The organism is Bradyrhizobium sp. URHA0013 (assembly GCF_000518345.1).
Lineage (GTDB): Bacteria > Pseudomonadota > Alphaproteobacteria > Rhizobiales > Xanthobacteraceae > Bradyrhizobium.
In genome coordinates, this window is sequence record NZ_JADK01000011.1 from 1 (window position 1) to 55531 (window position 55531).

A 55531-nucleotide genomic window follows, 5' to 3' on the forward strand; every position below is an offset into this window, starting at 1 on the left:
AATACACCGAGCGCCTGGCCGAAGCCGGCGTGGAGCCCTCTGTCGGGAGCGTCGGAGATTCCTATGACAATGCTCTCGCCGAAACCATCAACGGCCTCTACAAGGCCGAGGTGATCCATCGGCGCGGGCCATGGCGCAGCTTCGAGGCAGTTGAGTTCGCGACGCTGGAATGGGTCGACTGGTTCAACAACCGGCGGCTCCTGGAACCCATCGGCAACATACCGCCAGCCGAAGCCGAGCAACGCTACTACGCCATGCTGGAACAACCCGCGATGGCGGCATAACTTAAACCAAATGGCCTCCGGCAAACCCGGGGCGGTTCATAGGCAGCTGCGTGAGTATTTCCACCGAAGGGAGAGGCTTGTCGACCGACTTGAGCAACTCGACTGAGGCCGAGGTCGGCTTACCCCAGTCCACTTGACCGGCCGCCGGCACGGGATCGGTGTTCAGAGCATTGGCCTCATTGGCATCTGTATCGACCAGGGGAGACGTCGCAATGGCGCCCTGATCTTGCTCAGACAAATTGGGAAGGAGTTCACTGCCTTCTCGCATAGACGGCCGCTGGAGGACGCGGAAGGCCAGCTCAAGTTCCTTCTCGCGACGTTCCGCGACCTGATTAAGACCGCGGAGCTCGGCTTCGAGCGAAATGACCTTATGCTGGGACGCCTCAAGCTTTGAGACTGACCGCACATGAGAGGCCGAGACTTCCTCCAGCTTGACTTTCAGGTCCGCGACAATTGCGTCGGATTCGTCGGCCGACGGCTGCCCCGCATTTTACTGAGACAACCCGCTCCGCAGCTAGCTAATGCCCGCGTCAGTCATTCAAGGATTCAATTGCCATTTGTACGAGCGTTGTATGACTTTTTCGAAGACGCACGAAAAGGCGCGGCGTGAAACGCCAAAACACCTTATTTTACAGGAGTATGAAGGATTGGAGCGGGCGAAGGGAATCGAACCCTCGTATGCAGCTTGGGAAGCCGCAACAGGAGTCGCTATTTAGACTAGGTCAACGATCGTCAAGTCAAGCCGATTAGCGGTGCACCCGACCGGCTCGACACACTAAACGAACCGCGAACAGAACGCCTTCCGTGTTGCATCCGTGTTGCACGGAGCAGAGGGCACTATGCGTAACCCGTTGTAATCCATGGTACTGAGCGTAGTGGGCCGTAGCGGCATTTTCAGGTGCCTTTCGGCCTAGGAACGGAGCGCGTACAGCACAAAACACTGCAATTTTAGGGGTTTTGCGCATTTAGACGCTGGCGATCCCGGGATGACTCGAACATCCGACCTACGGTTTAGGAAACCGTCGCTCTATCCGGCTGAGCTACGGGACCGCGGAACCCGCAGAGCGGGTTACCGGGGCTTCATATCAAAGCGGAGGCGGGATCGGAAGCCCTCACCTCGATCAATGCAAACGCCAGCCGGACAGCCTCACGCCCGGATATTGTTGTCCTTCACCACTTTGCCCCAAGTGGCGACCTGCTTGTCGAAGAAAGTCTTGAAGGCGGGACCATCCTCGAGCAGCAGCGTCATCTGCTGCGTTTCCTTGAGCTGGGCGGCGGTCGCGGGCTCGCTCAGGATCTCCTTGGACGCCGTCGCGAGGGCTGCGACGATGTCCGGCGGCGTGCCCGTGGGCGCGAAGATGCCCCACCAGGCCAGCGTCTCGAAATCCGGGAAGCCGGCCTCGATCGCGGTCGGCGTATCCGGCAGGCCGGGCAGCCGCTCGCGGCCGAGCTGCAGGATAGGGCGCAGCATGTTGGTGCCGAGCTGGGCTGCGACCAGCGCCGCCGATCCCGCGATCAGGTCGACATGGCCGCCGAGCACGTCGTTCATCGCGGGGCCGCCGCCGCGATAGGGCACGTGCATGATCTCGACGCCGGCCTTGTTGCCGAGCACGGTCATGGCGAGATGGCCGAGCGTGCCGATGCCGACGGAGGCATATTTCACCGCGCCGGGCGTCGCCTTGCAGGCCGCCACCACGTCGGCAAAGCTCTTGTAGGGACGGCCCGCGCCGGCGGCGATCACGTAAGGCGCGGTGCCGACCAGCAACACCGGCATCAGCTCGCGCTCGACATCAACGGGCGGCTTGTCGAGGATGGAGGGGATCACCGCGTGGGAATCGAAGGTGACCAGGAACGTCGAGCCGTCAGGCGGGCTCTTGGCGACCTGCGCCGCACCGAGCGCGCCGGCGGCGCCCGACTTGTTCTCGACGATGACGATGCGGTTGAGCTTGGTTTGCAGATGGCTCTGGAGCAGCCGCGCCATCGCATCGGTCGATCCGCCCGGCGGAAACGGCACCACCAGCGTGATTTTTGAAGCCTGCGCCAACGCCGGCGTCATCGCGAGAATAGCCGGCGCTGCGAGCAGCGTCCGTCGTGTGATCGTCATGGTATCCCTCCCCTGTTTTCTCGCGCCCGGCTTTTGCTCTTGGCGCTTTAGGTCGTTCCGAAACCGGATCCCGCTTTTCTGTATTCTGGCCGCGGCGGACTGAAGATGTCCAGCACGCGAGCGCCGTCGGGGCCGGCGCGCATCGTGTGCGGCACGTTGCCGGGCGTGCGCCAGAAATCGCCCTTCTTCACGGCAATCTCCTCATCGCCCTGGACACGGATGGCGGAGCCGTCGAGCAGCACGCCCCATTGCTCCTCGGGATGATGGTGCAGCGTGCCTTGCGCATGCGGCGCCAGGGTCACCACCGACAGCATCGCCTGCTCGCCCGAAAAAATGCGCGTGGTCACCCCTGCCGCGAGCTCGCGAAACAGCCCGGCGCCGGTATCGTCGAGATTGTGGAATTCCTCTTTCTGGCTCACGCCATCCTCCCCTTCTTTTTCTCTGATCAGGATTTGCCATACGAGCCCTGATAACGGCCCTCGCGGATCGCCTTCAGCGTCTCCTCCTCGCGCGCGACCTGGGCGCGCACGGCGTCCAGCAGCGCCGCGGCACCGGCGGCGGCAAACGACACCACGCCGTCCTCGTCGCCGACGACGATGTCGCCGGGCGAGATCACGCTGCCACCGATCGAAACAGGCACGTTGATCTCGCCGGGGCCGTTCTTGTAGGGGCCGCGGTGGATCACGGCGCGGGCGTAGCAGGGAAAGTCATCGGCCGCGAACGCCGCGACGTCGCGGATCGCGCCGTCGATGACATAGCCTTCGGCTTTGCGCCATTGCGCGATATTCTTCATGATCTCGCCGACCAGCGCGCGCGTCTCGTCGCCACCGCCGTCGACCACGATGACGTCGCCCGGACCGACCAGCTCGAGCGCGCGATGGATGGCGAGATTGTCGCCAGGACGGGTGCGGACCGTGAAGGCCGTGCCCACCAGCTTGGCGCCGCGATGATAGGGCTTCAGCCCCACCGCGCCGGGCAGCCGGGCGAGATTGTCTGAAATGACCGAGGTCGGCGCACCGCGAAAGCCCTCGATGATCTCGGCCGGCGGCTTCGGCACGCTGTTCGCAGCGATGGTGATGGTCATGTCCAGAAATCCTTCCGTAATTGTCTTACTCGGCGTGCGCCCGCGCCTTCGCCGGCCAAATCCGGAAGGCGCGCCCCTCCTTCATCCACGCCGCGCGCTCGTCGCGCAACAGCGTGCGGCGAACTTTACCGGAATCATCGCGCGGCGGGACGCTGACGATCTCAAAACTCTCGGGATGTTTGTAGCGGCTGAGCCTGTCCTTCAAAAAGTCCGCCATGCCGTCGGCGATGGCCTGACCATCCGTATCGCCCTCCGGCTCGATGATGGCGTGCACGCGCTGGCCCAATTCCGGATCGGGCAATCCCACCACCACGCAGGAGCGCACACCGGGACTCTCGGAGACCGCCGCCTCGATCTCGGCCGGATAGATGTTGGCGCCACCGCGCAACACCATGTCGGCAAGGCGATCACCGAGATAGAGGTAGCCTTCCGCATCCAGCCGGCCGATGTCGCCGAGCGATTCCCAGCTGTCCGCGCGGCGCTTCGGCTCCGCGCCGAGATAGTGATAGGTGGCGTCCTGGCCGTCATTGTTGAGGAAATAGATCTCGCCCGTCTCGCCCGGCGCGACGTCGTTGCCGTCCTCGCCGATGACACGCAGCTTCGCCGTCTCGCCGATCTTGCCGACCGAGCCTTTATGCGTCAGCCATTCCGTGCCTGATATGACGCAGGAGCCTTGGCGTTCGGTGCCGCCATAGAGCTCCCAGACCCTGTCAGGTCCGAGCCAGGCGATCCAGTTTTCCTTCAGCCAGGGCGGCATGGGTGCAGCCATATGAAACACGGTCTGAAGGCTCGAGACGTCGTAGGCGTTGCGCACGCTCTCCGGCAGCGCCCAGATCCGGTGCATCATGGTCGGCACGAAATTGACCCATTGCACGCGCTCTTGCGCGATTTGCCGCAGCGTCTCCTCGGCGTCGAACCTGGTAAGCCCGGTGAGCTGGCCGCCGGTGAACAGCGCGTAGTGCGACACGATGAACGGCGCGTTGTGGTAGAGCGGACCGGGATTGAGCAGCGAGACCCCGAAGGGGATGTTGAGCGGCGGCGCGGCGATGGTGTCGGTCACCGCCGGCTGGTGATCGAGGATCACCTTCGGGCGGCCGGTCGATCCGCCGCTGGTCATGGCTTTCCAATAGCGCGCCACCGGTGCGGTGAGCGGCTCGTCCGAAAAGCCTTCCGGCACGAAATCCGCGGGCAGTCGGTTCGGCGCGTTCCAGTCGACTTCGCCGCCGACCACCAGCGCCGGCTTCAGGATGTCGAGCACCGCGGCGGCTTCGCCACGCGGCAGCCGCCATGACAGCGAGGTCGGCGTCGCTCCGCATTTCCACACCGCAAACGAGGTCTCGAAGAACGCATTGCCGTTCGGCAAACCGATCGCGACGAAGTCGCCGGGCTTGACGCCCTTGGCCATGAACGCCCGCGCGCGCCGGTTGGCGCCGCGCTCGAGCGCATCCCATGTCAGCGTATCCTGCCCGTGACGGACGGCGATCGTGCCTTGCGGTTTGCGCTCGGCGTACCAGCGCGGCACATCGGACAGGGGCAGCAGCATCAGGCGTTTCCACTTCGTTTTCTTGGCGTCGCCTACAAGGCGACCGCAGGATGAAGTGACGCTGTGACTCCTGCGCCACGTCAAGCAAAAAATGTCAGCATCGCAGTCATGAAATTCCCGGGTTCCATGGGTGACAAGCAGGCCATAAAGGGGCAAAAATCAGCCCGACTCAGTTCGGGTTGAGTTTTGCAAGGAATGCTCTCGTAGAATGTCGGACGTAGTTGCATCGCGTCGTGCGGCGCTTGTGGTTGCCGCAGCAGGATTTTTCCTGCTGGCGCCGTCGCATGCCCAGGCACAATGGTGGAAGCGCGCGCCTGTTGACTTCGAGGCCTGCGCCGACGCCGCCGAAAAAGCCACGACCAAATCCGAGAAGACGGCTGCGCTTGCCGACTGCAACGCCAAATTCGCCGGCCGGCGCAAGGCAGGCGGCGGCTATTCCTATTACGATTTCCTCCAGGACCGCACCTTCGATATCGCCGGCCCCAATCCGACGCCGGAGGAGCAGAAGAAGATCGACGAAGCCTACACCGTCTATCTCGCCAATCAGCGCCGCAGCAATGAAGCCGCGCAGGCCACCGCGCGCCAGCAGCGCGAGCAGCAGGAACAACAGGTGCAGCAGCTCCAGCGGGTCGCGTTGCGAACCGAGGTCGAGCGCGTGCCGGTGCCGGTCGAGCGGCCGAAAGTCCAGCAGGCCGCCATCGGCGACGCGCGGCCGCGGCCGAAGGGCGCGCCCTGCACCAAGGGCTCGTTCTCCTGCGAATGGCCGCGGCTGTCGGATGGTTTGAACGACATCAAGAAGCTGTTCAGCCCGACGCCGAGCAAGCCCGCTAAGAAGGGCTGAGTCTCGGCAGCAGCTACAAACTCCGCTGGTCGTCCCGGCCTAGCGCGCAATTGCGCGCGGGGGGCCGGAACCCATTACCCCAAGGGGTAGTTGTGGGGCGAGACTGGGAACCGCGAGTCTTCGCCAAATGCAATTCGGTGGTTATGGGTCCCGGCCCCCCGCGCGCAATTGCGCGCTAGGCCGGGACGACGACTGAAGATGTGGTCTCAGCCGTCCAACTCACACCCAAAGCCGCGCCTCAGTTCGTGTGCTTCTTCTTGCTGCGCTTGGGAGACGCAACGGGCGCATTCGCAGGCGCCGTTGTCGTCGGAGAACTGCCCAATTGCGACCTGCTCTCCTGCAATCGCCTGTCATAGCCGGGAGAGTTCATGACCGTCGGCGGCCGGGCCTCCGCGACCGAGGACGCGGCGCAGAGCACGGCCAACGCGAATCCGATCGTCAGACGACGTTTCATCGTTGCTCCTCCCGTCGCGCAGCCTGAACTCATGCGTTATCCGCGAACCTGCTGCGGCGTCAGCCGCGATGAGCCCTTGCCCGCGGCCTCAGCCTCTTTGATCAGCGCAACAATGCGGCGCGACAGCGGCACGTCGACATTGTTTTGCTCGGCGAGCGCGATGATCGCGCCCTGGAGATAGTCGATCTCGGTCTTGCGGCCCTGCTTCAAATCCTGCCACATCGAGGAACGCGCCTCGGGAGCGATCTTCATGGTCCGTCCCAGGATCAGCTTGAAAATCGGATCAGGCAGTCTCAGCAAGCTGGGCGTCCAGGATGACGGGATCGGCGTCGCCGAGACCGGTGTAATGCCCGCGGCCCTCATCGCAGCCAGCCCCTCCGCCATCTGGTCGGCGAACAGCCTTCGCCAGTCGCGGTTCGCCAATTGCGCGGCGAGCGGCATGTCGGACAAGGCGCTGAGCGCGTTGTTCAAATTGATGATCAGCTTGCCCCATTGCACGCCGGTGATGTCGCGGCTCGCACGCATGGCGAGCCCCGGCACCGACAGCGCTGCTGCCGTGTTCGCATCGTCTTCGCCGACATGAATGTCGCCGGAGGTCGAGCGGTGGAAGCGCCCCTCGCCCATCCCGACTACGTTGAAAGGCACCATGCCGGCGAGCACGCGGCGGTCGCCCATGCGCTCGCGCAGCACCGCGACATTACCGACGCCGTTTTGCAGCGAGACGATGACGGCGTCCTGCGGCGCATGCTGCGCGATCTGGTCGGCGACACCGGCCGTGTCGGCGCTCTTCACCGTGACCAGCACGATGCCGGCACTGTGGAAGATCGCGGGATCTTCCGACAGCGCGAGTTGGCCCGGGTCGAGCTTCGTCTCGGAGCCGTCGAAGTCGGTCAGAACCAGGCCGAACCGCTCGATCTCGGTCTTCACCCGCGGCCGCACCAGGAACGCGACGCGGCGGCCGGCAGCCGCCAAGGTGCCGCCGACGAAACATCCGATGGCGCCTGCGCCGGCCACCACGATCGGTCGATCCGCCATCACCTCGGCTTGCCCCCTTTAACGATCTGCCCTCGATAGCAGAGGCTGTGCCTGCTGCCCATTCCCGCAGTTGCGGCGCAATCGCCTTGTAACCGTCATGACAGCCTCATATGTTTTCGAACGGGGCTTGTTACCGGCAAGAAAGCGCCAAAGGAGAACGCCATGGGTTTGCTCGACGTCCTCAACGGCATGCAGAACGGCCCGCGCGGCCCAAGCACGCCGAGTTCACAATCCTCATCCAGCGGCGGCATGTCGCCCATGACCATGGCCCTCCTTGGCCTGCTCGCCTGGAAGGCATTCAAGCATTTGAGCGGCAACCAGAGCGGCAGCGCGCCGCAGCCGTCCCCGGCACCGACGCCGACACATCTCCCCCCGTCGGTGAATGGTCTCGGTGACCTGTTGAAGGGCGGCCTTGGCGGCCTGCTCGCGGGCGGCGCGGCCGGCAGCGTGCTCAGCGGCGGGCTCGGCGATCTCCTCAACCAGCTGCAGCAGAGCGGTCATGGCGACGCTGCCAATACCTGGGTCGGCAAGGGCGAGAACAAGGCGATCGCACCAGGCGATCTCGCCAATGCGCTCGGCGCCGACCAGATCGAGAGCCTGTCCGCCCAAAGCGGCCTGTCTCGTGACGAGCTGCTCTCCGGCCTCAGCCAGTATCTGCCGCAGGTGGTCGATCATCTGACGCCGGACGGACGGCTGCCGACCGAGCATGAGATCGCGGGCAGAGTCTGATTTAGTTTAGTCAAACGAGGGAAGCACGGACATGAGCATGGGTGGCTTGTTGTGGATCATCGTCGTCGGCTTCGTCGCCGGCCTCATCGCGCGTTGGCTGGCGCCGGGACCGAACAATCCGAGCGGCTTCATCCTCACCACCATCCTCGGCATCGCCGGCGCGTTTCTCGCGACCTTCATCGGCCAGGCCATCGGGCACTACAGTCCCGACCAGGGCGCGGGATTCATCATGGCCACCATCGGCGCCGTGGTGGTGCTGTTCATCTGGCACCGGCTGGTGGCGAGCGGCGTGATCAAGGGGTGACGCGCTAAGGCGTCTGGGGAAAGGCACACGGCCCCCACATCGTCATTGCGAGGAGCTCTTGCGACGAAGCAATCCAGATTGTTGCCTTGGAGGCAGTCTGGATTGCTTCGCTTCGCTCGCAATGACGACTTCACGTCACCAAATGCATGCCCGCATCCATGCGCACGACCTCGCCGGTCATGTTGCTGGAGGCCGGCATCGCCAGGAAGCAGACGAGTTGCGCGATGTCTTCCGCCGATGATGCGACCTTCAGCGGCACCTTGGCCACGACGCTGTCGCGCACTTGCTTGGCGCCCGCCTCGCCACGGCCTTTGGTGAACCAGGGCGTATCGATATAGCCCGGGCATACCGTGTTGACACGGATCAGCGGCGCCAGCGCGCGCGACAGCGACAGCGTCATCGTGTTGAGCGCGCCCTTGCTCGCGGCGTATGCGATCGACGATCCGACGCCGCTGATGCCGGCGACGGAGGAGATGTTGACCACGGCGGACGGCCGCCCAGAGGCCTTGGCGCCCGCCTCGAGCAGGCTGCGCGCCGCGCGCACCATCTGGAACGGGCCGATGGTGTTGACGCCGTACAGGCGCTGGAAATCTTCCGCCGACAATCCATCGAGATCGGCATGAGCGACATGCTTGGTGGTGCCGGCATTGTTGACGAGCACGTCGAGCCGGCCCCAGGCGCCAGCTGCCGCAACGATCTTGCGGCAATCGTCATCCTTGGAGACGTCGCCCTGCGCGACCAGAACTTCCGGTGAGCCCGCTTTGCGGCACAGCTCAGCGGTCGCCTCCGCTTCCTTCTGGCTCGAGGAATAGTTGATGACGAGCCGCGCTCCGCTCCGTGCGAGAATTTCCGCGGTCGCAGCACCCAGGCCGGAGGCGGACCCCGTCACGATTGCGCACAAACTGTCCTTTGCCATCCGGATTTCCTTCCCCTTGATTGAGTATCGACATTCTGTTTAGCGAGTTTGCCGCGCCCTGCAAATCGAGCAAACTCCGCTAAGCGGAATTAGCTCATCGCCCATGCCCGCGCCGCAGGTTGACCTGCGATCAGCGCTTGTCAGGGCCATGGCTTTTTTGGATCATCGGGCGCAAGAAGAACCTGCGCGTCCGCCCACGGGGCGGGAAGCGCCAATGGCAAAACACGGGGAACGCTGTGGCGGAGAGTGACAATATCGTCGTCGAGACCGCGGAGAAAATCTTCGCCGATCTCGCCGATCCGCAGACCGTCAACAACGACAAGAAGGATTCATGGCAGGCGCCGCTGTGGCAGGCGCTGAGCGAAGCCGGCCTGCCGTTGGCCTGGGTGCCGGACGATCTCGGCGGCTCCGGCGCGAGCCTTGCCGACGGCTTTGCGCTGCTGAACGCGGCCGGCCGTTTCGCAGTCGCGGTTCCCCTGGCCGAGACCATGCTCGCCGGCTGGCTGCTGGCGCAGGCGAAGATCGCCTCCCCCGAGGGCGAGATGACCGTGCTGCCGGCATCCCCGAAGGATCGGATCACGCGCGATGCCGATGGTGCGCTCTCCGGCCGCGCCCGCGGCGTGCCCTTCGCAAAGGCGGCAAAGCACTTCGCAGTGCTGGTCCACGGCAAGGACGGCGCCTCGATCGCGCTGGTCGATGCGAGCAAGGGCCGGATCGAGACCGGGCTCAATGTCGGCTACGACCACAGCGACACCGTCACGCTCGACAAGGTGCAGCCCGTCACCGTCAAGCCCGCCCCGAGCGGCTTTGACCAGACCACAATGATGCTGATGGGCGGCGTCGCGCGCAGCCTTCAGATCGCGGGCGCGCTGGAATCGATGCTCGACATCTCCGTGCGCTATTCCAACGAGCGCGTCGCGTTCGAAAAGAAGATCTCGAAATTCCAGGCGGTGCAGCACAATCTCGCCCGCCTCGCCGGCGAGTCGGCTGCTGCCCTTGCCGCGGCGACCTCGGCCGCCGATGCTATCGCCAACGCAAAGTCGTTCGACGACGCGGTCTACCTCGAAGCCGCCTCGGCAAAAATCCGCTGCGCGGAAGCCGCGGAAAAGGGCGGCGCCATCGCGCATCAGGTTCATGGCGCGATCGGCTTCACCTTGGAGCACATCCTGCACCGCTATTCGCTGCGGGCATTGGCCTGGCGCGATGATTTCGGTTCGGAAAGCCACTGGGCCGTCGAGCTCGGCAAGCTCATTGCCAACCGCGGAGCCGACGAATTGTGGCCGCTCGTGGCTTCGCGCTGATCAGGGACGAGACAACAATGACTGCTGCCCTCCGTTTCGATCCGATCCGCCTGCCCGAGAAATGCGAGCAATTGCGCAAGGAAGTGCGCGCCTTCCTCGCGGAGGAAATCGCCGCCGGCACCTTCGATCCGCACAAGCCCAACCGTGAAGACACCGACGCGCCGGAATTTTCTCGCCGGGTCGGCGCCAAGGGTTGGCTCGGCATGACATGGCCGAAAAAATATGGGGGCCAGGAGCGCTCGTTCCTCGAACGTTACGTGGTGACCGAGGAGATGCGCGTCGCCAACGCGCCGACGCGGCGGTTCTTCGTCGCCGACCGCCAGAGCGGGCCGGTTCTGATCAAGTACGCCCCGGAGCACATCAAGATGGACATCCTGCCGCGTATTTGCCGCGGCGAGATCTGCTTCGCGATCGGCATGAGCGAGCCGAACTCCGGCTCGGACCTGTTCGCCGCGAAGACGCGCGCGACCAAGACCGACGGCGGCTATCTCATCAACGGCACCAAGATCTGGACCTCGTCGGCGCATATCGCCGACTACATGATCGCGATCTTCCGGACGTCGCAGCCGACCAACGAAAACCGGCGTCACGGCCTGACCCAGTTCCTGGTCAAGATGAAGCAGCCCGGCATCCAGGTGAACCCGATCGGCCAGATCACCGGCCAGTACGAGTTCAACGAGGTCGTCTTCACGGATTTCTTCGTGCCCGACGATCATGTACTCGGCGAAGTCGACGGCGCCTGGAAGCAGGCCACCAGCGAGCTCGCTTATGAGCGTTCGGGCCCCGAGCGTTTCCTGGAGACCTATTACGTGCTGACCGAGCTGGTTCGCGCTGTCGGCCCCAATCCTGATACCCGCAGTGCCGAAGGCATCGGCCGGCTGGTGGCGCAGCTCCACACCATGCGGCGCATGTCGGTCTCGGTCGCGGGCATGCTGCAAGCCGGCAAGGAGCCGGTCGTTGAAGCCTCCATCGTCAAGGACATCGGCACCGTGTGGGAACAGCAGCTGCCGCACCGCGTGCGCGATCTCGCCGCCTTCGTCGAGGAGACCGCGACCAACCGCGAGACGCTGGAGCGGCAGCTCGACTTCGCCATCAAAACCGCGCCGAAACTCACCATCCAGGGCGGCACCACCGAGGTGCTGCGCGGCATCATCGCCCGCGGGCTTGGTTTGCGCTAATCATTCGAGGACATCATGAGCACTTACAAAGATATCGGCGTCGAGAAAGTTGGTCACGTCGGCACCATCGAAATCCGCCGCCCGCCGCTCAACTTCTTCGACATTTCGCTGATCAACCAGATCGCGGACGCGCTCGACGAGTTCGATCGCGACATCGAGATTCGCGCCTCGGTGCTGTCGGCGCAGGGCAAAGCGTTTTGCGCCGGCGCGAATTTCCAGGATCCGGCACGGCAGGCGCAAGAGGCACGCGAAGCCGACAAGACGGCAAAGGGCGATCCGGCCGACAGCCTCGGGGCGATCAACCATCTCTATATCCAGGCCGTGCGCATCTTCCGCGCCAAGAAGCCGATCGTCGCGGCCGTGCAGGGCGCCGCCATCGGTGGCGGATTGGGCCTCGCGGTCTCGGCGGACTTCCGGGTCACCTGCCCCGAAGCGCGCTTCTCCGCGAACTTTACCAAGCTCGGCTTCCATCCCGGCTTCGGCCTGACCGTGACGCTGCCCGAGCTGATCGGCAAGAACAACGCCGAACTGATGTTCTACACCAGCCGCCGCGTCACCGGCGAGGAAGCCTTCAAATGGGGCCTCGCCAACGAACTGGTGCCGCAGGACCAGGTCAAGGCGGCGGCACTGAAGCTCGCCAGCGAAATCGCCGAATGCTCCCCGCTCGGCCTCGTCTCCACCCGCGCCACGATGCGCGCCGGGTTGGCCGACCGCGTCATGGCGGCGACCAATCACGAGCTCGAGGAGCAGACCCGCCTGCGCGCGACGGAAGACTTCAAGGAAGGCGTGAAAGCCACGGAAGAGCGGCGGACGGCGAATTTCAAGGGCAGGTGATTGCGGCAGGGTCGCGCCGCACGCCCTCTCTCAATCCGTCATCCTGAGGTGCGAGTAGCGCGATGCCTAGCATCGCGCTGGGAGCCTCGAAGGATGAGCGGCCCCGCTGGTGGCCGTCGCCCTTCGAGGCTCGCGCAAGAGGCGAGCACCTCAGGGTGACGGATCACTACCAAGCACTCAACTGACGCGGAACGTCACCCCACCGAGCAAGAACTCGTTGCCCGCCACGGCATGTCCCTTCGCCCTCGCGGCGTGCAACACACCGGCAACATCAGCGACCCGAAACTCCAGCGCGCTCATGATTTCGCTGGCGCCCTCCACGAAGCGGAAGGTCGCGTTGGGCAACTTCAGTTCAGCATCGCCGCTCGGCGCAACGCCGATGATCTTGCCCCAATGCTCGGCCAGCCCTTGCGGATCCGGGCTCTGCATTTCCACGCTCGTCAACGCCTGCGTCACGTCCTTGCGGATGAATTTTTGCCAATTGGGGCCGGCCGGTGGATAGGGTCCCAAAATGTCGTCGCTGCCTTCGGTGTGGTTGAACTCGATGAAGGCGGCGCGGCAGTCGCGGGGATGGAGCTGCACGCCGTGATAGGGCGCGTGGTCGATGACGTTGGCGGTGCGCACGCCCAGCGCGTTGGCGTTACGACCGCGCTCGTCGGGATCGTTACAGCAGAAGATCGCCATGTAGCCGCCGCGCCCGCCGCTCTTCTCGATGAAGCGGCCGGCCGTGGTGCCGTCCTTGAACGGCGCGACCACCTCCAGCAGGATCGTGCCGACCGGCAGCAGCGCGTTCTCCAGGCCGTACTTTGCGACATTGCCGTCGCGGTAGCAGACAGCGAGGCCCATGATATCAGCGATATCGGTGATTACGGGCGCGAGCTGCGGCGCGACCAGGCAGATCTGCCGCAACCGCATATAGGGCGCCATCGTCATGCGCCCTTGAAGGTCGGCTTGCGCTTCTCGACGAACGCCTTGGCGGCCTCCTTGTGATCCTCGGTGTCGCTGCAGCGGGTGTGGTGGATCGCCTCGCCGTCGAAGCAATCCTCCAGCGCCAGATGCTCGGCATTGTTGATGTTGCGCTTGATGAAGCCGAGCGCGATCGAGGGCCCTTGCGCCAGCGACAGTGCGAGCTCGTGCGCGGCCGCGTCGATCTCGGCGTCGGGGACGACCTTCGTCACCATGCCGATCGCATGCGCTTCCCTCGCGGAAAGCACCGGCGAGGTCAAATAGAGCTCGCGCGCCCGCGCGCTGCCGAGCAGCTGGGTGAGGAAATAGGTGCCGCCGTAATCGCCGGAGAAGCCGACCTTTGCGAACGCGGTGGTGATCTTGCAGGATTCGGAGGCGACGCGGAGGTCGCACGACAGCGCCATCGACAGACCCGCGCCGGCGGCAGCGCCGTCGAGCTGCGCCACCACGGGTTTTGGCATCTGGTGCAGGATGCGCGACACCTCCATGCCGCGGCGCAGGTTCGCCATCTTCACTTCGAACGGCAGCGGCGCCCGGCCCTCGGCCATCGACTTGACGTCGCCGCCGACGCAGAAGCTGCCGCCCGCGCCCTTGAACAAGACCGCACGCACCTCCGGATCATCAGCCGCGCGCCGTGCCGCCACGACCAGCCCGGCGACCATGTCCGGGTTGAGCGCGTTCTTCCGCTCGGGCCGGTTCATGGTGATGGTGAGCAGCCCGCCTTCGAGCTTCTGCAGGACCATGTCGTTCATGGGACGTCTCCCTTGCTGTTGTTTGCTTCGGTCTATCGACGCTCGTCATTGCGAGCGAAGCGAAGCAATCCAGAAATGTTTCCGCGGAGACAGCCTGGATTGCTTCGTCGCCTCGCTCCTCGCAATGACGAGGTTTATTTCTTCACCAACGGGCAGCGCGACTGCTCCAGGGACTGGAACGCTTCGCTGCCGGGCACGGTGGCGAGCAGCTTGTAGTCGTCCCAGCGGCCCTTGGATTCCGACGGCTTCTTGACCTCGAACAGGTACATGTCGTGCAACATGCGGCCGTCCTCGCGGATCTTGCCGTTCTTGGCGAAGAAGTCGTTGATCGGCGTCTCCTTCATCACTTTCATGACTGTTGCAGCGTCGGTCGTGCCGGCCGACTTCACGGCCTTCAGATAGTGAGTCACGGAGGAATAGACGCCCGCTTGCGCCGAGGTCGGCGGCCGCTTCATGCGCTCCTGGAAGCGCTTCGAGAACGCGCGGGTGTCGTCGTTGAGATCCCAGTAGAAGGCTTCCGCAAGCAACAGGCCCTGCGCGGTCTCGAGCCCGATCGAGTCGATGTCGGTCACGAAGGCGAGCAGCGGCGAGACCTTCTGGCCGCCCTTGGTGATGCCGAACTCGGCCGCCTGCTTGATGGCGTTGACGGTGTCGCCGCCGGCGTTCGCAAGCCCGATCACCTTTGCCTTCGAGGCTTGGGCCTGGAGCAGGAACGACGAGAAATCCGACGTGTTGAGCGGATGGCGCACGCTGCCAAGCACCTTACCGCCGGTCTTGGTCACGACGGCGCTGGTGTCCTTCTCCAGATCCTGGCCGAAGGCGTAGTCGGCGGTGAGGAAGTACCAGGTGTCGAGGCCGGACTTCACGGCCGCAAGGCCGGTCACATTGGCCTGACCGTAGGTGTCGAACACGTAGTGGATGGTGTAGGGACCGCAGGCCTCGTTGGTCAGGCGGATCGAGCCCGGGCCGTTGAACATGATGATCTTGTTACGCGCTTTCGCGATCTCGCCGGCGGCAAGCGCGGTCGCGGAGGCCGCGACGTCGTAGATCATCTCGACGCCCTGATTGTCGAGCATGTCGCGAGCGATGTTGGCGGAGAGATCGGCCTTGTTCTGATGGTCGGCAGCCAGCACCTGGATCTTGCGGCCGAGCACCTCGCCGCCAAAGTCCTCCACGGCCATCTTGGCCGCGGTCTCGCTGCCGGGGCCGGTGATGTCAGCATAGAGGCTCGACATGTCGAGGATACCGCCGATCTTCAGTGACGGCTTGTCCTGGGCCTGCACGGCGCTTGCACTCAGCGCCAGCGCAGCAGCGAAAATGCCCGACAAAACATGCTTCATGGAAAAGATCTCCCTTATCGCGCCGTACTCTGATGGCGGCTTGGTTATTGCTCTTGGTTAAAGCTGTTGCCTAAAGCTGTTGCCGCAATCATGCCGCATGCACAAGAGCGCAGCAAGCGCGAGCTGCGACGCAGGTCGCGCTTGTATCGCGCGTTTTCCGCAAAACGGAATGGCTCGGTCAGGATAAACGTTTGTCCGTCATTGCGAGCGCAGCGAAGCAATCCAGAGTCCCTCCATGGAAAGATTCTGGATTGCTTCGCTGCGCTCGCAATGACCGCGTGTGAGGAAGGCTCTTCGCGACACGCCGCGCTTGAGTTAAAACTGGCGCGTAACGCAACCTCACCGGGCAACGTGACCCAACGGCTTCACCTGATCGCAATCCTTCTCTTCGCGGGTCAGAGCGCATTCGCGAGCCCGTGCCAGTTCGAGTCCCAGGGCGAAGGCCGCGTCGCCGCGATCGATGCGCGCAGTCTGCGTCTCGATGACGGCCGGGAAATCCGCTTGACCGGCATCGAGCCGACCGCGACCACGAAGCAGGCGCTGACCTCGCTGCTCGCCGGGCGCGACGTTATTTTGATTTTGCGCAGCGCTGACGACACGCCCGATCGCTATGGCCGCCAAGGCGCGCTGGTCTTTGTCGGCGAGAGCGACATCTCCGTGCAGGCAACGCTCCTCGCCCAGGGCGACGCCATCGTCTCCGCCGAGATCGCCGATAAGAACTGCGCGGCCGCCCTGATGGCGGCGGAGGCCGAGGCGAGGCGCCAAAAAAAGGGCAGCTGGGCTGACCCGTCGGCCATAAAAAACGCGGAAAGTCCGGACGATATTTTGGCGGGGATCGGGCGTTTTGTGGTGGTCGAGGGCAAAGTCCTGTCGGTCCGGCAAGCTGGGGCAATGACCTACCTCAACTTCGGACGGAACTGGACACGCGGCTTCGCCGTGACTATTTCAAAGCGCATGGTACCCGCGTTCGAAGGCGCCGGGATCGTCCTTAAGTCTCTGGAAAATAAACGTATTCGTGTCCGGGGCTGGGCTGAGGGGAATACGGGGCCGCGTATCGATGTACGCCTCGTGGGACAGATCGAGTTGCTGGGCGCAAACGAGCCGACAGGGGTAAGGCCCTAAAAGGGGCCAGGCACGGGTTAAGCGACGTGAATGGGGTGCTAGGACGGCACGGACGAGGTGAACGCCGCCGCCTGCGGGCAGCGCCGGCTGCGCTATGCCTCGTGCTGGGTTCAGCCCTCGCCGGCTGCGGCGATATGGGCCGGTTCCAGACCGCGGCGGCCCCGCCGACCGTCGCGATGCCCAAGCCGAAGCCGGCCGTCGCGCAGACCCCCGCCACCGAGAAGGAGCACGAGCGCATCCTGGCGAGCTATGGCGGCACCTACGACGACCCCAGGCTCGAATCGCTCGTCACCAAGACCGTCGACCGGTTGGTCGCGGCGTCCGACCGCCCCGATCAGGGTTACCGGGTCACGATCCTCAATTCCGGCGCGGTGAACGCCTTCGCGCTGCCGAACGGTCAGCTCTATGTCACACGCGGCCTTCTTGCGCTGGCGAGCGATACGTCGGAATTGTCCTCCGTGCTCAGCCACGAGATGGCGCATGTGCTGTCCAAGCACGCCGCGATGCGTGAGGACCAGGCCCGCCAGGCGGCGATCGTCACCCGCGTCGTCACCGACATGAGCAACGATCCCGATCTCACCGCGCTCGCGCTCGCCAAGACCAAGCTGACGATGGCGAGCTTTTCGCGCAATCAGGAGTTCGAGGCCGACGGGGTCGGCGTCGGCATTTCCGCCAAGGCCCATTTCGACCCTTATGGTGCCGCACGCTTTCTCTCGGCGATGGAGCGCAATGCCGAGCTGAAGGTCGGCAAGACTTCGCTCGATCCGCGCGCGCAGGATTTCACCTCGTCGCATCCGGCAACGCCCGAGCGCGTGCAGAACGCGCAGACCATCGCGCGGCAATACGCAGCGCCAGAGGGCGGCGAGCGCGACCGCGAGACCTATCTCGCCGCGATCGACAATCTCGTCTACGGCGAAGACCCCAGCGAAGGTTTTGTCCGCGGCCGGCGCTTCCTGCATCCGAAGCTCGGCTTCACCTTCCAGGCGCCGGACAATTTCACGCTCGACAACACCGCGCAGGCCGTGATCGGCGTGCGCGACGGCGGCTCGCAGGCGATGCGGTTCGACGTCGTGCGGGTGCCGGCCGAACAGTCGCTCGGCGATTACCTGAATTCCGGCTGGATGGAGGGCGTCGAGAAGGCCTCCACCGAGGACATCACCATCAACGGTTTTCCGGCTGCGTCCGCGACCGCGAAGGGTGACCAGTGGCAGTTCAAGGTCTATGCGTTGCGCTTCGGCAGCGACGTCTACCGCTTCATCTTCGCGGCCCGGCAGAAATCGACCGAGAGCGAGCGCAATGCGCGCGAGACCGTCGGTTCATTCCGCCGGCTGACGCTCGACGAGATCCAGGCCGCGCGCCCGCTGCGCATCAAGGTCATCACCGTGCAGCCCGGCGACACCGTGGAATCGCTCTCCCACCGCATGGCCGGCGTCGATCACCCCGCCGAGCGCTTCCGCGTCCTCAACGGGCTCGATCGCAACGCGCAGGTGAAGGTGCGCGATCGTGTGAAGGTCGTGGCGGATTGACCTACACTAAACTGCCGTAGGGTGGGCAAAGCGAAGCGTGCCCACCATTCCCGGTCAGGATTGTTGAAAGGTGGTGGGCACGGCGCTTACACGCCTTTGCCCACCCTACAAGCTCCGCCCGATCAGCGCCCCGCATCCATATCGCCGGCCTCGCGCTGGCCGCTGAGCCAGAGCGCAAGCAAGGTCCAGAACGCCCCTGACAGCAGGTACGCACCCGAGGCGATGACGCCGAGATTGGTGGCAAGCAGCAGAGCGACCAACGGTGCAAAGCCGGCGCCGAACAGCCAGGCCATGTCGGAGGTCAGCGCCGAGGCCGTGTAGCGATACGCTTGCTTGAAGTTCGATGCGATCGCACCCGACGACTGGCCGAACGACAGACCGAGCAGGATGAAGCCGATCACCATGTAGATGGTCTCGCCGAACGCGCCGGCATCGAGCAGCTGCGGGGCAAAGCCGCTGTAGATCGCAATCGCAATCGCCGATCCCATCAGCAGCGACTTGCGGCCGACGCGGTCGGCGATGACGCCGGAGAGCACGATCGCGCCGACGCCGAACACGGCGGCGACGATCTCGATGATCAGGAAGCGCACCGGGCTTTCGCGCGTGAACAGGAACACCCAGGACAGCGGAAACACCGTAACCATGTGGAACAGCGCGAAGCTTGCCAGCGGCGCGAACGCACCGAGCATGATGTTCTGGCCTTCGCGCGCCACCGTCTCGGAGATGCGCGAGGGCTGCAATTCGCGGGTCTCGAATAGCGAGGCATATTCTTCCGTCGTCACCATGCGCAGGCGCGCGAACAGCGCCACGACGTTGATGGCAAAGGCGACGAAGAACGGATAGCGCCAGCCCCAATCGAAGAAGTCGTCGGCCGAGAGATTCCCGGCGAAATAGGCGAACAGGCCGCTCGCCACGATCAGACCGAGCGGCGCGCCAAGCTGCGGCACCATCGCGTACCAGCCGCGCTGCGAAGGCGGCGCGTTCAGAGCCAGCAGCGAGGCCATGCCGTCCCAGGCGCCGCCCCAGGCCAGACCCTGTGCGATGCGCGCCAGCGCCAGCAGCCAGATCGCGGCAGCGCCGATCTCGTGATAGCCGGGCAGGAACGCGATCGCGACGGTGGCGGTGCCGAGCAGGAACAGCGCCGAGATCAGCTTGGCCGTCTTGCCGTACCCGCGGTCGACCGTCATGAAAATGACGGTGCCGATCGGCCGGGCCATGAAGGCCAGCGCGAAAACCATGAAGGAATAGAGGGTGCCGGTCAGTTCGCTCGTGAACGGAAACACCAGGCGCGGGAAGACGATCACCGAGGCGATCGCAAAGACGAAAAAGTCGAAGAATTCCGAGGTGCGGCCGATGATGACGCCGATAGCGATCTCGCCGGGACTGGCCTGGTCGTGGCCGTGCTCGCCCGAGTGGTCTGCCATTGCGGGGGTCTGTGCCGTCGCCATTCGCGCGCCCTTAACGTCCTGAAAACCAAAGCCGACCGCCCGGCGAGGCGCCAGGCAATCTAGCCCTGTCTGGCGCAACATCCCGCACTGCAACATTGGACAAATTGTCCAATGTCCGGATTGCTGCGCCGCAGCTACCCCTTGGCCACGCAAAAGAAACTCATTCTCATAAGGCTCGGCCCGTGTCCCGTTTCAAGATCCTGGCGCTGCTACCCCTGGCGGTTGCACTCAGCGGCTGCAACTACGTCGTGCTGGCGCCGGCCGGCGATATCGCAGCGCAACAGCGCGACCTCGTCATCATCTCCACCGTCCTGATGCTCCTGATTGTCGTCCCCGTGATGGCGCTGACGGTGCTGTTCGCCTGGCGCTACCGCCAGTCCAACACCGACGCCCGCTACGAGCCGGAATGGGACCACTCGACCAGCCTCGAGCTGGTGATCTGGTCGGCGCCGCTCTTGATCATCGTTTGCCTGGGCGCGCTGACCTGGATGGGCACGCATCTGCTCGACCCCTATCGCACGCTCGGCCGCATCCATGCCGACCGCGCCGTGGACCAATCCAAAGCCCCGCTCGAGGTCGACGTCGTCGCACTCGACTGGAAGTGGCTCTTTATCTATCCGGACTACGGCATCGCCACCGTCAACGATCTGGCAGCTCCCGTCGATCGCCCCATCAACTTCCGCATCACAGCGTCCTCGGTGATGAACTCGTTCTACATCCCCGCGCTGGCCGGCCAGATCTACGCGATGCCGGGCATGGAGACCAAGCTCCACGCCGTCGTGAACCACGCCGGCACCTACCGGGGCTTTTCCGCGAACTACAGCGGCGCCGGCTTCTCCGGCATGCACTTCAACTTCCAGGGTCTCGATGACAAGGGCTTTGACGCCTGGATCGCCAGCGCCAAGTCCGGCGGCGGCTCGCTCGGCCGCGCCGAGTATCTCCAGCTCGAAAAGCCCAGCCAGAACGAGCCGGTGCGGCGCTACGGCACCGTCGATTCCGATCTCTACCGCCTGATCCTCAACATGTGCGTCGAGACCGGCAAGATGTGCCAGAGCGAGATGATGGCGATCGACGCCAAGGGCGGCCTCGGCCATGAGGGCCTGAACAACACCCTGCCGCTGGCCTACGACAAGTACGCCCGCCGCGGCACGGCGCTTGGCCCGGAGCCGACCTTCGTCGCCGGCACCTGCACGCCCGATGCGCCGCAGGGCAGGACCACCGCCTCCATCACGGCACCTGTCGACACCGCGCCGCTGCTCGGCGCCGGCCTGAAGCGGCCGAGTTTCACGCCGCTGAAGTCCTCGTCCTTCTTCCTCGGACAACGTCCGAAGTCAGATTCGTAAAGAGATCCCGCATGTCTCCTGATCTTCTCAAGCTCATCTTCGGCCGGCTCACCTTCGAATCGCTGCCGCTGCACGAGCCGATCGTCGTCGGCACCTTTGCCGTGGTGGCGACCGGCGGCCTCATCATGCTTGCCGGCCTGACCTATTTCCGCGTCTGGGGTTATCTCTGGAGCGAATGGTTCACCAGCGTCGACCACAAGCGCATCGGCATCATGTACATGATCCTCGGCATCGTGATGCTGCTGCGCGGCTTCGCCGACGCGCTGATGATGCGGTTGCAGCAGGCGCTCGCCTTCGGTGGCTCCGAGGGTTATCTCAACTCCCATCACTACGACCAGGTCTTCACCGCCCACGGCGTGATCATGATCTTCTTCGTGGCGATGCCGCTGGTCACCGGCCTGATGAACTTCGTCGTGCCGCTCCAGATCGGCGCGCGCGACGTGTCGTTCCCGTTCCTGAACAATTTCAGCTTCTGGATGACGGTCGGCGGCGCGGTGCTGGTTATGGCTTCGCTGTTCATCGGCGAATTCGCCCGCACCGGCTGGCTGGCTTATCCGCCGCTGTCGAACATCGGCTACAGTCCGGATGTCGGCGTCGACTATTACATATGGGGCTTACAGGTCGCGGGCGTCGGAACGACATTGTCCGGCATCAACCTGATCTGCACCATCGTCAAGCTGCGATGCCCCGGCATGACCATGATGCGGATGCCGGTGTTCACCTGGACCGCGCTCTGCACCAACGTACTGATCGTCGCTTCCTTCCCGGTTCTGACCGTCGTGCTCGCGCTGCTCTCGCTCGACCGCTACGTCGGCACCAACTTCTTCACCAACGATTTCGGCGGCAGCCCGATGATGTACGTGAACCTGATCTGGATCTGGGGTCATCCCGAGGTCTACATCCTGGTTCTCCCCGCCTTCGGCATCTTCTCGGAAGTGACCTCGACCTTCTCGGGCAAGCGGCTGTTCGGCTACACCTCGATGGTCTACGCCACGGTGGTCATCACCATCCTGTCCTACCTGGTCTGGCTGCACCACTTCTTCACGATGGGGTCGGGCGCCAGCGTCAACTCCTTCTTCGGCATCACCACGATGATCATCTCGATCCCGACGGGCGCGAAGATGTTCAACTGGCTGTTCACGATGTATCGCGGCCGCATCCGCTTCGAGCTGCCGATGATGTGGACGATCGCGTTCATGCTGACCTTCGTGCTCGGCGGCATGACCGGCGTGCTGCTCGCGGTGCCGCCGGCCGACTTCGTCCTGCACAATAGCCTGTTCCTGATCGCCCACTTCCACAACGTGATCATCGGCGGCGTGGTGTTCGGCGCGTTCGCCGGTATCGGCTACTGGTTCCCGAAGGCGTTCGGCTTCAAGCTCGATCCGTTCTGGGGCAAGCTGTCGTTCTGGTTCTGGGTCACGGGCTTCTACCTCGCCTTCATGCCGCTCTATGTGCTCGGCCTGATGGGCGTGACCCGCCGGCTCCGTGTGTTCGACGACCAAAGCCTGCAGATCTGGTTCATCGTCGCAGGCATCGGCGCCTTCCTGGTCTTCCTCGGCATCCTCTCGATGCTGATGCAATTCGCGGTCAGCTTCCTCAGGCGCGAGCAGCTCAAGGACGTCACCGGCGATCCCTGGGATGCGCGCACGCTGGAATGGGCGACCTCCTCGCCGCCGCCGGCCTACAACTTCGCTTTCACTCCCGTCGTTCACGACAATGACGCGTGGTGGGACATGAAGAAGCGCGGCTATCAGCGCCCGCTCACCGGCTTCAAGCCGATCCACATGCCCAGCAGCACCGGCACCGGCATCATCCTCGCCGGCTTCGCTACCGCGATGGGATTCGGCCTGATCTGGTACATCTGGTGGCTGGCGGCCGCGAGCTTCATCGCGATGCTCGCCGTCGGCATCGGTCACACCTTCAACTATCACCGCGATTTCGACATTCCGGCCGAGGACGTCATCCGGGCCGAAGACGCGCGCACCAAACTGCTCGCCGGAGCCAAGTAAATGACTGTCGCTGTCAATCCCACGCAAACCGGCGAGCCGGTGTTCTACCTCGCCGACGAACAGCCGCATCCGGAAGGTTACAGCACCTCGCTCGGCTTCTGGATCTATCTGATGAGCGACTGTCTCATCTTCGCGATCCTGTTCGCCACCTTCGGCGTGCTCGGCGGCAATTACGCCGCTGGTCCCGCGCCGAAAGATTTGTTCGAGCTGCCGCTGGTCGCGGTGAACACCTCGATGCTGCTGCTGTCCTCGATCACGTATGGCTTCGCCATGCTGACGATGCAGCAGAACAAGATCGCGCAGACCCAGATCTGGCTGGCGATCACCGGCCTGTTCGGCGCCGCCTTCATCGGCATCGAGCTGTCCGAGTTCGCCCACATGATCCATGAGGGCGCGACGCCGCAGCGCAGCGCCTTCCTGTCCGCCTTCTTCACCCTGGTCGGCACCCACGGCCTGCATGTCTCCTGCGGCCTGATCTGGTTGGTGACCCTGATGGTGCAGGTCTGGAAGTTCGGCCTGATCGAGGCCAACCGCCGCCGCCTGATGTGCCTGTCGATGTTCTGGCACTTCCTGGACGTGGTCTGGATCGGTGTCTTCACCTTCGTCTATTTGCTGGGAGTTCTGCGATGAACACCGATACTCACGCCGCCCATGCGGGCGATCACCACGGCGACAGCCACGCCAACGCGCACGGCTCGTTCTCAACTTATATGCTCGGCTTCGTGCTCTCGGTCGTGCTCACCGCGATCCCGTTCTGGCTGGTGATGAGCGGCGCGCTTCCGAGCAAGCAGATCACCGCGCTCGTGATCATGGCCTTCGCGGTCGTGCAGATCGTCGTGCACATGATCTACTTCCTGCACATGAACACGACGTCCGAGAACGGCTGGAGCATGATGGCGCTGATCTTCACCATCGTCATGGTGGTGATCGCCCTGTCGGGTTCGCTGTGGGTGATGAACCACCTCAACAGCAACATGATGCCGATCCACCAGATGACCGGGATGAAATGAGCGAGGCTCTGAAGTGAGCAAGACCCGGACCATGACGAGCAAGGCAAACGAGGTGCGCGGCGACGCCGCGCGCCCGTCCTTGTGGCTCACGGTCCTCTCGCTCACGGCTTTTGCGCTTCTGATCGCGCTCGGCGTCTGGCAGATCGAGCGCCGCGCCTGGAAGCTGGCGCTGATCGATCGCGTCGAGCAGCGCGTTCATGCCCCGGCCCAACCGATCCCCTCGCCGGCGGCATGGCCGACCGTCTCCGCCGCAAACGACGAGTACAGGCACGTCAGCGTCACCGGCCGCTTCCTGCATGACCGCGAGACGCTGGTTCAGGCCGTCACCGAAGAAGGCCCGGGCTATTGGGTGCTGACGCCGCTTCAGCGTAGCGACGGCACGCTGGTCCTGGTCAACCGCGGCTTCGTGCCGACCGACCGGCGCGACGCCTCGACGCGCCGGGACGGCAATCCGGACGGCCAGGTCGAGATCACCGGCCTGTTGCGCGTGACGGAGCCAAAAGGCGGATTCCTCAGGACCAACGTGCCGGAGCACAATCGTTGGTACTCGCGGGATGTCGCCGCGATTGCGGCGGCACGCGGCCTCGACCACGTCGCGCCCTTTTTCATCGATGCCGACGCTCGATCACAATCCGGCAGCAGCCCAATCGGCGGATTGACCGTGATCAGCTTTCCCAATAACCACCTGATCTACGCGCTGACGTGGTCTGCCCTGGCTTTCATGCTGGCCAGCAGACTTATCGTCACATTCGGCGGCGGGCTGTTCCGCCGCAAGAAGCCCTGGAGCGGCTTCGTCCACGAAGCGGCCGACGGCTCCGATGCCGGCGCCCGCAGGACGGGATCAGATGCTGGAACGATCGTCGAGCCCACCTGACGGCGGAAGAACGCAGGGCGCCGTCACGCTGCAATCGCAGGCGGATGCGCGCAGCGTGCTGATCGGCGCTGCGCCGACCGACGACGAGACCAACCGCAAGAACATGGCGCTGCTGATCCAGCTACGCTGGACCGCAGTGGTCGGCCAGATCGTGACCATCGGCGGCGTGCATGTCTGGCTCGGCATTCCCCTGCCCCTCACCCGGATGGGCGCGGTGATCGGCGCCCTGATATTTCTCAACATCTCCAGCCTGGTCTGGGTGCGCCATCGCGCCGCGATCACCAACAACGAGCTGCTGGTCGCCCTCATGCTGGACGTCGCCGCGCTGACCGCGCAGCTTTACCTCAGCGGCGGCGCCACCAATCCCTTCACCTCGCTGTTCCTGCTTCAGGTGACGCTGGGCGCGGTGCTGCTCGATGGCCGCTCGACCTGGTCGCTGGTCGCGCTGACCTGCGCGAGCTTCGTCTGGCTGACCGTCGCCTACCGGCCGCTCGATCTGCCGCCGAACCCGCTGAGCGAGACCTACACGCTCACGGTTGCCGGCATGCTGCTGGGCTTCGTGCTCAACGCCGTGCTGCTGGTGGTGTTCGTCACCCGCATCAACAGGAATTTGCGCGAGCGCGACGCGCATCTGGCGGCGCTACGCCAGCATGCCGCCGAGCAGGATCATATCGTGCGCATGGGCCTGCTCGCCTCCGGCGCGGCGCACGAGCTCGGCACGCCGCTCGCCTCGCTCTCGGTCATCCTCGGCGACTGGCGCCGCATGCCCGACCTCGCCGCCGATCAGGAGCTGGCCGAGGACCTCGCGGAGATGGAGACCTCGCTGCAACGCTGCAAGTCGATCGTGACGGGCATCCTGGTCTCGGCGGGCGAGGCCCGCGGCGAAGGATCGTCGCCGACGACGGTTGCGGCTTTCGTCACCGCGCTGGTGGAGGAGTGGCGCGACGCGCGCTCGGCGCGCACGCTGTATTTCGTCAACACCTTCGGCGAAGACGTTGCGATCGTCTCGGACGTCGCGCTGAAGCAGGTGATCTTCAACGTGCTCGACAACGCCTACGAGGTCTCGCGCGACTGGGTCGAGCTCGTTGCCGGGCGCGAGGGCGATCATCTCGTGCTGTCGATCAGCGATCGCGGCCCCGGCTTTGCGCCGGAGATGCTGGCACAAATCGGAAAACCTTATCAGTCGAGCAAGGGCCGCGCCGGCGGCGGGCTCGGCCTGTTCCTGGTGGTGAACGTGGTGCGCAAGCTAGGGGGCAGCGTGACCGCCGAGAACCACAGGAAGCGCGGCGCCACGGTGCGCCTCACGCTGCCGCTCGCAACGCTGGCGATCGGAGGCAGCTTTGACGCCTGATCGTTCGCTCATCATCGTCGAGGACGATGCCGGCTTCGCGCGCACCCTGAAGCGTTCGTTCGAGCGCCGCGACTACGAGGTCGTGCTCGCCGCCTCGATCGAGGAGGTGCGGAAGGTCCTGGAGGAGCGATCGTTCGGCTATGCCGTCGTCGACCTCAAGCTCGGCGGCGCTTCGGGGCTGGTCTGCGTCGAGCTCTTGCACACCCACGATCCGGAGATGTTGATCGTGGTGCTGACGGGCTTTGCCAGCATCTCCACCGCGGTCGAGGCCATCAAGCTCGGCGCATGCCACTATCTGGCCAAGCCGTCGAACACCGACGACATCGAGGCCGCCTTCAACAAGGCTGCAGGCAATGCCGAGGTCGCACTCGACGCCCGGCCGACATCGATCAAAACGCTGGAATGGGAACGCATCCACCAGACGTTGATCGAGACCGACTTCAACATCTCGGAGGCGGCGAGGCGGCTCGGGATGCACCGGCGCACGCTGGCAAGGAAGCTCGAGAAGCGACCGGTGAAGTGAGGAGGAGCGAATCGAAGCCGCTCCTCCTCTCCACTGGTTAGGCTTGCTTGCCATATCGCGCGATGACGTCGGCCAGCGCGATATGGCCCGCACAGTATCCTGCTCCCGGATCATTGCTCCCGCTCTCCACGGCGGTGGCATAGATGACCCCGGGATCGGCCTCGAGTTGTTGGCGCAGCGCCGCCAGTTTTGGCCAGCGGCTCCTCTCCGCGACGGCGTGGAAGTCGAGCCACCGCGCCACACCTGCCAGCAGGGCGTCCGCGAGGGTCGGCCGGTCGGCCAGCAGGAATCTTGCCGGCTCGATCATGCCTTCGAGCTTGTCGTGGCGTTCGATCACCTTTCTCCTTCCGAACTCCCGCAAGGCCGAGCGCATGGCGTCGTCCATCGCCGCGCCTTCCATTGCGACCCAAAGCGGCGCGAACGCGCCGGTAAAGCCGGTATTCACGAACGCCATCAGCTGATGCATGCGATCGGCTTTCGGCGACACCGGATCAAAGCTGATGCGCCGTTCGGTATCCCTGGCTTCGAGCCAAGCTGCGATTGCCATGGTTTCCGTCAGTACATCACCCTGCTCCGTGATGAGTGCAGGCGTCTCGTGTCGCGGATTGATCCTGGCGTATGACGGGCTCAGCATCTCGCCCAGCATGTCGACGCGACACAGGCGATATGGCCTACCAAGCCATTCAAGAGTTGCAACGAGTCCCATGGAGCTTCCCATCGGGAAGCCGTAGAGTAGGATTGGATCCATCGATCTATTCTCCGTGATTTCTGATGATCACGCTGCGCAGCGGTCCCGAACCCTAGTCGCTCGCTCCATCAAGTAAATTGCGAACATTTTTGTAACCTGGAGTCCGCCGATGAAAGACCTCGTTTCGAGATGTCCCATCGAGGAAGTGATGCAGATCCTGAGCGGCCGGTGGCCTACGCTTCTGATCTACTATTTGAAGCAGGGCACCAAACGGTTCAGCGACTTGCGTCGGGACAATCCGACCATCTCGCACAGGATGCTCGCCCTCGAGCTTCGCAAACTGGAGGACGCCGGTATCGTGACCCGCACGGAATTCGGCGGATACCCGTTGAGGGTCGAGTACGATCTGACCGCCGCCGGCCACACATTGGTGCCGTTGATCGATGCGTTAGGCGCCTGGTGGTCGACAGTTGCGACTGACGCGGGCGGAGACGGCCACGAGACCGGGCGCGGCGCTTCGGGAAGCGCGTCGCGGGTTTGATGCCGTTCAGGACCGCATAGGCTCAGAAGCAATTCGGCCCGCTGACCGTCCCTCCGAAACAAAAAGCCCGGCCAAACGGCCGGGCTTTTGATTTGTTGCGATGAATGCGCGAGACGCTTACGCGGCCTCGTCGGCGACCGTGGCGCCGCCATCGGTCTCGTCGCTGTCGCCCTCGGCGTCCGCATCGCCTTCGCCTTCGGCGGCTTCGGACTTGGCGCCGGTGCGGCGCGGGCTCTTGGCGAGCTGGGCCTCGATCTCCTTGACCGCTTCGGTCTCGGTCGAGTGCTGCACCACCGCAATCTCGCGGGAGAGACGGTCGAGCGCGGCTTCATAGAGCTGGCGTTCGCTGTAGGACTGCTCCGGCTGCGACTCGGAACGATAGAGGTCGCGCACGACTTCCGCGATCGCGACGATGTCGCCCGAATTGATCTTCGCTTCATATTCCTGGGCGCGGCGCGACCACATGGTACGCTTGACGCGGGCACGGCCCTTGAGAGTCTCGAGCGCACGCTTCACCAGCGCGGGGTCCGACAGCTTGCGCATGCCCACATTGGCGACCTTGGCGGTCGGCACGCGCAACGTCATCTTGTCCTTGATGAAGTTGATGACGAACAGCTCGAGCTTCGCGCCGGCGATCTCCTGCTCCTCGATGGCCAGAATCTGGCCGACACCGTGAGCGGGATAGACGACGAATTCGTTGGCCTTGAAGCCCTGACGCTGGGTCACGACCTTCTTTTCTTCGACCTTCGGCGCGACAGCCGCGGGCTTCACGGCCGGCTTGGCGGCAGCGACAGGGGCCTTGGCGGGAGCAGCAGCAACAGGAGCCTTCGGCGCGGCGGGCTTGGCAGCGGGAGCCTTGGCAGCGGGCGTCTTTGCAACAGCGGGCTTGGCGGCAGGCTTGGCGGCAACAGGCTTGGCAACGGTCGCTTTCGCGGCCGGCTTGGCAGTCTTGTTAGGCATTGCGCTTCTTTTGTTCTTCGAGGACTTTGCAGCCGGCGCCTTCGTCGCGGTCCGACCCTTGGATGCGCTACGGCTGGCCGCGGCGACTTTCTTGGCGTCCTTATGGGAAGCCTTCGCTGAAGTACTCTTTTTACGCGTTTTCTGTGACACAGCCTGCGCGCGGAAACTGCCACGCCCCTGTTCGACATTTGGTTTCACGGGAACCCAACGGGGCCGACGGGCTAACCAGGGTTCGGCTCAATGTGCCCAATATAGCACATTTCCCGCAAAAATCAATGATTTAGGGGTCTTAAGGGCTGGTTTTCAGCGATAACGCCGCTAATAGGGTTAAGTTTGACCCGAATTAGTCGCCGGAGCCGGGGTTCGAGGAGAAATACTTGTCGAACTTGCCCTCCATGCCGTCGAAATCCTTGGCGTCGGCAGGTGATTCTTTCTTCTGGGTGATGTTCGGCCAGCTCTTGGCGTAGTCGGCGTTGACCGTGAGCCACTTTTCCAGGCCCGGTTCCGTGTCCGGCTTGATGGCATCGGCGGGGCATTCGGGCTCGCACACGCCGCAGTCGATGCACTCGTCAGGATGGATGACGAGCATGTTCTCGCCCTCGTAGAAACAGTCGACCGGGCAGACCTCGACGCAGTCGGTGTACTTGCACTTGATGCACGCTTCAGTGACGACGTAAGTCATCCAACGCTCCGAAAAGCTCTTTTAAAAGTCGCGGCTTGCGTAGCGCGGATGGCCCGGCGCCGCAAGCTCAGGAACGGCCGATCATGACGGCTTTATGCGCTTGATCGACCAAGAAATGAATTCAAAGCGCAATTAATTGCGCTGAGAATTCGGATGGCCTTCGCTGAGCTCTTCGTAGAGCACACGGGCCGAGGCGGCATCGCCGCGGCGCTCGTTGAAGGCGATGACTTTCAAGACGCGCACGGTGCGATCGAGCGCGACGGTGAGCACGTCGCCGATCTTGATCGCATGCCCCGGCGATTTCTCGCGTGCGCCGTTGACGCGAACATGGCCGGACTCGACAAGCTCGGCAGCGGAGGTGCGCGCCTTCACCACCCGCGCGTGCCATAGCCATTTGTCGATGCGCTGCCGCTCGGTCGTGGGCTCACTCCTTACGCCCTGACAGCTGCTCCTTCAGCGCAGCGAGTTTTGCGAAGGGCGAGTTCGGATCGACCGGGCGATCGCGCTCGCGCGGGGTGGCGCTCGATGCGTAGGGACGCAGCGACGGCCCGCCCTGGCGGTCGCGGCCCTTGTCGCGGTCGCGGCCACGGTTGTCGCGGCCCTTGTCGCGATCGCCGCCGAACTTGCCTTTGTTGCGATCCTTGTTGTCGCGGTCCTTGTTGCCGCCATTCTTGCTCTCGAACCGGCGGTTCTTGTCCTCAGGACGCGGCGCGGCTTCGGCGCCACCTTCGCGCGGCTTGCGGAAGTCCCTGCCGCCATCGCGACCGGAATCGCGACGATGACCGCCACCATGGCGATGACGCTCACCGCGCTTCTCGCCGTCGGCGACAGGCTGGGCTTCGCCTTCGGCAGGCGCGGCGCCGGCTTCAGCAGCCGCCTGCGGACGCGGCTGGTGACGCGGGTTGCGATGGCGCTCGTGGCGCGGTTTGCGATCGTCGTGACGGCCGGCGGGACGCCAGACCTCGATGAGCTCGGGCTCGGCGGGCGTCGCCGCGGCCTCCACGGGTGCTGCCGCATCGGCCGACGCAGCGGCTTCGGTTGCAGCAGTCTCTGCAGGCGCGGTTTCGGCAGACGCGGTTTCAGCGGGAGGGGTTTCAGCAGCTTCAACGGCTGCCGCAGCCTCTTCCGCAGGTGGCGCGATGCCGGGAGCGTCTTCCGGCGTGACGGAAGCCTCAAGCGCCGGCTCTTCAGGCGCGGGCTCGTCGTGCTGCTCCATGCCGGGCGCGTCTTCGACGGTCACAGGCTCGGCGGCGGCTTCGATCGCGGTGTCCGCGGGCGCGGCGGCGTCCTCGACCGGCGCTTCGGTTGCGGGCGTCTCTTCGCTGGAGGCTTCAGCAACAGGGGTCTCGGCAACAGCCGCAACGGGCTTCGCCGGCAGCGGCGGACGCTTGTCCATGCGATAGCCGAGCGCACGCAGCACCGACGCAAAATCCTCGCCGGCCGAACCGGTGAGCGAGGTCATCGCCTGCGTCACCACGAAGCTGCGGCCGTCGAACGCACCGGCGGGCTTTTCGCCGGACGCGTTCTCGCGCCAGGCCAGCGCCGGACGGATCAGGTCGGCCAGGCGCTCGAGGATATCGACGCGCACGGCGCGCTCGCCGGCCTGCTTGTAGCCGAGCACGCGATAGGCGTCGCGCGGCAGCTGCTTGTCGACCGGGAACGAGGTGCGGCCGGAGCTTGCCAGATGCTGCGCGCCCGACAGCGCAGAGGGATCGACATTGTCCTGCTTCAGCGCCCAGAGCAGCGCGGCCAGCGCACGCCCGGCCGGCTTGAGCAGACCGGGGAAATAGAGGTGATAGGCGCCGAAGCGGACGCCGTATTTGCGCAAGGTCGCGCGCGAGGGCTGGTCGAGGTCCTTCAGCTCGTTGGCGATCTTCGGGCGCTCCAGCACGCCGAGCGCCTCGACGAGCTGATAGGCGATACCGCGGGCGATGCCGGTGACGTCCTCGGCCTTGCTGAGCTCGAACAGCGGCCCAAGCAGCTTTTCGATATGCGTCTTGAGCCAGAGCTCGAGCCGGGCCTGCACCTTGTCGCGGGGGCCGCCCGTGAGGCGTTCGTCGGAGATGATGCGGATGCGCGGATGCAGCGCGTCCTCTGCGGCAGACAGCCGCGCCACGGCATCGCCGGTCCAGCGGATGATGCCTTCCGAGGTCAGCACGAACTGCTCGTCCGGCGCATTGCCCAGTTTTTCGGCGCGCGCGTTGATCTCGCCGGCGAGCACGGCCTGCGCTGCAGCCTGCAACGCTTTCGCATCGGAGCCGGCTTCCGCCGCATCCGGTGCAAAGGTGAAGCCATCGAGGCGGCCGATGACATGGCCTTCGACGATGACTTCGCCGGTCTTGCCGATTTCCGTATTCAAGCTCGTGTTCTCCCGCAGGCGGCGCATCAATACACTGGTCCGGCGATCAACGAAACGCTCAGTCAAGCGTTCATGGAGCGCATCCGATAATTTATTTTCGACCTCGCGGGCGATCCCCTGCCAGCGTTCGGGGTCTTTCAGCCAGTCGGGACGGTTGGCGACGAAGGTCCAGGTGCGAATCTGCGCAATCCGGGCCGACAGCGTGTCGATATCGCCGTCGACGCGGTCGGCCTGGTCGATCTGGGTCCTGAACCAGGCGTCGGGGATGCATCCCTTCCGCATCAGGAAGCCGTAGAGCGTGGTGACCAGCTCGGCATGGGCGGCCGGCGACAGCTTTCGATAATCCGGGACCTGGCAGGCCTCCCACAGCCGTTCCACCGCGTCCTTGCCATGCGCGACATCGCGCACCTCGGCGTCGCGGGCAGCGTGGTCGAGCACGCGCATGTCCTCGGCGATGGGCGCGCGCGTCAGCGCCTCATGGCCGGGGGCCAGGTTCAGGGAGACCTGGAGCGCGCCGAGGGAAGCAAAATCCAGCTTCGAATTGCGCCATTGCAAAACCTTCACGGGATCGAAGGTGTGGTTCTGCAGCGCATTGACGAGCTCGGGCTCGAACGGAGCGCAGCGGCCGGTGGTGCCGAAGGTGCCGTTGCGGGTGGCGCGGCCGGCGCGGCCGGCGATCTGGCCGAATTCGGACGGCGTCAGGCGGCGGAACTGGTAGCCGTCGAACTTGCGGTCGGAGGCAAAGGCGACGTGGTCGACGTCGAGATTGAGGCCCATGCCGACGGCGTCGGTGGCGACGAGGTAGTCGACCTCGCCGTCCTGGAACATCGCGACCTGCGCGTTGCGGGTGCGCGGCGAGAGCGAGCCCAGCACCACGGCGGCGCCGCCATGCTGGCGGCGGATCAGCTCGGCGATGGCGTAGACCTCGTCGGCCGAGAAGGCGACGATGGCGGTGCGGCGCGGCTGCCGCGTGATCTTGCGGTCGCCGGCGAATTCCAGCTGCGACAGGCGCGGCCGCGTGATCATGGAGACGCCCGGCAGCAGCCGCTCGATGATCGGGCGCATCGTGGCAGCGCCGAGCAGCAGCGTCTCGTCGCGGCCACGGCGGTTGAGGATGCGATCGGTGAAGACGTGGCCGCGCTCCAGATCGGATGCGATCTGCACCTCGTCCACAGCAAGAAACGAGACGTCGAGATCCCGCGGCATCGCCTCGACGGTGGAGACCCAGTAGCGCGGCGCTTTCGGCTTGATCTTCTCCTCGCCGGTCACGAGCGCGACGGCATCGGGGCCAACCCGCGCGGCGATCTTGTTGTAGACCTCGCGCGCGAGCAGGCGCAGCGGCAGCCCGATCATGCCGGAGGGATGCGCGAGCATCCGCTCGATGGCGAGATGGGTCTTGCCGGTGTTGGTGGGACCAAGCACCGCAGTGACGCCGGCGCCGGGGAGTCGCTCGGAAGCGAAAGGGGAGGAGGAAAAAGGCATCTGGGGGATTAGGTAATGGCGATTGGGGCGAATGTCAGTGCTGTTTTGGGGCGGTGGCGCGAAGCGCCTGGAAGTCACCCGGCTTCGGCTTCTCCGCTGTCATGCCCCGGCTTGACCGGGGCATCCAGTACGCCGCGGCTTCTCGGCTCAATCACAGACGCCTCGGTGTACTGGATCGCCCGGTCAAGCCGGGCGATGACACCGAGAGTGTGGGAGCATTCTCCCCGAACCTCGCGCAACTGTCTCACTTTGCGACGCTTTTCCCGTTGGCTTTAAGCTTCGGAACGAGTTGAGAACGAATCGCGGCCGAATCGCAGACTCCCCCGTGAGTCCTGTTCCGTTCACGCAACATGTCGCGGGAGGCTTATGGGTTCGCACTAGATGGAGTTTTGCCCCGCCGCACAAGCGACCTTTCGATGGCGGATTCGTTAAAGCTGGGGACGGCGCGGAGTCGAATCAGAATCGGGGAGGAGTCAAATGGATTCCCCGCTCTCGCCCCCCTCCAAACAAAAGTGCGAAAACAACCCCATGCACAGTAGGCATGTCATTGAAATCGCTTGCGTTTATTTTTGCTAAAAGGGGGTCAACGCGGGGAGCAGGCTTACTGCGTCTTCGCGACCTTGGGCGGCTGAGCGCTGGTGACGAAGGACGTCGCTTCCAGCATGGCCGGCCCGAGCGGGGTCGGCACTTTCAGCCAGAACGGGACCAGGATGCGCGTGCCGGCGATCGGCGCGAACGCGACCTCGATGTTGCGCTGGGCGGCGAGATATTTGATCACGGGACGGTCGGGGATGTAGCCGGCGATGGGCACGAAATACAGCGAGCAGACCACGACCTGGCCGTGATAGCCTTTCTCCGCCTTCACGTTTTCCATGCGCTTGAAATCGAGCTTGAGCTCGTAGCGCATGCGGCCGTCGAACACGGCGGCGCTGCCGTGGCAGGCGTCCGCTGACAGCACGTCGCCGGTGCCGGAGACGCGCACCAGCGAGGCCGTCATCGGGTCCCAGACGCCGCGGCGATGCGCATCGGTGACGACGATGCGGTCGGGATCGACCGGAGGCTCCGGCACGATGGCAAAATCCTTCACATTGCCCTTGTCGAGCGTGATGCGGATCTCTTCGGTCTTCTTCGAGGTGGTGGTGGAGGCCTGGTAGCCGGTCGCGACCAGCGCGCCGTTGACCACGCGGCCTTGCGAGGCCCCGGTGCCCGACCCGCCCGCGAACGATTTCAGCAGCCCCGAGGTGCCGCCGGAGGCCGCGGCCGCGAACACATCGTCCTGGATGTCGATGTTCCAGGCGCCCTTGCCGACCGGAATGCCCGCCAGCGTCGCCTCGTATTGCGCCTCGAGCTTGCCCTGCGCCGCCGCGGGCTCCGCCGCCCACGCCAAAACCAGCCCGCCAAGGGCCGCCATGACCCAGCGTCCGGCAGAGCGCGGATTATTTGCGCGCGGATTCCTTGCGCGCCGCTCCGCTGAGCGCAGCTCTTTTGGGCGCAGCTCATTTGGACGCAGACTTGGCGCAAGCGTTGTGAGCACGAAACAATCCAATCGGGGCGCGAACGGTTGTTACTTAAGCCAAAAACCGCGCCAAGCAATGCGTCCGGGCCTATCCGCGCCGGAACTCCACCGGACTCTTCGGGCGCGAATACGCCCTTTATGTGATGGTAAGACGCGATAATCATTGCCGTTTTGGTGATCCAGACGGGTCAGAAGCGCGCACCTCACCCCGCCACCTCCACCGCTGTCATGCCCCGGCTTGACCGGGGCATCCAGTACGCCGCGGCCCCTCTGGTCAGCCGCACCGGCGCGGAGTACTGGATCGCCCGGACGAGCCGGGCGATGACACCGAGTGCCGGGCGCGAAACTGGCGTCCCAGCCGCCCCAAAACCTTGACGTCCCGCCCCTTCCCCCCTATACGTCCGCCCGCTCCCTGCAAGGACAGAGAATTTGCCCGTGGCGCCCCGAATGGCGGCCGCACATCGTTGGGAAAGATTGAGGATTTTACCATGTCTCGCCGCTGCGAATTGACGGCCAAGGGCCCCCAGGTCGGCCACACGGTCAGCCACTCCAACATCAAGACCAAGCGCCGCTTCCTGCCGAACCTGGTCAACGTGACCTTCATCAGCGAAGCGCTGGGCCGCAACGTGCGCCTGCGCGTCTCCACCAACGCGATCAAGAGCGTCGACCACAATGGCGGCCTCGATCCCTATTTGCTCAAGGTCAAGGCCGACCTGCTGTCGCCGCGCGCCCTCGAGCTGAAGCGCGCCATCCAGAAGAAGGTCGGCCCGACGCCCGCGCCGGCGAAGAAGGCCAGCTAAGAATTTTAGGATTGGGCGAGGGCTTGCGTCGCGGGACGTAGGCTTAGCCGGAGAGAGTTTTGCGGGACGGCCGGATCGGAAGATCCGGCCGTTTTTGTTTTTGCGGTGCAAATGTCTATGTCGCCGCTTCGCTTGGAGTAGGCTACGCTAAGATCATCAATTGCCACGACTTTTTGGGAGCCTCTCAACGACGGCCGTATCGTCCTTCGCGCGCGGCCTAGATCGAGGTAGCTTTGAGAGAGCACTCGCCGAGCGGAAGCACGTCATCCTAATGCATAGTTACCAAAAACAAACGGTTGCCGTGCAGAATCAGACCGACGAGCGCGTCGAAGGTGAACGACAAACCTTTCTTCGTGTCGCGGAGATTGTGTTGAGCAAGTCTCGTGTCCCACTTAGCGCTGGTGAGATTGTTGATCGAGGAGTCGAGCAAGGACTCTTTGGCGACCACACAATGGGTCGCACACCCCAGAAATCCATGCAGGCTCGGCTTAGCATGGACATCCTACACAGAAAGACTGACTCACGATTTGTTCGAACCGGCCGCGGGCGCTTTACCCTTCGCGCTTCGCTAGGAGCACCAGTAAGTGAACCGGACATTGCGCCCGGCGAAGTTCAGTCTGAATACGTAGCCGAGCGCCGTGTACTAAATACGCCGCGAGAAGAAGTTCTGTGCGTTCCAGAGCCTGCATATCGCGATGTCCTGACCTTTCAGGGTATAGACACCGATACACCCTTGATACTGGGGCAGCTTCTTAGCGAAAAAACTACCACCTATCTCGGGCGAGCTGAGGCTGAGGTCAACAACGACGCGAAGCAATTCATAACGTACGTCTTGGTTCAATGTGGTCAGCGCTTGCTGTTCTTCAAGCGATCCTATCTCAGCCGAGCAGCCGAATTTCTAAGAGGATCGAAGTGCATTGGCTTCGGTGGCCACGTTAGCGCCGCTGATCTCGATATGCTTTCGCGAGCCGACTTTGGTTTGTCAGCTTGCGGACGCAGAGAGCTCGCGGAAGAACTTTTTTTGCCAGACCGAACCAGACGGAAACGCAAGGTCTCGGCTGAGGCAAGTCTTACAGATAAGCCTACTATCGATCTCTTTCAGAGCGTTCCACTAGAGTGTTTGGGAGTTCTGAACGACGACTCTTCGGAGGTCGGAAGGCGGCACGTTGCCGTTGTTTACCGTGCATGGCTTCCCGATTGGAACACAGCCAAGAAGCTGCAGAAGGGCGATTCATCGATCAAAGGCTTGGGATGGATCGATCTTTCAAAGGACAAGGTAGACATAACCGATTTCGAATATTGGTCGCAGCTATGTTTGCGACGCTTTTATCCGTCCACTCTCTTCACGCGAGCAAGACTCGAAATCGTAAGTAACTCTCGCTTCGCGAGCGACCGCATCTTAGTTGTCGCTGGCCGAATTGGATCGGGGAAGTCGGAGACCGCCAATTACCTCAGCCAACGCTTACACTGCTCTTTGATCAAGACTGGGGAGTTGGTTCGCGCGCTAATGGAATCACCTCCAATCGGGGAGATTGGACGAGAGGAATTTCAAACTCGAGCATACAAATTCATCAGCGCGGAAGGCGGCACTAAGAAGTTGGCTGACGCTATAGCGAGCCAAATCGCGCACGAAGGTGGCAATCGTACGATTGTCGATGGAATTCGAAATCTCGACACCTTCGAGCACTTAGAAAGAAAGTGCGCTGGCGGGATCGGACTACTCTTTGTGCAGACTCCACCGGATCTCGCGTTCGACATGTATCGCGCCAGAGAGGCAGGAACGCTGAAATTCAGCTATCGCGATTTTCTTAAGGTATACGACGCCCCAGTAGAGGGGGAGATCTCAAGTCTGGGGCGCCGAGCAAACGCCTACATCTACAACTCTTTTGGGATGGAAGCCTTTCGGCGAACGCTAGACGAACTATTGCCGCAAATGCGTTCATAGCGCTGGAAACAAAGACGGTTCAGCGGCCAAGCGATACGTCATGAATGCCTTGAGGGCCTTAATTGATTGCGATACGACGAGTTTTTCCCCAAGACCTGAATGGTCGTCCTTCACGATCTCCGCATAGGTCCGACCGCCAAAGCCGTCAGGACAAAAAATGGTGTCCCAGTAGAACTCTCTAGTTCCTCTTGGAGAATTACTCAAAGCGCCTTGGGTCTCGCCGACAAAGGTGTGGACGTTTAGACCATCACAATAGCCGACTACAGCTCGCGCAATAGCTCTAGTCGTGAGCGTCGAACAAGCCGCCACAAACTGTTCGGGAGCAAGAGAGTCCCACATCGGCTGAGTAAGCCCACCCGGAAACGACTTATCCCCGAAGCCTTCCAGAACGAGCCCTGCATGCTCAACAATGCAGGGTATCTGAATCTGTCGATACGCAGATTCAACTTTGAACTTCACCATAGACTCAAGATCGCATAATAGCGGCTCCGTTGTTGCGATCTTCCTAAAGCGAACATCGAAGAGCTCGCCCAGCGTCTTGCCGGTATACTCAAGCTCGATCGTGTCCTTCGCTAGTGCCCATTCCTCCTTCTTGTAATCGCTCCAGGAGCAATACGCGATTTGTATGGGAGAGGAGCTCATCACTAGATTCTCATCTCATGAAGCACTTCAGCGACGTTCTTTGAAATATCTTCCGCCCCAACGGGTATGACATCGATGTTGCGCTCATTGAATAGGCGCCGCTCGAATTCCGACGGCTCTGGCAGAACTATGTATGCTCTTCGCCCGCTCGAAGAGTTCGGCAGATCGGAAAATAAGCGATTCACGATGTGAAACAAGTAATTCACATTCGGATCGCGGAAGCTGTATCCGATAAACAAAACGGCTCTACCGAGTATGTCGCCCCGTAACTTGAAGTCCATTGGACTTTCCAACCGCATCCGCTCCATGTATTGCGATTCGGAGACCACCATCTGTTGAGGATTATTGAAGTCGCCGTGAAATTTGACGACTTCGATCACGGACCGATCATGCGCAATCGTGTGTTCGCCCGATACGATGTGCGTGTTTCGTCCGCTCTTCTTTAGAGCTCGTTCGATAAAATCGTCGTAATTTGTTGTATAATAGAGGCTGCAACGATCCAGTTGGACCAACTCTGAATGCACCGGCGAAGCAAGAATGTCTGCATCCGTCGCTTCAGCGAATTGTAGCGAAAGCCAATTCGTTAGCGGTGCGAGTTCGCGGTTCAAAATCTTGAAGTACTCCAAGATTTGGAGGTCACTTCCCCGCATCCGCAGCAAATTCTCGTCATTACAGCCAATCAACTTCGCTGCTTGGTCCACCATCGCTTCCCAAGACGGCCCCCTCTTGGTTCCTCCGTCCCAGGTAACTGACATTGACGCTCCTGCGCCGACGAACGGGACGACGCGCCTATCGCGGTATAGTCTTCGAAGATCGGGGGGACAGGTCATCGAACCTTCTTCACTACTAAGCGAGTAAGACTGTGAAAATGCGGGATGTTGTTATTGGGATGCGTCTCGTGAATGATCGAGTCAGACTCAGCCAAGACCGTGTGGCCTCCGTATTGCTCCACATAAAACGAATGAGCCAGTAGGGTTGGCGAAAAGTTCGGATGGGCAGATAAATCATGGGGCCCATCATTGAATGAAACAAGGAAGTGATACCCGCCAAGCCGTGTCCTCAGCAGCGCCGTTTGGATCAGTGAGGATATCTCTTCAGACGAACTAAGGCAGTGCGCTAAGCCATAGAGCACAACCACATCAAATAATTCATCCCTAGTAAGATAAGCCCCTCCGTCTAAGACGAGCCATTCAATTCGCGGGTCTGGAAACGAGCGCCGACCATTTTCTATAGCCTTCGCGGAGCAATCGACTGCTGTTACGCTTGCGCCGCATTGAGCAAATGCGGCGGCGTTCTTCCCTTCCCCGCAACCTAAGTCGAGTACGCGAATTCCACGTAAATCCCGATGCTCTTCGAGAAACGATTTCACTAAAGAGCCGGGGGACGTCCCCCAAAAGCAATCACTCGACGAATAACCTTCATCGTAACCGCCGCTGTCTCTTGTCATTTGCCTGCAATATGGATTGAATCAGAAGCAGATAGCTTAGGGATACTGCCGGACCAACGCAATCAGCGGTTGATCGAGAAGGACCCTGTCCCCGGCGGAGGTCGAGTTCGCGCAGGCGAGCTCGTTTCGCGCCGTCCTGCAGAGAGAACCGGACGCTCATGCGAGGTGGCGACGATCCAAGACTCAGAATTGTCGATCCACAGTTGCCGCCGCGCAACGAGCCACCCCGTAGTGTTACTAGCTAAGCCAAGGTCTTATTGATCTCCCGCACTGGTTGCGCTTTTGTGCAACTTTCCGGGGGGATTCTTCTAATGCGTAATTTGGGCGTAGCGGTCCTTGCGGCCGCACTTGCTGGCTGCGCGTCGTCTTCATCTGACATATCGGCGGCTTACGTCTCACCGGTGCAGTATCAACAGTACAATTGCCAGCAGCTCGCGCTTGAGGCGCAATCGGTATCGGCTAGAGCTGCGACCCTCTCCGGCGTTCAAGACAGCCAGCGCACAAAGGATCAGGTCGTAACGGGCGTTGCTGTCGTTGTGTTCTGGCCCGCGGCGTTCCTGGTCGGCGGCGACAAACAGGCTGCGGCCGAACTTGCGCAAATGAAGGGACAGTTGATCGCGGTCGAGCAGGCCTCGATCGCAAAGAAGTGCAACATTCAATTCCAGGGCAAACCCCAGGAACCGCCGAAGTAGGCGTCCTCGCTCCCCCTACCCCCGAAAATCAATGCTCCGCAGCACGATGCCCGGCGGCGTCCCCTCGAACTCCGTCGCCTGATATTTGCGTCCGGTGCAGGCTTCGATGCGCTCGCGCAGGCGCGTGAACTGCTCTTCGCGCTCGCTCGGCCGGGCGCGCGGGCCGCGCTCGAGGTCGTCCATGGCGGAGGTCGAGATCGCGCAGGCGATCTCCTTACTGCCGTCCTGCATCGAGAACTGGACGATGCCGCGGTCCTGGTCGTGGGCGATGAAGCGGCTGCTGGTGAGCGTCATGGGGTACTCCTTTTGCGTCCGCGCGTCGTGCCGGCCTTGTGCACGATCGCGCACGGGGGACGCCGGTCGGCGTTATCGAAGCGGGCTGTGGCACGAGGGTGCACAACAATGTGGTTATGGGTCCCGGCTCCGTGCGCAATAGCGCACTCGGCCAGGACGACGCCTGAGTGGCTTGCCTTCAGCCGTCGCCGTTGAGTCTTGCGAAATCGTCGAACAGCGCGGTCACCAGCGCGCGGTGGCGGGTGTCCTCGGCGGGCAGGCCCGCGGCATAGAGGTTGAGCAGATGGCGGGCCTTCACGGCAGCCTCCGGCCAGGACGCGGCCGGCACCGACATCATGCGGTTTTCGAGATCGGCCTCGCGCTCGCGCAGCTCCCTGACCTGGGCCTCGACATCGGCCAGCGCGCGGCGCAGATCGGTTGCCTTCTGGGCGGCCATGCCGCGGTGGCTGTCGAGATCGACCGGGATGTCAGTCATTTCAGGCACTCGCGTCGATACGTTGGGCATCCGCCAGGTCGACCGAGCCGATCGACAGCATCTCCGTCGCACCGCGCACGCCTTCGGAGGGCACCGTGATCATGGTGGCGACGCGGCGATAGGACGCGAAGGACAGGCCCTCGATCATCTCCTCGTCGGTGATGACCTCATAGGCGCCGGCCGGCAATTCGCGATCGAGGCCGCGGATGTGGAATGGATGCTTGAAGGTGATGGTTTCTCGCCGCGAGCGGATGGTCATGCGCGCCTGCCTTTCGCAAAGAAGGGGCCCCGAACCGACGCCAGCTGTGGCGAAGCATGCGCTTCTTGCGCGGCAATAGCCAGCATTATGTCAGCGCGGGCCGGGACTTAAGGCGCAATCGCGGCGCTCGCGCGCGGCGTTTTAGTCCTCGCAATCGGCAGGGCGCGGGCGTACGCTGGACCACGTCAGCGCAGCTCACGCAATTGCCGCGCGTCGATGTTGCGCTGCATCTTTCGCGCCTCGTGTGCGCGGCGGCGATCTTCAATGGCTCGGCGGACGCATCTTACAGCCCCGCCAGCGACCATTGCAGCGCCGATCTCGCACGCGGACGAACTCGAAACCCAGGAGGAGACGACGTCATGGCCAAGGGACAGCAACGCAGCAACCGCGAGACCAAGAAGCCGAAGAAGGACAAGATCAAGACCAGCGCCGCAGCGCCGAGCCGCAAGGATGCGGCGTGGCAGCCGGAGATCGGTCAGAAGAAGAAGTAGCGGGCGCTGTTTTCCCTTCTCCCCTTGCGGGAGAAGGTGGCGTAGGCGGTCTTCGGCCGCCGTTCTTGAAAACGCCGATGCTTCGCATCGGCTATGGCGCCGGATGAGGGGTCTGTCTCCGCGGAGCTCCGACGCGAGAGATTCGCGCGCGGAGAGAGACCCCTCACCCGTCTCAATCGCGCGGAGTGCGATTGATCCACCCTCTCCCACAAGGGGAGAGGGGAAGAAGCACCATCTCCCTCTCCCCGCCCTTTTCCGCTATACTCGTCCGGGTAGCATCAGCGGGAGGGGCATCCTGTGGATCACGAGCGCAACGCCGACCACACATCCGAGCCGAAGAACCTCGTCATCTGCTGTGACGGCACCGGCAACGAGATTTCTGAAAACATCTCCAACGTCCTGAAGCTCTATCGTTGCCTGCGCAAGACCGCCAAGACGAAGCCGCGGCAGTTGGTGTTCTACGATCCCGGGGTCGGCACCGTGACGGAGCCGTCGACGTGGCACCGCTGGAAAGCCAACGTCAATCTGGTGCTGGGGCTTGCCACCGGCTACGGGCTCGATGACAACACGCTGTCGGCCTATTGCTTCCTGGTCCAGCACTACGCGCCGGGCGACAGGATCTACCTGTTCGGTTTTTCGCGCGGCGCCTATACCGTGCGGGTGCTGGCGGGGCTGATCCACAAGATCGGCCTGATCTCGCCGGAGCAGGCCAACCTCGCGGGCAGTGGCCTCGTCGCCTACAAGCAATATTCCGGCACCGGGCGCGGCAACGATATCGAGGACCTCAAGGACATCGCTGTCGACGAACAGGGACCGCTGCCGAAAGACCAATTCGACCTCGCCGCGCAGTTCGCGCGGATCACCTCGACGCGCTGGCCGACCATCCACTTCATCGGCGTCTGGGACACGGTGGCGAGCGTGATCGTGCCGCGGCGCGACGTCTTCTTCCTCGTCTTCAGCCTGGAGGAGCTCGCCTTCACGCTGCGCAATCCGAGCGTCAACATCTTTCGCCAGGCGATCGCGATCGACGAGCAGCGCCGCATGTTCCGCCTCAAGGCCTATGAGGAGCCGCAGGATTATTGGCGCAACCGCTATGTGCCCGACGAGAAGAAGGAGCCGCAGGATATCCTGCAGGTGTGGTTCGCCGGCGTGCATTGCGACGTCGGCGGCGGTTATCCGGAAGCCGAGAGCGGCGAGTCCAAATATCCGCTGCTCTGGATGATCGAGGAGGCGACCAAGGCCGGGCTGAACTTCAACCCGCGCACGGTGAACCAGCTCGCCTGGGGGATCCAGCGCACGAACTCGCCGTTCCAATACGTGCCGCCGGCTTACACCGGCAAGACGGGCGAGCTGCACAATTCGATGACGGCGGTGTGGCGCGTGCTGGAGTATCTGCCGAAGAGCGCGACCTACAAGGAATGGCCGGAGCGCAAGGTGTTATGGGGTTTCTACATCCCCGATTGCGAACCGCGCCCCATCCCCGAAGGCGCGCATGTGCATGAGAGCGTGGTGAAGCGGATGGCGGTGGAGCCGGATTATCGGCCGGTGAATTTGCCGAAAGATTATGTGACGGTGCCGATGCCGGTGCCGCCCCATGTGGGCATGGCGGCCGAGGCGGGGGAGATCGTGGTGGGGTGACTCGCCTCGTCATTGCGAGCGCAGCGAAGCAATCCAGAATCTTTCCGCAGAGTCAGTCTGGATTGCTTCGCTGCGCTCGCAATGACGATGGTTGAGGCGGCGTCGCACGACACCATCCCTGTCGTGCCTGCGAAGCAGGCCCCGCCCCACCCCACCAGGCTACCACCAATATTCATTAAAATTATCGCCCCCGCTTTAGCCGGATCGAATCACCTCTCGTTCATCATGGTGCCCAGACCACCCGCGCCATCCGCGGAAATTGGAGGAGAGTGCCAATGCATCCGCGCCGACATGCCCGCGTCAAACCCGCAGGCCTGGTGTCCCGCCAGGCCAAGATCATCACCGACCCGCGCGCGCCGGTGATCCCCTGCACGCTGATCGATTATTCGCCCGGCGGGGCCTGCGTCGATCTCGGCGGCCAGGTGAAGATTCCCGATCGGTTCGAGCTGCTGCACGTCAACACCAAGAAGCGCTGCCGCGTGGCATGGAAGCGCGGCACGAAGGTGGGCGTGGTGTTTTGAGACGGTCTCCCTACGTCCGCATCCGCGCCTTCGCGCCCGCGACGATCTGCATCGCGACGCCGGCGATCCAGCCGAACAAGGCGAACCAGCTCCAGGCGATATGCGGCTCGAGGCGGAGCACGATGATGGCGACGGAGGCGAGCGCGGTGAGCGTGGCGCAGAGCGTGCCGGCGGCGCTCAACAGTTCCGCGGCGTCGATGTCGCCGTGGGCCTCGTCGAAGGGCAGCTGCGGCGTGTCGATGCCGAGATAGAAGCCGACGAAGCCCAGCACCATCATCAGCAGCAGGAAGCCCTCGGTGGTGAGCGCGGGAATCGCAGATCCCACATAAGCGCCGACGAACAGCCCGCACGCCGCGCCCGCCATCGCAAGCCCCACGCGCTCGATGACGTGGGCAGCCTTTCGAACACCAAACCGCATGGCGGGCCTCCGCGAGGAGTTGGACGCGCGCGAGGTTAGGCCAGATTTGGCGGGGGTGGAAGCTGAGAGGGTTTACGGATGCGTGAGGCGGGGGGTGGTTCAGGACCAAAGGACGCACAGCGCGGCGACCTTTGCGTGGGCGCATGCCTCCCCGACCCTCATTGCGAGCGCAGCGAAGCAATCCAGGCTCTTTCAGCGGACGCAGTCTGGATTGCTTCGTCGCAAGGGCTCCTCGCAATGACGAGTTTGTGGCTCGGCTCTCGCACCACAATCAGGCACCCCTCACCGCGCCCCGAACGTCGTCTTGCCGAACAGCGCCTTCTGGGTCGAGGGCTGCGAGCGCCAATATTGCGGCGGCGCTTCGACCTCGCCGCCGAGTTCGGCTGCGGCGTGCCAGGCCCAACGCGGGTCGTAGAGCAAGCCGCGGGCGAGCGCGATCATGTCGGCCTTTCCGGATGCGACGATCTCTTCGGCCTGCTTCGGCTCCGTGATCAGGCCGACGGCGATGGTGGGCAAACCCGTCTCGCGCTTGATGGCCTCTGCAAACTGCACCTGATAGCCGGGGCCGAGCGCGATCTTCTGCAGCGGCGAGACGCCGCCGGAGGAGGCATCGATCCAGTCGACACCGCGCGCCTTCAGCGCCTTGGCGAATTCAATCGTCTGCGCCAGGTCCCAGCCGCCCTCGACCCAGTCGGTCGACGACACCCGCATGCCGACCGGCTTGTCGTGCGGGAACACCGCGCGCACCGCGTCGTAGACCTCCAGCGGGAAGCGCATGCGGTTCTCGAGCGAACCGCCATATTCGTCGGTGCGCTTGTTCGAGATCGGCGACAGGAACTGATGCAGCAGATAGCCGTGCGCGCCGTGCAGCTCGATGGCGTCGATGCCGATGCGATCGGCGCGCTTCGCCGACTCCACGAAGGCGTCGCGGATGCGCTTGAGGCCTGCGGCATCGAGCGCCAGCGGCGCGGCCTCGCCCTCCTTGTGCGGCAGCGCCGACGGCGCCACGGTCTGCCAGCCGCCCTGGTCCTGCGGGATCAGCTGGCCGCCGTCCCAGGGCCGCGCGCTCGAAGCTTTGCGGCCGGCATGCGCGAGCTGCATCGCGACGGCGGTGGAAGAATGTTTCCGCACCGAGGCGAGGATCTGCTTCAGCGCGGCCTCGGCGGCATCGCTGTAGAGCCCGAGGCAGCCCGGCGTGATGCGGCCGATCGCCTCGACGTGGGTCGCCTCGATGCAGAACATCGCCGCGCCCGACAGGCTGAGATTGTTGATGTGGGTGAAGTGCCAGTCGGTGGGAACGCCGTCCTCGGCCGAATATTGGCACATCGGCGACACCACGACGCGGTTCTTCAAATTCAGGCCGCGCAGCTTGATCGGAGAAAACAGGGCGCTCATGCGGGGGAGTTCCGAAAGGGAGGGAGGGCGATGCAGGGGAGTGTAGTGAGGGAAACGCGGATTGCCAGCCGCGCCGGGGGAATGGCCGCCCGTAGCGTCATGCATTGCGGCCGCGCCGCCCTACTCCACCAGCGCGAACTGCAGCAGCAGCGTGCGCTGGAGCATCGAGAAATTGTCGTCGGACACCAGCGTCAGCACGGTCTCGCCGTCGGCCGTGACGTGGGCGTCGATGCCTTCCATGTTGTCGATCTCATGGCCGAGATCGGCCTTGAACAGCACGGGGCCGTCGACCAATGCGCCCGGCGCGATCGATTTCAGGGGGATCGCGCGGATGCGGATATCGACGCCGGTGAACCAGGAAAATTTGCGTTCGAGGATCAGGAGATCGCCCGAGGGCAGCAGCACGGCGTCGCTGATGAGCTGCTGGTCGGTGCGGCGAATGCTGAACTGGCCCGGCGTCGGGCCGCCGATCAAGAAGCCGATCAGATTGCCGTCGGCATCGAAGCCGCCTTCCGACAGCGCGATCAAGGTCCCCGCGAGCGGCTGCCCCTTTGGTATGTCCCTGGGGACAAACACCAGCGCCTCGAGCCCCTTGTTATAGGGCAGCTTTCGCACCGCGGGCGGCGTCGGCAGCACCTCGCCGCGGGCGCGCGTGCCGCCCTTCGCAAAATCGAACCGCATGATCTGGTTGACGCGCTCGAGCCCGACATAGACGAGGTCGCCGTCGCGCGCGAGCGCCTCGGTGTCGTACCACAGCCGCTTCTCCGTGATCGGCCGCCCCTCCGCATTGAGCACCGGCGCGGCCACGACGTCGTCGAGACCCGTCATGCTCCGCCCGGAATAGCGGATGCGACCGGTGAACCAGGTGCCCTGGTCGGAGACCGCGAGGAAGCGCTCGCCTTTGCTGTCGAGAAAGCGGAAGCCGGACAGGCCGCCGAAGCCGCGATGCGGCGAGGTCAGCACCAGGCCGCCGCGATAGTCCAGCGAACCGAACCGCGTGCGCGCGCGGTCGCGCGGCTCGAAATTGGGGATCGGCCGCGCGTTGACCTCGATGCCGACGGGCGCGGCGACGGCGTGCTCGATCAGCGCCGGCTTCGGCGCAGGCTGCGCCTGCGCCAGGCGAGACAGTGCGAAAGTGGAAAATCCCGCCGCCGCGTGGCCGATAAAGCTGCGGCGGGATCGATGATTGCTCACGAATGCAGTTTGCGCCGCGGGCGACCGGCCGGTTGCGTGGGCGCGGTGTTGGTCTCGCTGAACAGTTCGGCGAGCTTTTCAGTGATGGCGCCGCCGAGCTCTTCGGCGTCCACGATCGTCACCGCGCGGCGATAATAGCGCGTCACGTCGTGGCCGATGCCGATCGCGATCAGCTCGACCGGCGAGCGGGTCTCGATCTCCTCGATGATGTGGCGCAGGTGCCGCTCGAGGTAGTTGCCGGGATTGACCGACAGCGTGGAATCGTCGACCGGCGCACCGTCCGAGATCATCATCAGGATCTTGCGCTGCTCGGGCCGGCCGAGCAGGCGCTTGTGCGCCCAGTCGAGCGCCTCGCCGTCGATGTTCTCCTTCAACAGCCCCTCGCGCATCATCAGGCCGAGATTTTTTCGCGCACGGCGCCACGGGGCGTCCGCCGACTTGTAGATGATGTGGCGGAGATCGTTGAGACGGCCCGGACTGGCCGGCTTGCCGGCGGCAAGCCACGCCTCGCGCGATTGCCCGCCCTTCCAGGCACGCGTGGTGAAGCCGAGAATCTCGACCTTGACGCCGCAGCGCTCCAGCGTGCGGGCGAGGATGTCGGCGCAGGTCGCCGCGACCGTGATCGGGCGCCCGCGCATCGAGCCGGAATTGTCTAAGAGCAGCGTCACCACGGTGTCGCGGAACGTCGCCTCCTTCTCGTGCATGAAGGACAGCGGGTGATAGGGATCGGTCACCACGCGCGACAGCCGCGCCGGATCGAGAATGCCCTCTTCGAGATCGAACTCCCAGGCGCGGTTCTGCTGCGCCATCAAGCGCCTCTGGAGGCGGTTGGCGAGACGGGCGACGATGCCCTGCAGATGCGCGAGCTGCTTGTCGAGATAGGCGCGAAGCCGCTCCAGCTCGTCATGGTCGCAGAGGTCCTCGGCGGCGATCACCTCGTCGAACTTCGGCGCGAAGGCATGATATTCCGGCCCGCGCGGCTCGTTCTTGCCGTGCGAATTCGGCCGCGTCGCCTCACCCGGCGTCTCGTCGTCGCCGAGCTCGCCGTCGTCGAAGGTGTCGGAGGTCGAGGCCTGCGCGCTTTCCATCGCGCTCTCGCTCATCTCCTCGCTCGAGGCCTGCGCCTGGTCGGCGCTCATCTCCTGCGCAGCGTCGGAATCGGGCGAGCCCTCGGCGCCGGACTGATCGTTGTCGCCGTCCTGGTTCTCGTCGTTCTCGTCATTGTCTTCGCTGTCGGCGCTGCGCTCGTCGCCGATTTCGAGCGCCGTCAGCAGATCATGCACGGCATCGCCGAACCTGGTCTGGTCCTCGACCACGGTATCGAGCCGGTCGAGCCGCCTGCCGATCTTGTCTTCCAGGATGGGACGCCAGAGATCGACCATCTTCTTGGCGGCCGTGGGCGGCGCCATGCCGGTCAGGCGTTCGCGCACCAGCATCGCCAGCGCGTCGGCGAGCGGCGCGTCGGCGCGATCGGTGATCTCGTCGAACTTGCCGCGATGGAAATGGTCGTCGAGCATCGCGGTGAGGTTTTTCGCAACGCCCGCCATGCGCCGCGCGCCGATCGCCTCGACACGGGCCTGCTCCACCGCCTCGAACACGCCGCGCGCCTGCGGATTGCCCGGCATCAGCTTGCGATGCACCTTTGGATCATGACAGGCGAGCTTGAGCGCGATGGAATCGGCGTGGCCGCGCACGATCGCGGCATCACGCCTGGTCATCTTTCGCGCGGGTTCGGGCAGCCGCGCCTTGCCCGGCGCGAGCCCGGGACGCTCGGCGGCGAAGCTGACATCGAGCTCGGGCGCCTTGGCGATCGCCTTCAGGCAGGAGGCCACCGAGCGCTTGAACGGCTCGGTCGGGGCTTCCTTGGTGTTGCGGAACTTGGAGTTGGAGGTGGTGCTCATCTCGATCTCACCGTCGTCCCGGCGAAGGCCGGGATCCATAGCCACCGACGGTTATTGCGTCAGGGAAAACTATCAGCGTCGCTTCACCGAGAGACCTCGCGGCATGGGTCCCGGCCCCCGTGCGCAATTGCGCACTCGGCCGGGACGACACACCGAGAGAGATCAGCTGAGCGCCACGTTCACCGCCGATTCCGGCAGCTCCGCATTGAAGCAGCGCTGGTAGAACTCGGCGACGAGAGGACGTTCGAGCTCGTCGCATTTGTTGAGGAAGGTGACCCGGAACGCAAAACCAATGTCGCTGAAGATGTCGGCGTTCTCGGCCCAGGTGATCACCGTGCGCGGGCTCATCACCGTCGACAGATCGCCATTGGCGAAGGCGTTGCGGGTGAGATCGGCGAGGCGAACCATCTTGTTGACGATGTCGCGGCCCTCCGTGGTGCGATAGTGCTTGGCCTTGGCCAGCACGATCTCCACTTCCTCGTCATGGCTGAGATAGTTCAGCGTGGTGACGATCGACCAGCGGTCCATCTGGCCCTGGTTGATCTGCTGGGTGCCGTGATAGAGGCCCGAGGTGTCGCCGAGGCCGACGGTGTTTGCGGTCGAGAACATGCGGAATGCCGGGTGCGGCTTGATCACCTTGTTCTGGTCGAGCAGCGTCAGTCGGCCGGAGACTTCCAGCACGCGCTGGATCACGAACATCACGTCCGGGCGGCCGGCGTCGTATTCGTCGAACACCAGCGCGACGTTGTGCTGGAGCGCCCAGGGCAGGATGCCGTCGCGGAATTCAGTGACCTGCTTGCCGTCGCGGACCACGATCGAGTCCTTGCCGACGAGGTCGATACGGCTGATGTGGCTGTCGAGGTTGACGCGCACGCAGGGCCAGTTCAGTCGCGCGGCGACCTGTTCGATATGGGTGGATTTGCCGGTGCCGTGGTAGCCCGTGACCATGACGCGGCGGTTGTGCGCGAAGCCGGCGAGAATGGCGAGCGTGGTGGCGCGATCGAAGCGGTAATCGGAATCGACTTCGGGGACGTGAGGATCGACTTCGGAATAAGCGGGGACTTCGAGATCGCTGTCGATCCCGAACACCTGGCGCACCGACACCTTCATGTCGGGCAAACCGGAAACTTCCTCAACTTTGGACATCGCGGCGGTCGTCATCAATCCTCCGAGGTCCCGGGCGATCCCGAGACCAGTTATTGCACGTTGGCTGCGGCTGGGTGCGATCGCGAACCTATCAGAGACAACGTGCGGGCAGAAGCCCGCCCCTCAATCAAAGTTCCGCTGTCTTTTCATTTAGATAGGCAAGGAACGCGATTTTTGGAAGGCTGCCCTGCGAATCACGCCTGAATTTATGCCAAGGGCGCGGTCCTGCCCACGCGGGTGGCACTTTTACCGCCGCTTGTTACTTATGTAGGGTCCGAATGCAGGGCCCGAACCCCGAGGCCCAATCCCACCACAGAGACGACGTGACGTCCTTTCTCGATCCCCTCATTTCATTCGTCTCGGCCCATGCGTGGCTGGCCTATCTGACCCTGTTCCTGGCGGCCCTGCTGGAGGCGGTTCCGGTGGTGGGGTCTGTGATCCCCGGCTCGACCATCATCCTGGCGCTAAGCGCCCTGGTCCCGGGCGGCGAGCTTAGGCTGCAATGGGTGTTGCTGGCGGCAGCCCTCGGCGCAGTGCTCGGCGACGGTTCGGCCTACTGGATCGGCCACCGGCAGCAACGGGAGATCCTCAACACCTGGCCGTTGACCAATTATCCGCGCGTGGTCGAGCAGAGCGAGAATTTCTTCCACCGCTTCGGCACCTGGGCGGTGTTCTTCGCCCGCTTCGTGCCGCCGATCCGTGCCTTCGTCCCGGTCACCGCGGGCGCGCTGGGCATGCCCCCGGCCCGCTTCTATGCCATCAACATCCCGGCGATCCTGGTCTGGGCGCCGGCGCATGTGCTGCCGGGTGTTTTGGCGGTCTCAGTGCTGCACGAATATGCCGGGCTGCACCACCATGGACATGTCGGCAAGCACATCTGGATCCTGACCGTGATCGGCGTCGCGATCGTTCTGGGCCTGGCGGTCTGGATCTATCGCCGCCGGAATGGCGGCGGCGTCGCGGTGGCGAAGCCGCGAGGGTGATCGATCCAAGCACACCACCCTCATCCTGAGGGCCTGCCAACGACCGGCGTCTCGAAGGATGGCCGCGGGCGACAGCGGGGCCTGCATGGTTCGAGACGCGCGTTCCGCGCTCCTCACCATGAGGTTTTTTGATCATCCTTTGGAATCCGCAACCCCCGCCCTCCGCCCCGGCGCAGGCCCGACATACCTTGCCCGCGGCCTGATCAGCTTGCCGTGCTGTAGCTGCTCGCTCGCATGAGCGATCCAGCCGACGCTGCGGGCCATCGCGAACAAAGCGAGCTCGCTGCCTGCGGGCAAGCGCAGCGCGTGCACGAGCACCGCGAGCGCGTAGTCGATGTTGACGAGCTCGCCGGTCGCCTCCGCGATCCGCTCCGGCACCTCCTTGGTGAATTTGCGCGGCGCGCCGGCGCGGGCCAGGGCATTCAGGAGCGACTGCGCGCGCCGATCGCCCCGCTTGTAGACGCCGTGACCGAAGCCGGCAAAGCGTTCGCCGAGCGCGACGCGTTCGCGGACCATTGGCTCGACGTCACGATCCACCAGCGCCTTGACGAGCTGCGAGGCGAGCACGCCGGCGCCGCCGTGCTTCGGTCCCTTCAGCGCGGCGAGGCCGGCGATGACGGAATCATAAAGATTGAGGCCGGTGGAGGCCGCGCAGCGCGCGGTGAAGGTGGACGCGTTCAACTCATGCTCGGCGAGCAGAACCAGCGCGCGACGCATGAGATCGGCCGCGTGCTTGTTGTCGGGCGCCCAGGCCCTCGCGATCTGCTGATGCAGCGGCTCGGCGGACGGCTCCGTGTTGAGCATGGTCGCGACCAGGAGCCGGACGATGCGCGCACCGACCATGGCACGTCCATCGTGCGCGCGGGTGAAGGCGCGCGGATCGGCGCTCGACGCGAGCGCCAGCACGGCAATGGCGCGATCGATCGGCGCGGCGCGACGCGCGGCCTGCGCGATCAGGCGCATCTCATCGGACATCGCAGGCTGATTATCCGGCGCGAACGGATCGACGCCGGAGACATCCCACAAAAGCGTGGCCGTGTGCTCCAGCGTGTCGTTTTCGGCGAGATCGACGCAATTGACACCGCGATAGATCGCGCCGTCCTCGGTGATGGTGGAGATCTCCGTGTCCATGACCGGCAGATCGGCATCGAAACTGCGCAGGCCGCGCGGCTCCGGCGACGGCACCCGGCGCTCCTTCAGCGCCCGGACGTCCTCGGCGCGATAGCGGTTCTTGCGCGAGTCCGGCGTCGGCTCGGAGCGGACCAGGCCGCGGCTGACATAGGCGTAGAGCGTGGCCGGCGAGATCGCGAGCTCGGCGGCGGCTTCCCGGGCGGAGAGGTAAAGCCCCTCGGAATTTTTCATATGGATTTATATAATCAAGATTGATCAATCTGTCGAGAGGCCCGACCTTTGGCTGGTGCAAAGGAGATTTGGGCCATGAACATCCACCTCACCAAGAGCCAGATCGGGCTGGACGGCGTTCCCGCGGCCGAAACCGTGCTGAGCCATGTCGACGGCGAGCGCGGCGAGTTGATCATCGCCGGCGAGCATGTCGGCCGATTGGCGAGTCAGTCGAGCTTTGAGGGCGTCACCGCCCGGCTCTGGAACGGCGCCAGCACGACCACGCTGAGCGAAGCCAATGTGCGCGCGAGCCTCGGCGCGGCACGCGAGCGCGCCTTCGCGCGGCTGGATGAACTGCTGCCGGCAACGCGCGGCATGGGCGTCGTCGACGGGTTTCGCGCGGCGGTCGCGGGACTTCGCGCCGAGCACGACCTAGCCCATGAGGCGACGATCGTAGGCGCATTCCCGGTAATTGCGGGCGCGCTCGTCCGCCGCGCTAGGGGTCTCGATCCCGTGGCGCCCGATCCGAACGCGAGCCACGCCGCCGATACGCTTCGCATGCTGCACGGACGCGCGCCCGAACCACGCGAGGTCACGGCGCTGGACGCCTATCTCGTCACCGCCAGCGACCACGGCATGAACGCCTCGACCTTCACCGCGCGCGTGGTGGCCTCGACGCAGGCTGATCTATTCGCCGCCGTCACCGCCGGCTATTGCGCGCTGACGGGTCCGCTGCATGGCGGCGCGCCGGAGCCGGTGCTGGAAATGCTCGACGCCATCGGCTCGCGCGAGCGCATCCAGCCCTGGGTGGACGCGGCACTCGCCCGCGGCGAGCGGATGATGGGTTTTGGTCATCGCGTCTATCGCGTGCGCGATCCGCGCGCCGACGTGCTCAAGACCGCGATCGAGGCGCTGGCCTCGGACGGCGCCGACCTGCCCTTTGCCGGCGAGGTGGAGGCCTACATCCGCAGCGCGCTGCGCAAGAAGAATCCGGACCGGCCGCTGGAGACCAATGTCGAGTTCTTCACCGCGATCCTGCTCGATGCGCTGGCGATCCCGAGGCAGGCCTTCACGCCGATCTTCGCGGTGGCGCGCGCCGCCGGCTGGACCGCGCATGCGCGCGAGCAGCAGCGGACGGGGCGGCTGATCCGGCCGAGCTCGTCATATGTGGGGGCGATGCCGGAGGCGTGATGAAACGTAACCTGGATGGAACGGCGTTCTTTCCCTCTCCCCTTGTGGGAGAGGGTGGCTCGCCGCGCAGCGGCGAGACGGGTGAGGGGTTCTCTCCCCGCACAATCCCTTGCATTGGAATTTGAGGAAGCAACCCCTCATCCGGCGCTTCGCGCCACCTTCTCCCACAAGGGGAGAAGGGAAGACAGTGGCGCGGCCTCAGGCCTCGCGCACCACGGTCTTCAGATAATTATACGCCTTGATGATCTCGATCAGGCGGTCCTCGGTGGAGCGGTCGCCGCCGTTGGCGTCGGGGTGGTGCTGCTTCACCAGCGCCTTGTACTTGGACTTGACGTCGGCGAGGGTGGACTCGGGGCCGAGGCCCATCACCTGGAGCGCCTTGCGCTCGGCGTTCATGATCTTGCGCGTCTCGGCCTTGGGCGCGGCCTGCGGGCCGGCGCGCCAGCCGGTGCGGCCGTTGAGCTCCTGGAACATGCTGAACGGATCGAAGGCACCGTCGATCTCGGCCTCGGCGCCTTTCTTGACGCCGCCATTGGCGCCCATCTTCCAGGTCGGACGATGACCGGTCAGCGCATCTTTCTGATAGCGCGCGACAGCGTCGGCATTCATGCCGGAGAAGAAATTGTAGTTCTGGTTGTACTCGCGCACATGATTCAGGCAGAAGTGCCAGTACTCACGCTGATTGTCGCGACCCTTGGGCGCACGATGCGCGCCCTTGTTCTGACACCCGGTCCATTCGCAATTGACCACGGCGTCGCGCGGCTTCACTTCCGGCTGCTTGCCTTTCGGCTTGATCCGGATGGAGTCGAAGAACTTTGATGAATCGATCGGCATGGCTGACTTTGACTACGCAATGCAAAAACCTTCAAGTCTTGACATTGCAATTAGCTGAAAAGCATAGCCGAAACTATGCTGAGGCGTCCTTGAACGACCGCCAGAGGCGGCCTATGCAATACGGAGAGCGATCTCGCACCGTAGTGACCCAGATGGCCATCAGAGACACTATCAGCAACAAGTTGCAGGAAGCTTTCACGCCGGAGAGCCTGCAAGTCGTCGACGAGTCACATTTGCATGAGGGCCACGCCGGCCATCGGCCGAGCGGCGAGACGCACTTCCGCGTTTATATTGTGTCTTCCGCCTTCAAAGGGAAGAGCCGGGTTGATCGGCACCGCATGATAAATTCGGCGCTCGCCGCGGAACTCTCCGGCAGCGTGCACGCACTGGCGATCCACGCGCAAGCGCCGGGAGAAGGCGGGAGCTAGCTCGCCGATACGGCTGTCATGCCCGCGAAGGCGGGCATCCAGTACTCCGAGGCGACGCGGCTAGAATCGAGCCGCTGCGGCGTACTGGATCGTCCGCCTTCGCGGACGATGACAGCTACCGCGTCAAAACGACGTCCCGGCCCGCCGGCGCTTGGCTTCCTCCATCTCCGTCTCGCGCGGCACCGGTGAAATACGGAGTGCGGTGATGCGGTTGCGTTCGCGGCGGAGGACGCGGAAGCGGAAGCCGTGAAAGGTGAAACTCTGGCCGCGGTCGGGAATCGAGCGCGCCTCGTGAATGACGAGGCCGGCGACAGTCGTTGCCTCTTCGTCAGGCAGGTGCCAGTCCATGGCGCGGTTGAGGTCGCGGATCGGCACCGAGCCGTCGACGACGACCGAG

At 63.9% G+C, this 55531-nt stretch carries 58 protein-coding genes and 1 tRNA gene (1 of these 59 cut by a window edge); 26 read left to right on the forward strand and 33 right to left on the reverse strand.

Translation table 11 applies throughout. From position 1 onward, the window contains the following. Positions 1-284, forward strand: a 284-nt coding sequence (locus N551_RS0117030; RefSeq protein WP_027567936.1) for an integrase core domain-containing protein, incomplete at its 5' end; no start/stop codon positions are given. Position 285: 1 nt separating this feature from the next. Here the strand turns inward: N551_RS0117030 and N551_RS38055 are convergent. The 6 genes from N551_RS38055 to N551_RS0117060 form a co-directional block, all read right to left on the reverse strand. After that, entirely contained in the window at positions 286-690 is a 405-nt protein-coding gene (locus N551_RS38055) for a hypothetical protein (protein ID WP_155809759.1), read from the reverse strand. A 567-nt stretch (positions 691-1257) separates the two neighbouring features. Beyond that, positions 1258-1334 (reverse strand) — tRNA-Arg (locus N551_RS0117040). A 97-nt stretch (positions 1335-1431) separates the two neighbouring features. Further along, a complete protein-coding gene (locus tag N551_RS0117045) occupies positions 1432-2388 on the reverse strand; it encodes a tripartite tricarboxylate transporter substrate-binding protein (RefSeq protein WP_027567938.1) in 957 nt (318 codons plus the stop codon). Positions 2389-2435: 47 nt separating this feature from the next. Next, positions 2436-2807 (reverse strand): cupin domain-containing protein, encoded by a 372-nt coding sequence (locus N551_RS0117050; RefSeq protein WP_027567939.1) that lies wholly within the window; start codon positions 2805-2807, stop codon positions 2436-2438. Positions 2808-2833: 26 nt separating this feature from the next. Continuing rightward, on the reverse strand, positions 2834-3472 hold the full coding sequence (locus tag N551_RS0117055; protein ID WP_027567940.1) for an RraA family protein: 639 nt from the start codon (positions 3470-3472) through the stop codon (positions 2834-2836). A gap of 25 nt (positions 3473-3497) precedes the next feature. Continuing rightward, entirely contained in the window at positions 3498-5015 is a 1518-nt protein-coding gene (locus N551_RS0117060; protein WP_027567941.1) for an AMP-binding protein, read from the reverse strand. A gap of 208 nt (positions 5016-5223) precedes the next feature. Between N551_RS0117060 and N551_RS38840 the strand changes: the two genes are divergently transcribed. Further along, positions 5224-5856, forward strand: a complete 633-nt coding sequence (locus N551_RS38840; protein ID WP_027567942.1) for a hypothetical protein — start codon at positions 5224-5226, stop codon at positions 5854-5856. Between the two features lie 238 nt (positions 5857-6094). On the opposite strand, the gene N551_RS0117070 is transcribed toward N551_RS38840, so the two are convergent. Then, a complete protein-coding gene (locus N551_RS0117070; protein WP_027567943.1) occupies positions 6095-6310 on the reverse strand; it encodes a hypothetical protein in 216 nt (71 codons plus the stop codon). A gap of 36 nt (positions 6311-6346) precedes the next feature. Then, positions 6347-7348 (reverse strand): 2-dehydropantoate 2-reductase, encoded by a 1002-nt coding sequence (locus tag N551_RS0117075; protein WP_027567944.1) that lies wholly within the window; start codon positions 7346-7348, stop codon positions 6347-6349. 159 nt (positions 7349-7507) lie between these two features. Here N551_RS0117075 and N551_RS0117080 point away from each other — a divergent pair, with 159 nt between their 5' ends. Both N551_RS0117080 and N551_RS0117085 read left to right on the forward strand, forming a co-directional pair. Then, positions 7508-8074: a YidB family protein gene (locus N551_RS0117080; protein ID WP_027567945.1), complete on the forward strand. Its 567-nt coding sequence runs from the start codon at positions 7508-7510 to the stop codon at positions 8072-8074. 31 nt (positions 8075-8105) lie between these two features. Continuing rightward, positions 8106-8378, forward strand: coding sequence for a GlsB/YeaQ/YmgE family stress response membrane protein (locus tag N551_RS0117085; protein ID WP_196236584.1), 273 nt, complete (start codon positions 8106-8108; stop codon positions 8376-8378). A gap of 130 nt (positions 8379-8508) precedes the next feature. Here the strand turns inward: N551_RS0117085 and N551_RS0117090 are convergent, their stop codons facing one another. Then, positions 8509-9294, reverse strand: coding sequence for an SDR family NAD(P)-dependent oxidoreductase (locus N551_RS0117090; RefSeq protein ID WP_027567946.1), 786 nt, complete (start codon positions 9292-9294; stop codon positions 8509-8511). Between the two features lie 236 nt (positions 9295-9530). On the opposite strand from N551_RS0117090, the gene N551_RS0117095 reads away from it, so the two are divergent. From N551_RS0117095 to N551_RS0117105, 3 genes are read left to right on the forward strand one after another with little or no spacing between them, the layout of a single operon-like run. Further along, positions 9531-10595 carry an acyl-CoA dehydrogenase family protein gene (locus tag N551_RS0117095; RefSeq protein WP_027567947.1) on the forward strand — a complete coding sequence of 355 codons (1065 nt, stop codon included), beginning with the start codon at positions 9531-9533 and terminating at the stop codon, positions 10593-10595. 17 nt (positions 10596-10612) lie between these two features. Further along, entirely contained in the window at positions 10613-11773 is a 1161-nt protein-coding gene (locus N551_RS0117100; RefSeq protein WP_027567948.1) for an acyl-CoA dehydrogenase family protein, read from the forward strand. 15 nt (positions 11774-11788) lie between these two features. Beyond that, positions 11789-12607, forward strand: coding sequence for an enoyl-CoA hydratase/isomerase family protein (locus tag N551_RS0117105; RefSeq protein ID WP_027567949.1), 819 nt, complete (start codon positions 11789-11791; stop codon positions 12605-12607). Positions 12608-12784: 177 nt separating this feature from the next. Here the strand turns inward: N551_RS0117105 and N551_RS0117110 are convergent, their stop codons facing one another. From N551_RS0117110 to N551_RS0117120, 3 genes are all read right to left on the reverse strand, one after another. Next, positions 12785-13534, reverse strand: coding sequence for a hypothetical protein (locus tag N551_RS0117110; RefSeq protein WP_027567950.1), 750 nt, complete (start codon positions 13532-13534; stop codon positions 12785-12787). Between the two features lie 2 nt (positions 13535-13536). Continuing rightward, positions 13537-14325 (reverse strand): enoyl-CoA hydratase, encoded by a 789-nt coding sequence (locus N551_RS0117115; RefSeq protein ID WP_027567951.1) that lies wholly within the window; start codon positions 14323-14325, stop codon positions 13537-13539. A gap of 134 nt (positions 14326-14459) precedes the next feature. Then, positions 14460-15665 (reverse strand): ABC transporter substrate-binding protein, encoded by a 1206-nt coding sequence (locus N551_RS0117120; RefSeq protein ID WP_027567952.1) that lies wholly within the window; start codon positions 15663-15665, stop codon positions 14460-14462. A 270-nt stretch (positions 15666-15935) separates the two neighbouring features. Here N551_RS0117120 and N551_RS0117125 point away from each other — a divergent pair, with 270 nt between their 5' ends. Both N551_RS0117125 and N551_RS0117130 read left to right on the forward strand, forming a co-directional pair. Beyond that, positions 15936-16787: a thermonuclease family protein gene (locus tag N551_RS0117125; RefSeq protein ID WP_027567953.1), complete on the forward strand. Its 852-nt coding sequence runs from the start codon at positions 15936-15938 to the stop codon at positions 16785-16787. 134 nt (positions 16788-16921) lie between these two features. Further along, on the forward strand, positions 16922-18313 hold the full coding sequence (locus N551_RS0117130) for a M48 family metalloprotease (RefSeq protein WP_018452960.1): 1392 nt from the start codon (positions 16922-16924) through the stop codon (positions 18311-18313). A 122-nt stretch (positions 18314-18435) separates the two neighbouring features. On the opposite strand, the gene N551_RS0117135 is transcribed toward N551_RS0117130, so the two are convergent. Then, positions 18436-19761, reverse strand: a complete 1326-nt coding sequence (locus N551_RS0117135; protein ID WP_027567954.1) for an MFS transporter — start codon at positions 19759-19761, stop codon at positions 18436-18438. A gap of 182 nt (positions 19762-19943) precedes the next feature. Here N551_RS0117135 and cyoA point away from each other — a divergent pair, with 182 nt between their 5' ends. The 7 genes from cyoA to N551_RS0117170 are packed head-to-tail and all read left to right on the forward strand — an operon-like array spanning position 19944 to position 26871. Beyond that, the gene (gene cyoA / locus N551_RS0117140; protein ID WP_027567955.1) at positions 19944-21104 is read left to right on the forward strand and encodes a ubiquinol oxidase subunit II; all 1161 of its coding nucleotides are present in this window, start codon (positions 19944-19946) and stop codon (positions 21102-21104) included. Positions 21105-21115: 11 nt separating this feature from the next. Further along, positions 21116-23113, forward strand: a complete 1998-nt coding sequence (gene cyoB, locus N551_RS0117145; RefSeq protein ID WP_027567956.1) for a cytochrome o ubiquinol oxidase subunit I — start codon at positions 21116-21118, stop codon at positions 23111-23113. Then, positions 23114-23743, forward strand: coding sequence for a cytochrome o ubiquinol oxidase subunit III (gene cyoC / locus N551_RS0117150; RefSeq protein WP_027567957.1), 630 nt, complete (start codon positions 23114-23116; stop codon positions 23741-23743). Beyond that, positions 23740-24123 carry a cytochrome o ubiquinol oxidase subunit IV gene (gene cyoD, locus N551_RS0117155; RefSeq protein ID WP_027567958.1) on the forward strand — a complete coding sequence of 128 codons (384 nt, stop codon included), beginning with the start codon at positions 23740-23742 and terminating at the stop codon, positions 24121-24123. Before cyoC ends, cyoD begins: the two co-directional genes overlap by 4 nt. A gap of 13 nt (positions 24124-24136) precedes the next feature. Further along, complete coding sequence (locus tag N551_RS0117160) at positions 24137-24997, forward strand: SURF1 family protein (protein WP_027567959.1); 861 nt, start codon at positions 24137-24139, stop codon at positions 24995-24997. Beyond that, a complete protein-coding gene (locus tag N551_RS0117165; RefSeq protein WP_027567960.1) occupies positions 24969-26348 on the forward strand; it encodes an ATP-binding protein in 1380 nt (459 codons plus the stop codon). Before N551_RS0117160 ends, N551_RS0117165 begins: the two co-directional genes overlap by 29 nt. Continuing rightward, positions 26338-26871 (forward strand): response regulator transcription factor, encoded by a 534-nt coding sequence (locus N551_RS0117170; RefSeq protein WP_027567961.1) that lies wholly within the window; start codon positions 26338-26340, stop codon positions 26869-26871. The genes N551_RS0117165 and N551_RS0117170 overlap by 11 nt, the downstream gene beginning before the upstream one ends. 37 nt (positions 26872-26908) lie before the next feature. On the opposite strand, the gene N551_RS0117175 is transcribed toward N551_RS0117170, so the two are convergent. After that, positions 26909-27619: a glutathione S-transferase family protein gene (locus N551_RS0117175; protein ID WP_027567962.1), complete on the reverse strand. Its 711-nt coding sequence runs from the start codon at positions 27617-27619 to the stop codon at positions 26909-26911. A gap of 109 nt (positions 27620-27728) precedes the next feature. Here N551_RS0117175 and N551_RS0117180 point away from each other — a divergent pair, with 109 nt between their 5' ends. Then, positions 27729-28100 (forward strand): helix-turn-helix domain-containing protein, encoded by a 372-nt coding sequence (locus tag N551_RS0117180; protein WP_027567963.1) that lies wholly within the window; start codon positions 27729-27731, stop codon positions 28098-28100. 117 nt (positions 28101-28217) lie between these two features. Here N551_RS0117180 and N551_RS0117185 read toward each other — a convergent pair whose 3' ends face one another. The 5 genes from N551_RS0117185 to N551_RS0117205 all read right to left on the reverse strand — a co-directional run bounded on the left by N551_RS0117185 (position 28218) and on the right by N551_RS0117205 (position 34994). After that, positions 28218-29060, reverse strand: a complete 843-nt coding sequence (locus N551_RS0117185) for a CarD family transcriptional regulator (protein ID WP_081747863.1) — start codon at positions 29058-29060, stop codon at positions 28218-28220. Between the two features lie 343 nt (positions 29061-29403). Further along, positions 29404-29742 (reverse strand): ferredoxin FdxA, encoded by a 339-nt coding sequence (gene fdxA, locus N551_RS0117190; protein WP_027567965.1) that lies wholly within the window; start codon positions 29740-29742, stop codon positions 29404-29406. A 132-nt stretch (positions 29743-29874) separates the two neighbouring features. Continuing rightward, positions 29875-30144: an RNA-binding S4 domain-containing protein gene (locus N551_RS0117195; protein WP_081747864.1), complete on the reverse strand. Its 270-nt coding sequence runs from the start codon at positions 30142-30144 to the stop codon at positions 29875-29877. A 22-nt stretch (positions 30145-30166) separates the two neighbouring features. Continuing rightward, the gene (locus N551_RS0117200; RefSeq protein WP_027567967.1) at positions 30167-33583 is read right to left on the reverse strand and encodes a helicase-related protein; all 3417 of its coding nucleotides are present in this window, start codon (positions 33581-33583) and stop codon (positions 30167-30169) included. A gap of 601 nt (positions 33584-34184) precedes the next feature. Continuing rightward, entirely contained in the window at positions 34185-34994 is an 810-nt protein-coding gene (locus N551_RS0117205; protein ID WP_027567968.1) for a DUF3108 domain-containing protein, read from the reverse strand. Positions 34995-35587: 593 nt separating this feature from the next. Here N551_RS0117205 and rpmB point away from each other — a divergent pair. Together rpmB and N551_RS35710 are read left to right on the forward strand one after the other, a co-directional pair. Further along, positions 35588-35899 carry a 50S ribosomal protein L28 gene (rpmB, locus tag N551_RS0117210; RefSeq protein WP_027567969.1) on the forward strand — a complete coding sequence of 104 codons (312 nt, stop codon included), beginning with the start codon at positions 35588-35590 and terminating at the stop codon, positions 35897-35899. A 271-nt stretch (positions 35900-36170) separates the two neighbouring features. Further along, positions 36171-37844: an HTH domain-containing protein gene (locus N551_RS35710; RefSeq protein ID WP_081747866.1), complete on the forward strand. Its 1674-nt coding sequence runs from the start codon at positions 36171-36173 to the stop codon at positions 37842-37844. Here the strand turns inward: N551_RS35710 and N551_RS0117220 are convergent. The 3 genes from N551_RS0117220 to N551_RS37075 form a co-directional block, all read right to left on the reverse strand. Continuing rightward, positions 37839-38486: a non-canonical purine NTP pyrophosphatase gene (locus N551_RS0117220; RefSeq protein WP_027567970.1), complete on the reverse strand. Its 648-nt coding sequence runs from the start codon at positions 38484-38486 to the stop codon at positions 37839-37841. The two genes, N551_RS35710 and N551_RS0117220, sit on opposite strands and share 6 nt — an antisense overlap. 2 nt (positions 38487-38488) lie before the next feature. Then, positions 38489-39241, reverse strand: a complete 753-nt coding sequence (locus N551_RS0117225; RefSeq protein WP_245287796.1) for an SIR2 family protein — start codon at positions 39239-39241, stop codon at positions 38489-38491. A 71-nt stretch (positions 39242-39312) separates the two neighbouring features. Then, entirely contained in the window at positions 39313-39933 is a 621-nt protein-coding gene (locus N551_RS37075) for a bifunctional 2-polyprenyl-6-hydroxyphenol methylase/3-demethylubiquinol 3-O-methyltransferase UbiG (RefSeq protein WP_081747867.1), read from the reverse strand. Positions 39934-40244: 311 nt separating this feature from the next. On the opposite strand from N551_RS37075, the gene N551_RS0117230 reads away from it, so the two are divergent. Then, complete coding sequence (locus N551_RS0117230; RefSeq protein WP_027567972.1) at positions 40245-40625, forward strand: hypothetical protein; 381 nt, start codon at positions 40245-40247, stop codon at positions 40623-40625. A gap of 15 nt (positions 40626-40640) precedes the next feature. Here the strand turns inward: N551_RS0117230 and N551_RS0117235 are convergent, their stop codons facing one another. From N551_RS0117235 to N551_RS0117245, 3 genes are all read right to left on the reverse strand, one after another. After that, positions 40641-40919 (reverse strand): DUF1488 family protein, encoded by a 279-nt coding sequence (locus tag N551_RS0117235; protein ID WP_007604598.1) that lies wholly within the window; start codon positions 40917-40919, stop codon positions 40641-40643. A gap of 178 nt (positions 40920-41097) precedes the next feature. Then, a complete protein-coding gene (locus N551_RS0117240; protein ID WP_027567973.1) occupies positions 41098-41394 on the reverse strand; it encodes a hypothetical protein in 297 nt (98 codons plus the stop codon). Position 41395: 1 nt separating this feature from the next. Then, a complete protein-coding gene (locus tag N551_RS0117245) occupies positions 41396-41653 on the reverse strand; it encodes a hypothetical protein (RefSeq protein WP_027567974.1) in 258 nt (85 codons plus the stop codon). A 359-nt stretch (positions 41654-42012) separates the two neighbouring features. Between N551_RS0117245 and N551_RS39540 the strand changes: the two genes are divergently transcribed. The 3 genes from N551_RS39540 (at position 42013) to N551_RS0117260 (ending at position 44303) form a co-directional block, all read left to right on the forward strand. Further along, complete coding sequence (locus tag N551_RS39540) at positions 42013-42144, forward strand: hypothetical protein (RefSeq protein WP_007599247.1); 132 nt, start codon at positions 42013-42015, stop codon at positions 42142-42144. 297 nt (positions 42145-42441) lie between these two features. Next, on the forward strand, positions 42442-43782 hold the full coding sequence (locus tag N551_RS0117255; protein ID WP_027567975.1) for a DUF2235 domain-containing protein: 1341 nt from the start codon (positions 42442-42444) through the stop codon (positions 43780-43782). A gap of 275 nt (positions 43783-44057) precedes the next feature. Continuing rightward, positions 44058-44303, forward strand: a complete 246-nt coding sequence (locus N551_RS0117260; RefSeq protein ID WP_007599245.1) for a PilZ domain-containing protein — start codon at positions 44058-44060, stop codon at positions 44301-44303. A 10-nt stretch (positions 44304-44313) separates the two neighbouring features. Here the strand turns inward: N551_RS0117260 and N551_RS0117265 are convergent, their stop codons facing one another. The 5 genes from N551_RS0117265 to cobS all read right to left on the reverse strand — a co-directional run bounded on the left by N551_RS0117265 (position 44314) and on the right by cobS (position 50372). Beyond that, a complete protein-coding gene (locus N551_RS0117265; RefSeq protein WP_027567976.1) occupies positions 44314-44721 on the reverse strand; it encodes a hypothetical protein in 408 nt (135 codons plus the stop codon). Between the two features lie 282 nt (positions 44722-45003). Further along, entirely contained in the window at positions 45004-46116 is a 1113-nt protein-coding gene (locus N551_RS0117275) for an NADH:flavin oxidoreductase/NADH oxidase (protein ID WP_027567978.1), read from the reverse strand. Positions 46117-46236: 120 nt separating this feature from the next. Then, positions 46237-47310, reverse strand: coding sequence for an esterase-like activity of phytase family protein (locus N551_RS0117280; RefSeq protein WP_027567979.1), 1074 nt, complete (start codon positions 47308-47310; stop codon positions 46237-46239). Further along, positions 47307-49211 (reverse strand): cobaltochelatase subunit CobT, encoded by a 1905-nt coding sequence (gene cobT, locus N551_RS0117285; RefSeq protein ID WP_027567980.1) that lies wholly within the window; start codon positions 49209-49211, stop codon positions 47307-47309. Before cobT ends, N551_RS0117280 begins: the two co-directional genes overlap by 4 nt. A gap of 162 nt (positions 49212-49373) precedes the next feature. Further along, positions 49374-50372: a cobaltochelatase subunit CobS gene (gene cobS / locus N551_RS0117290; RefSeq protein ID WP_007599232.1), complete on the reverse strand. Its 999-nt coding sequence runs from the start codon at positions 50370-50372 to the stop codon at positions 49374-49376. 308 nt (positions 50373-50680) lie between these two features. Here cobS and N551_RS0117295 point away from each other — a divergent pair, with 308 nt between their 5' ends. Beyond that, positions 50681-51340: a DedA family protein gene (locus N551_RS0117295; protein WP_027567981.1), complete on the forward strand. Its 660-nt coding sequence runs from the start codon at positions 50681-50683 to the stop codon at positions 51338-51340. A 132-nt stretch (positions 51341-51472) separates the two neighbouring features. On the opposite strand, the gene N551_RS0117300 is transcribed toward N551_RS0117295, so the two are convergent. Further along, positions 51473-52702, reverse strand: coding sequence for a citrate synthase family protein (locus N551_RS0117300; RefSeq protein WP_027567982.1), 1230 nt, complete (start codon positions 52700-52702; stop codon positions 51473-51475). A gap of 75 nt (positions 52703-52777) precedes the next feature. Here N551_RS0117300 and N551_RS0117305 point away from each other — a divergent pair, with 75 nt between their 5' ends. Next, positions 52778-53872 carry a citrate synthase/methylcitrate synthase gene (locus N551_RS0117305; protein WP_027567983.1) on the forward strand — a complete coding sequence of 365 codons (1095 nt, stop codon included), beginning with the start codon at positions 52778-52780 and terminating at the stop codon, positions 53870-53872. Positions 53873-54070: 198 nt separating this feature from the next. Here N551_RS0117305 and N551_RS0117310 read toward each other — a convergent pair whose 3' ends face one another. Beyond that, on the reverse strand, positions 54071-54706 hold the full coding sequence (locus N551_RS0117310) for a J domain-containing protein (RefSeq protein WP_027515160.1): 636 nt from the start codon (positions 54704-54706) through the stop codon (positions 54071-54073). Positions 54707-54858: 152 nt separating this feature from the next. Between N551_RS0117310 and N551_RS0117315 the strand changes: the two genes are divergently transcribed. Further along, on the forward strand, positions 54859-55134 hold the full coding sequence (locus tag N551_RS0117315) for a BolA family transcriptional regulator (RefSeq protein ID WP_026232423.1): 276 nt from the start codon (positions 54859-54861) through the stop codon (positions 55132-55134). Between the two features lie 123 nt (positions 55135-55257). Here N551_RS0117315 and N551_RS0117320 read toward each other — a convergent pair whose 3' ends face one another. After that, positions 55258-55531, reverse strand: the 3' portion of a protein-coding gene (locus tag N551_RS0117320) for an HlyC/CorC family transporter (protein WP_027567984.1). Its footprint extends 1031 nt past the window's final position; 274 of the gene's 1305 nt are visible here — the last part of the coding sequence; its start codon lies off the right edge, out of view — the gene reads right to left on this strand; the stop codon is at positions 55258-55260.

What these genes read in the sequence shown, in the direction of transcription:
- N551_RS0117045 (WP_027567938.1), bottom strand. Translation starts at nt 2,388, where the DNA reads ATGACGATCACACGACGGACGCTGCTCGCAGCGCCGGCTATTCTCGCG.
- N551_RS0117055 (WP_027567940.1), bottom strand. Translation starts at nt 3,472, where the DNA reads ATGACCATCACCATCGCTGCGAACAGCGTGCCGAAGCCGCCGGCCGAG.
- N551_RS0117060 (WP_027567941.1), bottom strand. Translation starts at nt 5,015, where the DNA reads ATGCTGCTGCCCCTGTCCGATGTGCCGCGCTGGTACGCCGAGCGCAAA.
- N551_RS38840 (WP_027567942.1), top strand. Translation starts at nt 5,224, where the DNA reads ATGTCGGACGTAGTTGCATCGCGTCGTGCGGCGCTTGTGGTTGCCGCA.
- N551_RS0117070 (WP_027567943.1), bottom strand. Translation starts at nt 6,310, where the DNA reads ATGAAACGTCGTCTGACGATCGGATTCGCGTTGGCCGTGCTCTGCGCC.
- N551_RS0117080 (WP_027567945.1), top strand. Translation starts at nt 7,508, where the DNA reads ATGGGTTTGCTCGACGTCCTCAACGGCATGCAGAACGGCCCGCGCGGC.
- N551_RS0117085 (WP_196236584.1), top strand. Translation starts at nt 8,106, where the DNA reads ATGAGCATGGGTGGCTTGTTGTGGATCATCGTCGTCGGCTTCGTCGCC.
- N551_RS0117090 (WP_027567946.1), bottom strand. Translation starts at nt 9,294, where the DNA reads ATGGCAAAGGACAGTTTGTGCGCAATCGTGACGGGGTCCGCCTCCGGC.
- N551_RS0117100 (WP_027567948.1), top strand. Translation starts at nt 10,613, where the DNA reads ATGACTGCTGCCCTCCGTTTCGATCCGATCCGCCTGCCCGAGAAATGC.
- N551_RS0117105 (WP_027567949.1), top strand. Translation starts at nt 11,789, where the DNA reads ATGAGCACTTACAAAGATATCGGCGTCGAGAAAGTTGGTCACGTCGGC.
- N551_RS0117110 (WP_027567950.1), bottom strand. Translation starts at nt 13,534, where the DNA reads ATGGCGCCCTATATGCGGTTGCGGCAGATCTGCCTGGTCGCGCCGCAG.
- N551_RS0117115 (WP_027567951.1), bottom strand. Translation starts at nt 14,325, where the DNA reads ATGAACGACATGGTCCTGCAGAAGCTCGAAGGCGGGCTGCTCACCATC.
- N551_RS0117120 (WP_027567952.1), bottom strand. Translation starts at nt 15,665, where the DNA reads ATGAAGCATGTTTTGTCGGGCATTTTCGCTGCTGCGCTGGCGCTGAGT.
- N551_RS0117125 (WP_027567953.1), top strand. Translation starts at nt 15,936, where the DNA reads ATGACCGCGTGTGAGGAAGGCTCTTCGCGACACGCCGCGCTTGAGTTA.
- N551_RS0117130 (WP_018452960.1), top strand. Translation starts at nt 16,922, where the DNA reads ATGGGCCGGTTCCAGACCGCGGCGGCCCCGCCGACCGTCGCGATGCCC.
- N551_RS0117135 (WP_027567954.1), bottom strand. Translation starts at nt 19,761, where the DNA reads ATGGCGACGGCACAGACCCCCGCAATGGCAGACCACTCGGGCGAGCAC.
- cyoB (WP_027567956.1), top strand. Translation starts at nt 21,116, where the DNA reads ATGTCTCCTGATCTTCTCAAGCTCATCTTCGGCCGGCTCACCTTCGAA.
- cyoC (WP_027567957.1), top strand. Translation starts at nt 23,114, where the DNA reads ATGACTGTCGCTGTCAATCCCACGCAAACCGGCGAGCCGGTGTTCTAC.
- cyoD (WP_027567958.1), top strand. Translation starts at nt 23,740, where the DNA reads ATGAACACCGATACTCACGCCGCCCATGCGGGCGATCACCACGGCGAC.
- N551_RS0117165 (WP_027567960.1), top strand. Translation starts at nt 24,969, where the DNA reads ATGCTGGAACGATCGTCGAGCCCACCTGACGGCGGAAGAACGCAGGGC.
- N551_RS0117175 (WP_027567962.1), bottom strand. Translation starts at nt 27,619, where the DNA reads ATGGATCCAATCCTACTCTACGGCTTCCCGATGGGAAGCTCCATGGGA.
- N551_RS0117180 (WP_027567963.1), top strand. Translation starts at nt 27,729, where the DNA reads ATGAAAGACCTCGTTTCGAGATGTCCCATCGAGGAAGTGATGCAGATC.
- N551_RS0117185 (WP_081747863.1), bottom strand. Translation starts at nt 29,060, where the DNA reads ATGCCTAACAAGACTGCCAAGCCGGCCGCGAAAGCGACCGTTGCCAAG.
- fdxA (WP_027567965.1), bottom strand. Translation starts at nt 29,742, where the DNA reads ATGACTTACGTCGTCACTGAAGCGTGCATCAAGTGCAAGTACACCGAC.
- N551_RS0117200 (WP_027567967.1), bottom strand. Translation starts at nt 33,583, where the DNA reads ATGCCTTTTTCCTCCTCCCCTTTCGCTTCCGAGCGACTCCCCGGCGCC.
- N551_RS0117205 (WP_027567968.1), bottom strand. Translation starts at nt 34,994, where the DNA reads ATGGCGGCCCTTGGCGGGCTGGTTTTGGCGTGGGCGGCGGAGCCCGCG.
- rpmB (WP_027567969.1), top strand. Translation starts at nt 35,588, where the DNA reads ATGTCTCGCCGCTGCGAATTGACGGCCAAGGGCCCCCAGGTCGGCCAC.
- N551_RS35710 (WP_081747866.1), top strand. Translation starts at nt 36,171, where the DNA reads ATGCATAGTTACCAAAAACAAACGGTTGCCGTGCAGAATCAGACCGAC.
- N551_RS0117220 (WP_027567970.1), bottom strand. Translation starts at nt 38,486, where the DNA reads ATGAGCTCCTCTCCCATACAAATCGCGTATTGCTCCTGGAGCGATTAC.
- N551_RS0117225 (WP_245287796.1), bottom strand. Translation starts at nt 39,241, where the DNA reads ATGTCAGTTACCTGGGACGGAGGAACCAAGAGGGGGCCGTCTTGGGAA.
- N551_RS37075 (WP_081747867.1), bottom strand. Translation starts at nt 39,933, where the DNA reads ATGACAAGAGACAGCGGCGGTTACGATGAAGGTTATTCGTCGAGTGAT.
- N551_RS0117230 (WP_027567972.1), top strand. Translation starts at nt 40,245, where the DNA reads ATGCGTAATTTGGGCGTAGCGGTCCTTGCGGCCGCACTTGCTGGCTGC.
- N551_RS0117235 (WP_007604598.1), bottom strand. Translation starts at nt 40,919, where the DNA reads ATGACGCTCACCAGCAGCCGCTTCATCGCCCACGACCAGGACCGCGGC.
- N551_RS0117240 (WP_027567973.1), bottom strand. Translation starts at nt 41,394, where the DNA reads ATGACTGACATCCCGGTCGATCTCGACAGCCACCGCGGCATGGCCGCC.
- N551_RS0117245 (WP_027567974.1), bottom strand. Translation starts at nt 41,653, where the DNA reads ATGACCATCCGCTCGCGGCGAGAAACCATCACCTTCAAGCATCCATTC.
- N551_RS39540 (WP_007599247.1), top strand. Translation starts at nt 42,013, where the DNA reads ATGGCCAAGGGACAGCAACGCAGCAACCGCGAGACCAAGAAGCCGAAG.
- N551_RS0117260 (WP_007599245.1), top strand. Translation starts at nt 44,058, where the DNA reads ATGCATCCGCGCCGACATGCCCGCGTCAAACCCGCAGGCCTGGTGTCC.
- N551_RS0117265 (WP_027567976.1), bottom strand. Translation starts at nt 44,721, where the DNA reads ATGCGGTTTGGTGTTCGAAAGGCTGCCCACGTCATCGAGCGCGTGGGG.
- N551_RS0117275 (WP_027567978.1), bottom strand. Translation starts at nt 46,116, where the DNA reads ATGAGCGCCCTGTTTTCTCCGATCAAGCTGCGCGGCCTGAATTTGAAG.
- cobT (WP_027567980.1), bottom strand. Translation starts at nt 49,211, where the DNA reads ATGAGCACCACCTCCAACTCCAAGTTCCGCAACACCAAGGAAGCCCCG.
- cobS (WP_007599232.1), bottom strand. Translation starts at nt 50,372, where the DNA reads ATGACGACCGCCGCGATGTCCAAAGTTGAGGAAGTTTCCGGTTTGCCC.
- N551_RS0117300 (WP_027567982.1), bottom strand. Translation starts at nt 52,702, where the DNA reads ATGAAAAATTCCGAGGGGCTTTACCTCTCCGCCCGGGAAGCCGCCGCC.
- N551_RS0117305 (WP_027567983.1), top strand. Translation starts at nt 52,778, where the DNA reads ATGAACATCCACCTCACCAAGAGCCAGATCGGGCTGGACGGCGTTCCC.
- N551_RS0117310 (WP_027515160.1), bottom strand. Translation starts at nt 54,706, where the DNA reads ATGCCGATCGATTCATCAAAGTTCTTCGACTCCATCCGGATCAAGCCG.
- N551_RS0117315 (WP_026232423.1), top strand. Translation starts at nt 54,859, where the DNA reads ATGGCCATCAGAGACACTATCAGCAACAAGTTGCAGGAAGCTTTCACG.